This is a genomic window from Streptococcus oralis, assembly GCF_001579175.1.
GTDB lineage: Bacteria > Bacillota > Bacilli > Lactobacillales > Streptococcaceae > Streptococcus > Streptococcus oralis_O.
In genome coordinates, this window is sequence record NZ_KQ970759.1 from 170,230 (window position 1) to 211,529 (window position 41,300).

A 41,300-nucleotide genomic window follows, 5' to 3' on the forward strand; every position below is an offset into this window, starting at 1 on the left:
GGAGAAGCAAACGTAGAACTGACGCCAGAATTGGCCTTTAAACTGGGACGTTTTGGTGGGTATGTTCTTAGCCAACACGAAACAGAAGCCCCTAAAGTCTTTGTAGGACGTGATACACGTATCTCAGGAGAAATGTTAGAATCAGCCTTAGTGGCAGGTCTCCTCTCCGTAGGGATTCACGTCTACAAACTTGGTGTCCTTGCAACACCAGCAGTAGCTTACTTGGTCAAAACTGAGGGAGCCAGTGCAGGTGTCATGATTTCAGCGAGTCACAACCCAGCCCTTGATAATGGAATTAAGTTCTTTGGAGGGGATGGCTTCAAACTTGATGACGAAAAAGAAGCAGAAATTGAAGCCTTGCTAGATGCTACAGAAGACACCCTGCCTCGTCCAAGTGCTGAAGGCTTGGGAACCTTAGTGGACTATCCAGAAGGTTTACGTAAGTATGAAGGCTACCTTGTTTCAACTGGAACTCCTCTTGAAGGAATGAAAGTGGCCTTGGACACTGCAAACGGTGCAGCATCTACAAGTGCTCGTCAAATCTTTGCAGACCTTGGGGCTCAAATAACTGTTATCGGTGAGACACCAGATGGTCTTAACATCAACTTGAATGTGGGTTCTACACATCCAGAAGCTCTTCAAGAAGTGGTCAAAGAAAGCCAGTCAGCTATTGGTTTGGCCTTTGACGGAGACAGTGACCGTTTGATTGCTGTTGATGAAAATGGTGACATCGTCGATGGTGATAAGATCATGTATATCATCGGTAAATACCTTTCTGAAAAAGGCCAGTTGGCTCAAAACACCATTGTGACAACGGTTATGTCTAACCTCGGCTTCCATAAGGCCTTGGAGAGTGCTGGCATTAACAAGGCAGTGACTGCTGTTGGTGACCGCTATGTCGTTGAAGAAATGAGAAAATCAGGCTACAACCTTGGTGGTGAACAGTCTGGTCACGTTATCTTGATGGATTACAATACAACGGGTGATGGTCAATTATCAGCTGTCCAATTGACCAAAATCATGAAAGAAACAGGTAAGAGCTTGTCTCAACTGGCATCAGAAGTGACGATTTACCCACAAAAATTGGTCAATATCCGAGTGGAAAATGCCATGAAAGAAAAAGCCATGGAAGTACCAGCTATCAAAGCCATCATCGAAAAGATGGAAGAAGAGATGGCAGGCAACGGCCGTATCCTTGTCCGCCCAAGTGGAACAGAACCCCTCTTGCGTGTCATGGCAGAAGCGCCAACAACAGAAGAAGTCAACTACTATGTAGATACGATTGCTGCTGTGGTTAAAGATGAAATCGGAATTGACTAAAGCCTAGAAAAACTAGATGAAATGATAAAAATGTGGTACAATTGCATAGTAAATTGTAGCAATGGGAGAGAAAAATGAATCTTAAACGAGAACAAGAATTTGTTAGCCAGTATCACTTTGATGCTCGCAACTTTGAATGGGAAAATGAAAATGGAGCTCCTGAAACCAAGGTAGACGTTAACTTTCAGTTACTCCAACACGACCAAGAAAACCAAGTAACTTCGCTAGTTGTTATCTTGAGTTTCATGATTGTATTTGACAAATTTGTCATCAGCGGAACGATTTCCCAAGTGAACCATGTGGAAGGTCGTATTGTCAACGAACCAAGCGAATTTAACCAAGAAGAAGTCGAAACCTTGGCACGTCCATGTTTGAACATGCTCAATCGTTTGACGTATGAAGTAACAGAAATCGCCTTGGATCTTCCAGGGATCAATTTGGAGTTTTAGTCATGAAATTAGCTGTCATTACAGATTCTTCCGCCTATTTAGAGGAGAAGACGCTGCAAAGAGAGAATCTATTTATCTTGGATATTCCTGTCAATATTGATGGGGAAGAGTATGTCGAAGGTGTCAATCTGACTGCTGAGGAATTTTATCAAAAAATGCCTCAGTCTGCTGAATTGCCTAAGACCAGTCAACCAAGTATTGCTAAATTGGATGAGATTCTAAGTTCCTTGAAAGAAGATGGCTATACCCATGTCTTGGGACTCTTTCTTTCGTCAGGGATTTCAGGTTTTTATCAGAATATCCAATATATGTTAGACGAGTATGAAGGTTTGACCATTGCCTTTCCAGATACTCATATCACAAGTTCCCCTCTAGGATTTATGGTGGAGAGTGCCTTTGAATGGGCAGAACAAGGCGATGATTTTGCCCAGATTCAGGAGAAGTTGGGGATTCAAATTGCTGATAATTCAGCCTTTATCATAGTAGATGATCTCGACCACTTGGTTAAGGGAGGACGTTTGTCAAATGGGGCAGCCATCTTAGGAAATCTCCTCAGTATCAAGCCTATCCTTTACTTTAATGACCAAGGTGTGATTGAAGTTTACGAAAAAGTTCGTACAGAAAAGAAGGCAATCAAACGTTTGGTGGAAATCATCAAGGAGTTGACAAAAGACGGGGACTACCGTATAACAGTCATCCATGGCAATGCTCCTCAAAAGGCAGTGGATTTGCGCCAGCTTTTGATGGAGAGTGGTGTGACTTCTGAGATTCCAATTAATACCTTTGGGAGTGTCATTGGGACCCACCTTGGAGAAGGTAGTATCGCCTTGAGCTATACACCAATCGTCTAAATTGTTCTTACAGGCTTTGTATCTTAGACAGGAGTAGAGATGAGTATTCGAGTAATTATTGCCGGTTTTAAGGGAAAGATGGGCCAAGCTGCTTGTCAGATGGTTTTGGCTGATCCTGACTTGGACTTGGTGGCAGTTTTGGATCCTTTTGAGTCTGAGTCAGAATGGCAGGGAATTCCTGTCTTCAATGATAAGGCAGCCTTGGTTGGATTTGAGGCTGATGTCTGGGTGGATTTTACTACACCAGCCGTTGCCTACGAAAATACGCGCTTTGCCCTTGAAAATGGCTTTGCTCCTGTCGTAGGAACAACAGGCTTCACTAGTGAAGAAATTGTAGAATTAAAAGAATTCTCTCGTGCCCAAAATTTGGGTGGCTTGATAGCCCCTAACTTTGCCTTGGGTGCTGTCTTGCTCATGCAATTTGCGTTCCAGGCTGCCAAATATTTTCCAAATGTGGAGATTATCGAACTTCATCATGACAAGAAAAAAGATGCTCCGAGTGGAACAGCCATTAAAACAGCTGAGTTGATGGCTGAAGTTCGGGAGTCTATTCAGCAAGGTGCGCCTGATGAGGAAGAATTGATTGCAGGTGCCCGTGGTGCTAATTTTGATGGCATGCGAATCCACTCAGTCCGTCTACCAGGCTTGGTAGCCCATCAGGAAGTCATCTTCGGCAATCAGGGAGAGGGATTGACACTCCGTCATGACTCCTATGATCGCAGCTCCTTCATGACAGGGGTCAATTTGGGAATCAAAGAAGTTGTCAAGCGTCATGAGCTTGTCTATGGATTAGAACACTTATTATGAGATTAACACAAATGCCTTCTGAATTTCAGAAGGCTTTACCAGTATTAGAAAAAATTAAAGAAGCAGGTTTTGAAGCCTATTTTGTTGGAGGCTCTGTTCGAGATGCCCTTCTTAATCGCCCCATCCACGATGTGGATATCGCGACTTCTTCCTATCCAGAGGAGACCAAGCAGATTTTTCCGCGAACAGCTGATATCGGAATCGAGCATGGGACCGTCTTGGTTTTAGATGGTAACGAGGAGTATGAAGTAACCACCTTTCGGACCGAAGATGTCTATGTAGACTATCGCAGACCCAGTGCGGTTTCCTTTGTCCGTTCTCTTGAGGAAGATCTCAAACGTCGTGATTTCACAGTTAATGCCTTTGCCTTGGATGAGACGGGAGAAATCATCGATTTGTTCGATGGTCTCAAAGATCTGGAAAACCAAGTCTTGCGAGCAGTAGGAGTAGCTAGTGAACGTTTTAACGAGGATGCTTTGCGTATTATGCGTGGTTTTCGTTTTCAGGCCAGTCTTGGTTTTGAACTTGAGCAAGAAACATTTAAAGCTATGAAGACTTTGACGCCGCTTTTGGAGAAAATTTCTGTAGAGCGTACCTTCGTTGAGTTTGATAAACTCTTACTGGCTCCATTTTGGAGAAGGGGTTTGGCTTCCATGATTGAGAGTCAAGCTTATGACTATCTCCCTGATATGGTAGCTAGTCAGGACAAGCTCAATAGACTGTTTGATTTGGAGACTGATTTTACTTTTGAATCTTCTGAACAAGCCTGGGCGGCTCTACTGTGGGCTTTAGAGATTGAAAATGCGCAGCCATTTTTGAAGGCATGGAAGACCTCACGCCAGTTTGCCAAGCAGGTACAAGATTTGCTGACTATTTTGGCCTTGCGTGAAAAGGGAGAATTGAGTAAGCGCGATTGTTATCGCTTTGACTTGGATTTACTTTTACAGGCTGAAAATCTTCGTCAGGCCCAAGGAAAAGAAGTCAACCCACAAGCCATCACAGAAACCTATCAGAGTTTGACCATTCATGACAAGAAAGAAATCCAAATCAACGGTGGTATTTTGATCAAGGAATATGGCTATCAGCCGGGTCCAGATTTGGGAGAGATTTTAACAGAGATTGAGTTTACCATTGTCGATGGTGACTTGGAGAATGACCGTCAAGCCATCCATGCTTATCTGAGGGAGAAAAAATGAGTGATTTTATCGTTGAAAAACTAAGTAAATCCGTCGGTGACAAGACCGTTTTTAAGGATATTTCCTTTATTATCCATGACCTAGACAGAATTGGTCTGATTGGTGTCAATGGAACAGGGAAGACCACCCTTTTAGATGTTCTTTCTGGTGTTTCTGGCTTTGATGGGGATGTCAGTCCCTTTTCAGCTAAGAATGATTACCAGATTGGCTACTTGACCCAAGATCCTGATTTTGATGATAGCAAGACGGTCTTGGATACGGTCCTATCCAGCGACCTCAAAGAGATTCAGCTGATTCGTGAGTATGAATTGATCATGCTCAACTATAGTGAGGATAAGCAGGCGCGTTTGGAACGAGTCATGGCAGAAATGGACTCTCTTCAAGCTTGGGAAATTGAGAGTCAGGTCAAGACGGTTCTTAGCAAGCTGGGTATTCAGGACTTATCGACTCCTGTTGGGGAATTGTCAGGTGGTCTAAGAAGACGGGTCCAGTTGGCGCAAGTCTTACTTGGTAACCACGACCTTTTGCTTTTGGATGAGCCGACCAACCATCTGGACATTGCGACTATTGAGTGGCTGACCCTCTTTTTGAAAAATTCTAAGAAGACCGTCCTTTTTATCACCCACGACCGTTATTTCTTGGATGCTTTGTCAACACGGATTTTTGAGTTGGACCGAGCAGGATTGACCGAATATCAGGGCAATTATCAGGACTATGTTCGCCTTAAGGCGGAACAGGACGAGCGTGACGCGGCTCTTCTTCACAAAAAAGAACAACTCTACAAGCAAGAATTGGCCTGGATGCGCAGACAACCGCAGGCGCGGGCAACCAAGCAGCAGGCTCGTATCAATCGTTTCCACGACTTGAAGAAAGAAGTCTCAGGTGGCGTTGCTGAGACAGACTTGACCATGAACTTTGAAACCAGTCGTATTGGGAAGAAAGTCATCGAGTTTCAAGATGTTTCTTTTGTCTATGAGAATAAGCCCATTTTGAAAGATTTTAATCTCTTGGTGCAGGCTAAAGATCGTATTGGAATTGTTGGGGACAACGGTGTTGGGAAATCAACTCTCCTTAACTTGATTGCAGGAAGTCTTGAGCCGACAGCAGGACAAGTTGTGATTGGGGAAACTGTTCGCATTGCCTATTTCTCTCAGCAAATTGAGGGCTTGGATGAAAGCAAGCGAGTGATCAATTACTTGCAGGAAGTGGCAGAAGAGGCCAAGACCAGCGGTGGTTCTACGACTTCGATTGCAGAGTTGCTGGAGCAGTTCCTTTTCCCACGTTCGACGCATGGGACCTTGATTGAGAAATTGTCTGGGGGAGAGAAAAAACGTCTTTATCTCCTCAAACTGCTCTTGGAAAAACCAAATGTTCTTCTCTTGGACGAACCGACAAATGACCTAGATATTGCGACCTTGACAGTTTTGGAGAATTTCTTGCAAGGCTTTGCTGGTCCAGTTTTGACTGTTAGCCACGACCGCTATTTCTTGGATAAGGTAGCGACTAAGATTCTGGCTTTTGAGGATGGCAAGATTCGTCCTTTCTTTGGCCATTACACCGACTATCTTGATGAAAAAGCCTTTGAAACAGAGATGGCCAATCAAGTACAAAAGGCCGAAAAGGAGAAAGTGGTCAAGGTCCGTGAAGACAAGAAACGCATGACCTACCAAGAAAAGCAGGAGTGGGCAAGTATTGAAAGCGATATTGAAGCCTTGGAAGATTGTATCGCTGCTATTGAAGAGGAAATGCAGGCCAATGGTTCTGACTTTGGTAAGCTGGCTACTCTCCAAAAAGAATTGGATGAGAAAAACGAAGCACTTCTTGAAAAATACGAACGCTATGAGTATCTCAGTGACTTTGATAGCTAGAAGAATAGAAAAATCCCGTCTCATGACAGGATTTCTCTATTCTTTTTTGGTTTCTTGATGAAAGATATTTTGCCAGGTTTCGTGGCGACGCCAGATACTGGTGTGGATGATACCATCTAACTCATAGCAAATGAGTTTGGTCTTTTGACTGATGGAAGTGATTTGAATATTCTTGATAGCTACATTCAACTCTTTTTCGGCTTTATAGGCCTCTTTATTCATCTGTTCTCCATCTTGACGAATATAGACAAAATCATCAGCCAAGAGTTCTTCTAGTTGATTTCCTTGGTCAATCAATTGTTCACGCATAAGCAATTTTTTATAGACATTGTCTAAAATTTCATCCTCAGGGATAGGTGCTGGCTCAATATGAACATCGGTATCAAAGACGCCAAAACGTTCCTCCAGCATAGATTCGACTTGATCCGCAATCTCGTGACTCTCAAAAACAGACAGGTCAGGATTCATCTCCAGCGTGATATCCAGGTAAATATTGCTACCGTAAGTGCGACCTCTTTGCGACTTGACCTTGCTGATTTTGGGAATTTCCATAATGGCCTTTTGATAGTCCTCAAGCAGACGGTCGTCAAAGCCATCTGAAAGACTAAAGGAAGACTCGATAAAGATATCATAGGCAGTCTTCAAGATAAAGAAAGTGATGATAATGGCAACCAGTTTATCCACAATGGGATAATTGAAACTGCTAGCTAGAATGGCAATGGTGGTACCAAGTGAGGTGACAGCATCAGAAAGATTGTCTTTGGCGGCAGCCTTTAGTGCCTTGGAGTTGGATTTCTTACTGAGGCGAGTGTTGTAGAGATAAACCACAAACATAATCGCTGCAGAAATGATTCCTAGAGTTGCACCAAGAGGATCAATGACCGTTTCTTCATGACTGAGAATTTTTTGAATGGTATCCCGAAGTACATCGAAACCAACATAGAACATGATGATGGAAGTGATTAAGCTAGCCAAATCCTCAATCTTCCAGTGACCAAAACGGTGGTCACGGTCTGCAGGCTGGCGCGCCATACGAATCCCAATCAAGAGGGCAACATTTCCAATGATATCCGACACGTTGTTGAAACCATCCGCTACCAAACTGGATGAATGCAGAAGATGACCAGTAGCCAATTTGGCTGCAGACAAGAGCAAGTAGGTCGAAATACTGATAATGGCCCCACGCTCAGCTAACTTGAGATTTGAGATAGATTGCTTCATTCAACTTCCTTTCTAGTCATATAGCATTCTACCATTATACTGGTTTTCAAGGGAAAATTCAAATAGGATGGATAAAAGTAAGAAAATACACAACAGAAAATACTTTTTTTTTTAGGAAACATGATAGAATGATATCTGGAAGTTTATGCTTTTTTATACAAAAATATTAGCAGATACCAAAGGAGATTATATGAAAACATTGATTGTTATTCCTGCTCTAAATCCTCCACTTGATTTAATTAAATACATAGAAAAATTAAGACTATCTGGGTTAGAAAATATTTTAATTGTAGACGATGGAAGTAGGCCTGAATTTAAAAATATTTTTGAAAACCTAAGAGATGAACAGGGATGTCAAATATTAACTCATGCAAAAAATTTAGGAAAAGGACGTGCCTTAAAAAATGCCTTTAACTATTTTCTGACAATGCCAAATGTAGAAGAATATAACGGGATTGTCACTGCTGATTCGGATGGACAACATAGGGTTGAAGATGTCTTATCTATGGTAGAGATAATTTCTAATTATCCTGATTCGCTAATTTTAGGTTGTCGTGATTTTGATTCTGAAAATGTACCGCCAAAAAGTAAATTTGGGAATAAGCTTACAAAATTAGTATTTAAATTGCTTTATGGTCGAAAAATTACAGATACTCAGACTGGACTTCGAGGCTTTCCAAAGGCAATTCTGTATGATATGTTAGAAATTCCAGGTGAACGATTTGAGTATGAAACTAAAATGTTAATACATACATTTGATAAATCGATTCCAATAAAAGAAATAACTATCGAAACCATTTACTTTGATGGTAATGCTGAAACTCATTTCAATCCTATTAAAGATTCATTGAGAATTTATAAAGTAATCTTTACATCATTCTTTAAATATTTGTTATCTTCTCTTTCTTCTTTTTTAGTTGATATTGGATTGTTTCAGTTGTTCCTGTGGATTTCTTTATCCGCAGGAATTCATAGGGGTGCACTGTTGATTCTATTATCGACTATTTTGGCAAGAATAATCTCATCTTATTTTAATTTTACAATGAATAAGAATTTTGTCTTTGATGGTGAAAAAAGAATTCATAAAACGATTGTTAAATACTATAGCTTGGCGGTTTTCCAAATGTTATTATCTGCAGCAATGGTGACAGTCATTTGGAATATGTTTTCTGGTTCTGAAACAGCCATTAAAATAGTAGTAGATACAATTTTATTTCTTGCTAGTTATCAAGTTCAAAGAAGGTGGGTGTTTAGATAGTGATAAATAGGTTAAATGTTATAGTTTTAAAAAATATTCTCCTTTCTTATTGTGTAGCTCTTTTACTAATGTTAGATAAAAAAATTATAGTAAGCAATTATGTTTCGTTTTTAAGTGTTTTTAAAACTGAAACTATACCAACGGCTACAATATTTTTTACTGTTTTATATTTTGTTAGCAAAAATAAGTTGTCTTATATAGATAAGAGAGATTCTACAATTATAAAAATATTCGTATCATTTTTGTCATTTGTTTTTGTTGTAGGAGGGGATATTACCTATACGCAATCAACATTTAGAGGTGACATTAATCGGTATTCTCTTTTGTTATCTATTTTTCTTTTCATTTCTTATTACTTAGTATTTGACTATTTTTTAAAGTTACTTTGGATTAGATATAATAATTATATAATAAAATTAGGAAGTGAGCTAAAGACATTTAAAAAGATAGATAAACGAAAATATTTCATTTTGTTTGTTCCTTTTATTTTAGTGAGGTGTGTTGCATTTGTTCTACTGTATCCAGGAATTACAACTTTTGACAGTATGACAATAATAGGTGAGGGATTAGGGATTTATCCTTTAAGTAACTCGCATCCATATTTATTTACATACATTGTAAGTCTATTTACAAAATTCGGTATGAATTTTGTAGGAGGAGCTGGTGTTGGAGTAGCAATTTTTAATTTTCTTACTTTGTCTCTAACCTCTTTTATTTTTGTGTATGTATTGTATAGAATTTTTGAATTGAGTGAAAATAAATACTTAAATATAACTTTATACTTATTTTACCTACTGTTTCCTAATTTTATTATTGTTAGTTTCACGATGTATAAAGATGTATATATGGTAAATTCATTAATATTATTTTTCTTAAGTATTGTATATATCATTTATCAACCAACTAACTATTTTGAAAATAAAAAGTTTTTCTTTATGTTCATTATTTCATTTTTTGGAATATATATGATGCATAGGAAGGCTGTTATTTATATAATTGTAGGGATTCTTGTACTACTTATTTTTAATAAACGATACTACAAGAAGATTTTATTTTATTCTTTAACATCAATAAGCTTCACGTTGCTAATAAACTCTTTTGCTAGTTCATTAATTCAACCACAAGAATCTTCGAAACGATATGATTATTTAGCACCTAGGTTTCAACAGATTGCTGCTGCTGTACATTACCACCCAGAATCATTTTCTAGTGAAGAATTATCTCTCTATGATGATACATTAGGTTTAGAAAATAATAAGAAATTTGTTTATTTTAAAGCTGATCCAATTAAAGATAGTATGAAAAATGAACAATTTGAGGGGAGAGAAAAAGAATTTTTTAATTTATGGTTGAAAGGCTATATTAGTCATCCAAAGACTTATATAGATGCTCTACTTAATTTATCAGTTTCTTATTGGTATCCGTATGATTATTCTGATTTAACGTATATGGGTAATTATTATCGTGTTATGTATGAAGATAGTAGCAATGTTTATGGAGATACAACTTCACTTGATGATGGATGGAAGAATCAAACAAAGTTTAAGAAGCTACAAGAATTCTATTGGAATATACATAAGACGATTTCTTATTTACCGATTTTTTCTATATTTTATAGTGCAGGGTTATATACAATTTTATTGTTAATTATTTTGATGATTTCATTATTGAGGAGAGATTATAAGATTTTAGGTTTAATAATTATATGTGTTTCAATAATACTAACGTGCATTTATTCTCCAATTGTAAATTATTTTAGATATTCGTATGTATTTATGGCCATAATCCCTTTGTTACTTCCCTTCCTTTTTTTGAAAAGACGATAGAGAGCTTCAAATATGTTGAGTAGTTAAATATTCTTGAATTTTCTTCAAAATTTGATATAATAGTACTACTCAAGGGAGTAGCTGGCAGAAACCTGTGATAGTGTCGTCATTCCGAATTTTATACTGAAAAGTATGCTTTCCGGCACTATCTTAAACAGCGAGACTTGTTATGATTAACAGGTCTCTTTTTGTTTGTCGTGAAAAGATGCGATGAGGGAAAAGAGAGTCTGTTTTGCACACAATGTCAAGGAGGAGACACATGTCAAAAGAACAAAAACGCCAAGCGTTTTACACTCAGAGTCCTGAAGAGGTCTTGCAGGCTGTGGATGCGACCGAGCAAGGTTTGTCATCAAGTGAGGCGGAAAAGCGCCTTGCAGAATTTGGCCACAATGAACTGGAAGAGGGTGAGAAAAAATCTCTCTTGGTTAAATTCATCGAACAGTTTAAGGATTTGATGATTATTATTTTGATTGCTGCAGCCATCTTGTCCGTCATAACTTCTGGTGGGGAAGATATTGCAGATGCCATTATCATCCTAGCCGTGGTTATCATCAACGCTGCCTTTGGTGTTTACCAAGAAGGAAAAGCAGAAGAAGCCATCGAAGCCCTCAAATCTATGTCAAGTCCAGCTGCCCGCGTTCTTCGTGATGGGCATATGGCAGAGATTGATTCAAAAGAATTGGTACCAGGTGATATTGTTGCCCTTGAAGCAGGTGATGTAGTACCAGCGGACCTACGTTTGCTAGAAGCCAACTCTCTTAAAATCGAAGAAGCAGCTCTTACAGGGGAGTCTGTGCCAGTCGAAAAAGACTTGACAGTCGAGCTTGCTGTAGATGCTGGTATTGGTGACCGTGTCAACATGGCCTTTCAAAACTCAAACGTGACCTATGGTCGTGGTCTTGGTGTTGTTGTCAATACAGGTATGTACACGGAAGTTGGTCATATTGCTGGCATGCTCCAAGATGCGGATGAGACGGATACACCACTCAAACAAAACTTGAACAACCTTTCTAAGGTCTTGACCTATGCAATTTTGGTTATTGCCTTGGTTACTTTTGTAGTCGGAGTCTTCATTCAAGGAAAAGATCCACTTGGTGAGTTGATGACCTCTGTTGCGCTTGCTGTTGCAGCCATTCCCGAAGGGCTTCCTGCTATCGTAACCATCGTTCTTGCCCTTGGTACTCAAGTTTTGGCAAAACGAAACTCTATCGTTCGTAAGTTGCCAGCAGTAGAAACGCTTGGTTCAACAGAAATCATCGCTTCTGATAAGACTGGTACACTTACTATGAACAAGATGACAGTCGAAAAAGTCTTCTATGACGCTGTCCTACATGATTCAGCTGATGACATTGAACTAGGTCTTGAAATGCCTCTTCTTCGTTCAGTTGTCTTGGCTAACGATACTAAGATTGATGCAGAAGGAAACCTGATCGGGGATCCAACGGAAACAGCCTTCATCCAGTATGCCTTGGATAAGGGCTATGATGTTAAAGGATTCTTAGAGAAATATCCTCGTGTGGCTGAAATGCCATTTGACTCAGATCGTAAGCTCATGTCAACAGTTCACCCATTGCCAGATGGGAAATTCCTAGTGGCAGTCAAGGGAGCTCCAGACCAACTTTTGAAACGTTGTGTTGCTCGTGATAAGGCTGGAGATGTCGCTCCGATTGATAATCAAGTCAATGACTTAATTCACACAAACAACTCTGAAATGGCTCACCAAGCCTTGCGTGTCCTTGCAGGTGCTTATAAGATTATTGATAGCATTCCAGAGAACTTGACTTCTGAAGATCTTGAAAACAACTTGATCTTTACTGGATTGATTGGGATGATTGACCCTGAGCGTGCCGAAGCAGCTGAAGCAGTTCGTGTCGCTAAGGAAGCGGGAATTCGTCCAATCATGATCACGGGTGATCACCAAGACACAGCGGAAGCCATTGCCAAACGTTTGGGAATCATCGATGAAAATGACTCAGAAGACCATGTCTTGACTGGTGCTGAGCTCAACGAACTTTCAGATGAAGAATTTGAAAAAGTCGTTGGTCAATACTCTGTCTACGCGCGTGTATCTCCAGAACACAAGGTTCGTATCGTGAAAGCGTGGCAAAACCAAGGTAAGGTCGTTGCCATGACAGGTGACGGTGTGAATGACGCTCCAGCTCTGAAAACAGCTGATATCGGTATCGGTATGGGAATCACTGGTACAGAGGTTTCTAAGGGTGCATCTGACATGATTCTTGCGGATGATAACTTTGCGACCATCATCGTCGCAGTTGAAGAAGGACGTAAGGTCTTCTCAAACATTCAAAAGACCATTCAGTACTTGCTTTCTGCCAATACGGCTGAAGTTTTGACCATCTTCTTAGCGACCCTCTTTGGATGGGATGTTTTGCAACCAGTTCATCTTTTGTGGATCAACTTGGTAACCGATACCTTCCCAGCTATCGCTCTTGGTGTTGAGCCGGCTGAACCTGGTGTTATGACCCACAAACCACGTGGACGTAAGTCAAGCTTCTTCTCAGGTGGTGTCTTGAGTTCCATTATTTATCAAGGTGTACTCCAAGGGGCACTGGTCTTGACCGTTTATGGCCTTGCTCTTACCTATCCAGTCCATGTAGGAGACAACCAAGCCATTCACGCAGATGCCCTTACCATGGCCTTTGCAACACTCGGTTTGATTCAGCTCTTCCATGCCTACAACGTTAAGTCTGTTTACCAATCCATCTTGACAGTCGGACCATTCAAGTCTAAGACCTTCAACTGGTCAATCTTGGTATCCTTCATTCTTCTGATGGCAACCATCGTTATAGAACCGCTTGAAGGTATCTTCCACGTAACCAAACTAGACTTGTCACAATGGGCTATTGTTCTAGCTGGAAGCTTCTCAATGATACTTATCGTCGAAATCGTCAAGTTTGTTCAACGTAAACTTGGTCTTGATAAGAACGCGATTTAAAAAGAAAGTCATCTTCGGATGGCTTTTTTTGCATTTGAGGGAAAGGACTAGAAGTTGCCCTCTTTTGTGCTATAATAAAGTAAAGTTGTAAGGAGCGTAAGAGAATGGAAAAGAAAATTGTCCGAGATGTCTTATTCTTGTCGCAGGTCTCGAAACCTGCAAGTCAAGAAGACCTTTATCTGGCTAAGGATTTGCAGGATACCCTGCTGGCTAATCGCGAGACCTGTGTCGGTCTGGCAGCAAATATGATTGGCGTGCAGAAGCGTGTGATTATCTTTAATCTTGGCTTGGTTCCCATGGTCATGTTTAACCCCATTCTCCTTTCCTCTGAAGATCCTTACGAGACAGAGGAAGGTTGTTTGTCCTTGACTGGGGTACGGCCAACGACTCGCTATGAAACGATCACGGTTTCCTATCGCGATAGCAAGTGGCAGGAACAGACCATTACACTGACAGGTTTTCCAGCTCAGATCTGCCAACATGAACTGGATCATTTGAAAGGACGAATTATTTAGGAGGAACTCAGATGAAACGCATACTATTTGAACTTGTTTTTATCGCAACGACTTGGTATATATTTTTACCACCCTTCAATCTGACTAGTTGGGAATTCATCTTCTTTCTCTGTGGGCATCTGGTGGTGATGGGGATTTTGTTTAGTTTCCGCAAGGATACCAATCTCCTCAAAACTGTTCATGTACGTCATGGCAAGGCTGCCAAAGATCTCAATCTAGAAGGACTTCATTTTACCAAACTTAGTAGAGGATTGTTTCTGACTGCAGGTATCATCTTTGCCCTTGCTGGTCTGGTAAGCCTAGTAACCTCTAGCTTTTTCCAAGCAAAAATTATGCTAATGTGGTGTCTATCACAGAAAAAGACTTTAAAGATTTTCCTAAGAGTGATACCAGTAAGGTTCCAATCCTAGATCGGAGCACTGCAGAGAAGATTGGAGACCGTTATCTAGGCTCTCTGACGGATAAGGTCTCCCAGTACGTAGCAGCAGATACTTATACCCAGCTGACGGTTGATGGCAAACCCTATCGGGTGACTCCTTTGGAGTATGCCGATCCCATCAAATGGTTCAACAATCAAGCCAAGGGAATTGGCGAGTATATCAAGGTTGATATGGTGACAGGGAATGCGGAATTGGTAGATTTAAAAACACCGATGAAGTATTCGGACTCCGAGTATTTTAACCGTGACGTCAAACGTCATCTTCGAATCAAGTATCCGACTAAGATTTTTAAAACCCCATCCTTTGAGGTGGATGATGAAGGCAATCCTTTCTATGTAGCAACCGTTTATCAAAAACAGTTTGGTCTAGGAGTACCTCGCCCTTCATCTGTTATTATCTTGGATGCTACCAATGGCGAAACCAAGGAATACAGCTTGGATGAGGTGCCAGAATGGGTGGACCGTGTCTATCCAGCCGAAGAAACCATCGAACAAATCAACTACAACGGCAAGTATAAAGACGGCTTCTGGAATGCCTTGATTTCTAAGAAAAATGTTACCCAAACGACTGAGGGTTATAACTATCTTTCTATCGGAAATGACATTTATCTCTACACGGGGGTGACTTCAGCAAATGCTGACGAAAGTAACCTGGGCTTTATTCTTGAAAATATGCGCACTGGTGAAATCACCAAGTACAATCTAGCTTCAGCAACCGAAGAATCAGCCCGTGCTTCCGCAGAAGGAGCAGTGCAAGAGAAGGCCTACAAGGCTACCTTCCCTATTCTTGTCAATCTCAATGACAAACCTCTCTATATCATGGGCTTGAAGGACAATGCAGGTTTGGTCAAGGAGTATGCTTTGGTTGATGCAGTAGAGTACCAAAACGTCATCGTAGCAGCTACAGTAGATGAACTCCTCAGCAAATATGCCAATAAAAATGACCTCGACCTGGATAATGAAACGGTAGAAAGTATCAAGGGAGTGGTTTCAGACCTTAAATCAGCTGTCATCAAAGGTGATACTGTCTATTTCTTTAAAGTTGATGGCAAGATTTATAAGGTCAAGGCTTCCGTATCAGACGACCTTCCTTACCTCGAAAATGGTCAATCCTTTGAAGGTCAAGTTGGAAAAGATAACTATCTCAAGACCTTTAAAGTGAAGTAAAAGAAACCTCGGTATGAACCGAGGTTTTTAAGATGAAATTCTTGGTCGTGATTGAAAAATATGCTACACTAACAATATGAAAATTTTAATCCCAACAGCAAAAGAAATGAACACAGACTTGCCGAGTATCGAAGCGCTCCCCTTGAGGAAAGAAAGTCAGGCAGTCCTTGACTCACTGGCACATTACTCAGCTAGTGAATTAGAGACCTTTTATAAAGTTTCTGCCGAGAAAGCAGAAGAAGAGTACGCTCATATTCAAGCTCTAAAAGATCGAAGGGCTAAAAACTATCCAGCTTTGAAACTCTTTGATGGTCTTATGTATCGCCACATCAAACGAGATGGGTTAACCGAGGCTGAACAAACCTATCTTGAAGATCATGTTTTAATTACATCAGCTTTGTATGGCGTAGTTCCAGCCCTATCTCCCGTGGCTCCTCACCGTTTGGACTTTTTGATGAAATTAAAAGTAGCTGGTAAAACCCTAAAGACTCATTGGAAGTCAGTTTACGATGAGGCGTTAGAGGATGAGGACTTGATATTTTCTCTCTTGTCATCAGAGTTTGAAACCGTATTTTCTAAGGAAATCAGAGAAAAGATGGTGACCTTCAAATTTATGGAGGACAAGGCAGGCCAGTTGAAAATCCACTCAACCATTTCCAAGAAAGCGCGTGGCGCCTTTCTGACAGCTCTAATAGAAGGCCAAGTCCAAATGGTTGACCAAGCTCGCAAGCTCCGCTTCGCCGGCTTTGAATACCGACCTGATTTATCAAGTGACTTAGAACTCGTCTTTGTGAAACAAGCATAAAACCAGCTCGAATGAGCTGGTTTTTACTAGATTAGTTGATGGCTGCAAGAAGGTCGTCAGCTTGTTTTTCAAGTGATGAAGCAGTTGTTTCTTCTAACACCAATTTTCCGTCTGCCCAAGCAGAGTCATTGACACGTGCAGCAGTGAAATCACCAACGACTTGTGTGCGGATAAATGGCAAGAGGTCTTTATAAATAGCAAAGAGTTGATCGTGACCGGCATTGGCTACAGATGAGACAGTAACAAACTTGTCTTGGAGGGCAGAAGCACCACGTGTATCAGACAAGTCAATGGCACGCGAGAGCCAGTCAAGCAAGTTTTTCACTGTTCCAGGGATAGAGAAGTTGTAGACTGGAGAGAAAATCCAGATGGCATCGGCAGCAAGAACAGCTTCTCGAGCGGCAGCTACAGCTGGATGAGTTGGAACTTCAAGATCTTGGCTGAAGAGGGGAACAGCTGAGTAATCAAGATAGCTAACTTCCACTTTACCAGCAAGTGCTTTTTCAGCTTCGAGGGCCATTTGGTGGTTGAAAGAACCTTGGCGAAGTGAACCGACGATAAATAATACTTTTTTAGACATGATATGTCTCCTTTAGTTTAAAATTCAAAGAGCGAACCCTTTTGTTACCATCTATGTTACAACAAATAATACTAATTAGCAATAATTTTGCTCACAAATTTTTAAATTTTTTTAAAATGCGGATTAAGTCTTCCTTTTCGCCATCTTCCAAGATGCTGAGTGCTTCTACGATAGAATCAATATGGTCAGGGAGAACCTCTTCGATTTTTCTGCGTCCTGCAGGTGTTAATTTCAGGAAAAAAGAGCGACGGTCTTTTGGGTCACAAGTTTTAGAAATCCACCTATCTCGAACCATGTTTCGAATAACAACAGTCATGTTTCCAGAAGTGGCCAACATTTTTTCAATCAAATCCTGAATACGCAGTTCTCCCTTGCTATAGAGGGTTTCCAGAACAGAAAATTGAGTAGGGGTTAGTCCGTGTTCTTTGGCAGCCTTGGTTTCATAAGGTTTAAAACTTCGCATCGCTTTATTGAGAACGATAGCCGTCTTCAGGTCTAATTGATTTTGGGAAATTTTTTCTTTCAAATATTGTTTCATAAGGGTATTCTATCAATAAATAAATAGAAATACAAGAGGCATGGATTTTATAGGGAAATTATCTCAGAAAGTTCCTATATTCACTTGTAATAAAGGAAGAGAGATGGTAAAATAGACGAGTGAAACTAAGACAGAAAAAAGCAAAAAACAAGCTACTTTTACAGTATGGAATCGGTATTTCTCTGGTACTGCTAGTCATGACGACTTCCTTCCTTTATCTGATATCACTCAGCATGAAACCTTATCAAGATGCTAGGGTTGAGGGAGAAAAGCTGGCCAAGCAGTATGCAGAATTGGAACAGGCAGATCAGGTTGATTTCTATAATGGACTAGAAGGTTATTACAGCGTTTTAGGACATAATAAAAAGCAAGAGGCCATTGCCGTACTGATTGAAAAGAATGACCATAAGATTTATGTTTATCAGCTTGATAAGGGGATTTCTCAAGACAAGGCAGCGACGATTTCGAGGGAAAAAGGAGCTAGCGATATTGACAAAGTCACCTTTGGTCGCTATCAGGACAAGCCGATTTGGGAAGTTAAGTCAGGAAACCACTACTATCTGGTGGACTTTGAAACAGGAGCAGTGATCCAATAAGGAGGGCATATGAAACTATCCAAGCGTGTACTAGAAATGGAAGAGAGTGTTACTCTAGCCAGTGATGCAAGAGCCAAGGCATTAAAAGCTCAAGGAAAGGATGTTCTTTTCTTAACCTTGGGACAGCCAGATTTTCATACTCCTGAAAATATTCAGGATGCGGCGGTGGAAGCGATTCGAGATGGACGAGCTTCCTTCTATACAGTTGCTTCAGGCCTACCAGAGTTAAAAGCGGCGGTTAATACCTATTTTGAACGCTACTATGGGTATTCCGTAGCAGCAAACGAGGTTACCTTTGCCACTGGTGCTAAGTTCTCTCTCTACACCTTCTTTATGGCTGTGGTCAATCCAGGTGATGAAGTCATCATCCCTACACCTTACTGGGTCAGCTATGGAGACCAAGTCAAAATGGCAGAAGGTGTGCCAGTCTTTGTCCAGGCCAAGGAAGACAATCACTTTAAAGTAACAGTAGAGCAGCTAGAAGCAGCCCGAACAGATAAGACCAAGGTCTTGGTTCTCAATTCGCCATCGAATCCGACCGGTATGATTTACTCTCGTGAGGAATTGCTAGCCATCGGAAATTGGGCTGTTGCGCATGATGTCCTTATCTTAGCAGATGATATTTATGGTCGTTTGGTTTATAACGGGAATGAATTTGTTCCAATCTCTAGTCTGTCAGAAGCCATTCGCAAGCAAACCATCGTGATTAACGGTGTATCTAAGGCCTATGCCATGACTGGTTGGCGGGTAGGTTATGCTGTGGGAAATCCTGAAATTATCGCTGCTATGAGCAAACTAACAGGACAAACAACCTCAAACCTGACTGCTGTATCACAATATGCTACCATTGAAGCCCTAACTGGACCACAAGACTCTGTCGAAACCATGCGCCAAGCATTTGAGGAACGCCTTAATACCATCTATCCTCTCTTGTGCCAAGTGCCAGGATTTGAAGTAGTCAAACCCCAAGGAGCTTTCTATCTTTTCCCAAATGTTAAAAAAGCGATGGAGATGAAGGGATATACCGATGTGACGGAGTTTGCAACGGCTATTCTCGAAGAAGTCGGTCTGGCCTTGATTACAGGAGCAGGGTTTGGTGCGCCTGAAAATGTTCGTCTCAGCTATGCCACAGACTTGGATACCTTGCAAGAAGCCATTCGTCGTTTGCATCAATTTATGGAAAAATAAAACTCAAAATCTTCGCCTTTTTGGCGAAGATTTTTTGTAACGAAAATCTCGCGAATTTTCTCTAGTCGAACCTAGCTATCATAGTCTATTTATGGTAAAATAGTGGGTAATGATGTCTTCGGACAAGTTAAACGAAAAAAGGAAGATAGATTATGACAAAACGTGTAACAATCATCGAAGTAAAAGACTACGTTGGTCAAGAAGTGACCATCGGAGCCTGGGTTGCCAATAAATCAGGAAAAGGGAAAATTGCCTTCTTGCAATTGCGTGACGGAACAGCCTTTTTCCAAGGAGTCGCCTTCAAACCAAACTTTATTGAAAAATTTGGTGAAGAGGTAGGTCTTGAAAAATTTGAAACGATCAAACACTTGAGCCAAGAAACGTCTGTTTATGTGACAGGAATTGTCAAAGAAGACGAACGTTCTAAGTTTGGCTATGAGTTGGATATTACAGACATCGAAGTGATCGGTGAATCTCAAGACTACCCAATCACACCAAAAGAACACGGAACAGACTTTTTGATGGACAACCGTCACTTGTGGCTCCGCTCTCGTAAGCAAGTGGCTGTTATGCAAATCCGTAACGCTATCATTTATGCAACTTATGAGTTCTTTGACAAGAACGGTTTTATGAAGTTTGATAGCCCAATTCTTTCAGGAAACGCAGCAGAAGATTCAACTGAACTCTTTGAAACAGATTACTTCGGAACGCCAGCCTACTTGAGCCAATCAGGTCAGCTTTATCTTGAAGCAGGTGCGATGGCTCTTGGCCGTGTCTTTGACTTTGGTCCAGTATTCCGTGCGGAGAAATCTAAGACTCGCCGTCACTTGACTGAGTTCTGGATGATGGATGCGGAGTACTCTTACTTGACACATGATGAGTCACTTGACTTGCAAGAAGCTTATGTAAAAGCTTTGCTCCAAGGTGTATTGGACCGTGCTCCCCAAGCCTTGGAAACATTGGAGCGTGATACAGAACTTTTGAAACGCTACATTGCTGAGCCATTTAAACGTATCACTTACGATCAAGCCATTGATCTCTTGCAAGAGCATGAAAACGATGAAGATGCAGACTACGAGCATTTGGAACATGGAGATGACTTTGGTTCACCACATGAAACTTGGATTTCAAACCACTTTGGTGTGCCAACATTTGTCATGAACTACCCAGCAGCTATCAAGGCCTTCTACATGAAACCAGTTCCTGGAAATCCAGAGCGCGTGCTTTGTGCAGACTTGCTTGCACCGGAAGGCTATGGAGAAATCATCGGTGGTTCTATGCGTGAGGAAGACTACGACGCCCTTGTCGCTAAGATGGAAGAACTTGGTATGGATCTTACAGAGTACGAATTCTACCTTGACCTTCGTAAATACGGTACAGTTCCACACGGTGGATTTGGTATCGGTATCGAACGTATGGTAACCTTCGCAGCAGGTACAAAACACATCCGTGAAGCCATTCCATTCCCACGTATGTTGCACCGTATCAAACCATAAAATAAATCAAAACGCCCCAGGGGCGTTTTTTCAAAGTAGAAGAAAGAAGAGGTGGAGAACATGTAAAGCACAGTTTAACAAGTGACAAACACAAAGATACAAATACACTTGTTAAAGGAGAAACTATGTTTAAACGAAATTACCGGAAGAATATCGGTCTCATGGCTGGTGTGGAATTTTTTGCCTTTCTGGGCATTACCAGCTTTTGGATTCTATTTCTCAGTCAAAACGGGATGTCACTTTGGCAGATCGGCTTATTGGAAAGCATTTTTCATGCTACCAGTGTCATTTGTGAAATTCCCTCTGGCATGTTAGCTGACCGCTATTCCTATAAAACCAATCTTTATCTCAGTCGGATTGCTGGGATTGCGTCGTCTATTCTCATGTTGGTAGGACAAGGTAATTTTTGGATTTATGCCCTCGCTATGGTGGTGAGTGCCTTGTCTTATAATTTTGATTCGGGGACGAGTGCAGCCATGGTTTATGATTCGGCCGTGGAGGCTGGATTAAAAGATCGATACTTGTCTATCTCAAGTTTTATGTCAGGAGTAGCAGAAGGAACTCGGTCTTTGGGGACCGTTTTAGCGGGTTTTTTTGTCCATGGTCAATTGCACTTGACCTACTATATCATGATTGCCACTTCTATAATCGTTCTTTTCCTAACTTGGATGCTAAAAGAGCCTCGTGTTAAAGCGCAAAAATCTGAGCGCCTGACCATGAAAAGGATTATGTTGACTGTCAAAGAGGAGTTGCAGAGAAATCCCAGTCTTTTTGGTTGGATGATTCTGTCCCAAATCATCGGGACACTGATGTGCATGTTTTATTTTTACTATCAAAATCAACTGCCGGACTTAGAAGGATGGCAGATTTCGATGGTCATGCTAATCGGCAGTGTTTTGAATATCTGGGCAGTTTATCTAGCGAGTAAGATTGGAAAGAAGTATGCAGCCTTAAATCTCTTTCCAATTCTTGTACTCTTAACGGGAGTGACCTACTTACTTTCTTACTTTGGTACGCCACTGATTTATATTTTGATTTATTTGATTAGTAACGCCTTATATGCTCTCTTTCAACCGATTTTTGACAACGATTTACAAAAGCGACTCCCAAGTGAGGTACGTGCAACCATGCTAAGTGTCTACTCCATGATGTTCAGCCTGAGTATGATTGTTATTTTTCCTCTAACGGGTTGGCTGATTGATGCTCTAGGTTTTGTAGAATCCTTCCTTTACTTAGGATTCTTTTTAGTAATCGTCGGCTTTTCACTATTTTTCATTTTGAAAGAGATGGCCAGAGCTGTAGAACTGAAAGAGAATGTTATTTCTAAGCAATAGAGTTATTTTTCATTTTTATCTTTTTTCTCTTGCTATCTACTAGCTTTTCTAGTATAATAGTTTATTGTGAGCAAACCTCACTTACCCCTTGCAAAGTCTTGGGGTCATTAGACCAAAAGGAGGAACATATCAATGGCTAAATACGAAATTCTTTATATCATTCGTCCAAACATTGAAGAAGAAGCGAAAAACGCTTTGGTAGCACGTTTTGACTCTATCTTGACTGACAACGGTGCAACTGTTGTTGAATCAAAATCATGGGAAAAACGTCGTCTTGCATACGAAATCCAAGATTTCCGTGAAGGACTTTACCACATCGTTAACGTTGAAGCAAACGACGACGCAGCTCTTAAAGAGTTTGACCGTCTTTCAAAAATCAACGCTGACATTCTTCGTCACATGATCGTCAAACTTGACGCGTAAGAAGGTAAATTATGATTAACAATGTTGTACTTGTAGGGCGTATGACACGTGACGCTGAGTTGCGTTATACCCCATCAAATGTAGCAGTTGCGACTTTTACTCTTGCAGTAAACCGTACATTCAAGAGTCAAAATGGCGAACGTGAGGCTGATTTTATCAATGTCGTTATGTGGCGCCAACAGGCTGAAAATCTTGCTAACTGGGCTAAAAAAGGCTCTCTTATCGGGATCACAGGTCGTATCCAGACTCGTAGTTACGATAACCAGCAAGGACAACGTGTCTACGTAACAGAAGTCGTGGCTGAGAATTTCCAAATGTTGGAAAGCCGCGGAGTGCGTGAAGGACATACAGGTGGGGCTTATTCTGCACCAACTGCAGGTCAATCAGCACCTGCAAACCCAGTACCAGACTTTTCACGTTCTGAAAATCCATTTGGAGCAACAAATCCATTGGACATTTCAGATGATGATTTACCATTCTAATGGACAATTAATACTATAAAGGAGAAAAAACATGGCTCAACAACGTCGTGGCGGATTCAAACGCCGTAAAAAAGTTGATTACATCGCAGCAAACAAAATTGAATATGTTGATTACAAAGATACTGAGCTTCTTAGCCGTTTCGTTTCAGAACGTGGGAAAATCCTTCCTCGTCGTGTAACAGGAACTTCAGCTAAAAACCAACGTAAAGTAACAACAGCTATCAAACGCGCTCGCGTAATGGCTTTGATGCCTTTCGTAAACGAAGATTAAAGAAAAGACCCTTACGGGTCTTTTTTTCACGAGCCTTGAAATGAGAGAGCGAGTTGGGTCCAGTGGACCTCTTTTTCATGAGCTCGGAAATAAGAAAGCGAATTAGGACCCCAACGGGTCTTTTTTTCACGAGCTTTGAAATGAGAGAGCAAGTTGAGGTCCGGGTGGACCTCTTTTTCATGAGCTTGAAAACAAGAAAGCGAATTAAGTCCCCAACGGGTCATTTTTCACGAGCTTTGAAACGAGAAGGCGACTTCGGTCCAGTGGTCTTTTTTTCAGACTTTTCCAGGACTCTGTTAGAATGGAGTCCCTTTTGACCTAGTAAGATTCTTTTGTCTTACTAGGTTTTTTCTTTTAATCTTTATTATCGTGCTATAATGGTAGGAGAAAGCTTTAAAGGAGCAACTTATGAAGACGACATGTTCAATTAGAAAAATGCAAGAATCTGACATAAAAGAACTATCTCGAGGATTTATCAGCCAAGGTTGGCCAAGTAGAGAGGAGATTTTAACTCGATACTTTAAGGAGCAAGAAAGTGGGGAGAGAGAAGTCTTAGTTGCAGAGGTTGGGGGTGCTGTAGCAGGTTATATTACGATTTTACCCGATGCTAAGCAGGGCCCCTTTGCTGGAATAGCTCCAGAACTTTCAGATTTCAATGTCTTTGAGCCCTTTCAAAATCAAGGTATTGGAAACCTCTTGATGGAAGAGGCAGAAAATCGAGTTAAGCTTTTTTCAGACAAAGTGACGTTGGGTGTAGGTTTGCACTCAGGCTATGGACCTGCCCAGAGATTGTACATCAAACGAGACTATATTCCAGATGGTTCAGGCGTTTGGTATCGAAATCAGCCCTTGGAAATGAATGCGGTTTGTGAAGATATCGGAGAATTGGTCTTGTATCTGTCGAAAAATTTGTTTTAAGACAGATTTTATAAGGTTTAACTTTAAAATAGCAAGAAGTCGTAACTCCCTTTTTCATTAGAGAGGGATTTTTCGTATTAGAAAAAGAGATACATTCTATGAAACGCTAAAATATAATTATCTGAATTATTAAGAAAAAATAAATATTCAAAAGATGGTAAGGTTTAGAATTTTAAAAAATATTTAATAAAAGTTTAATACGGAAGGTTTACACAGTGTAAATTATATCATTACAAAAATATTACGATTATTTAAAATTAAATTAAATGCAATAATATACTTAGAAAGGTTTGACATATAAATTAATTGACGGTAAAATAATTATGAAAGTTAAATTAATTGATATTGGAACTATCAAATGTACTAATTAATCTGATGTGTCAAATTTTATTATAGTAGAAGGATAGCATAATGAAGAAACTGAAAGTGATGGTTGTTTTTGGAACACGACCAGAAGCTATTAAAATGGCCCCTTTAGTGTTAGAATTGCAAAAACATAGTGACAGCATTGAGACGATCACAGTTGTGACAGCTCAGCACCGTCAAATGCTAGATCAAGTTCTTGAAACTTTTAGCATCGAGCCACATTATGACTTGGATATTATGGGGAAAAATCAATCCCTTTTAGATATTACTGGAAAAATTTTAGAAAAGTTTGATCCAGTTGTTAAGCAAGAACTTCCAGATATAATTCTTGTTCATGGTGATACTACAACGACCTTTGTAGCAAGTTTAGTAGGTTTTTACAATCAGGTTCGAATCGGGCATGTTGAAGCTGGATTGAGAACATTTGATAAGTATTCTCCTTTCCCAGAAGAAATGAATCGCCAGATGACTGACAATCTTGCTGATCTTTATTTTGCTCCAACTAGTGAGAGTAGAGATAATCTCCTCAAGGAAAATCATCCTGAGTCTGCGATTGTTATTACGGGAAATACGGCTATCGACGCATTGAAACTCACTGTTCAATCAGACTACCATCATGAAGTTCTAGATCAATTGGATTCTTCCAAAAAGCTTGTTTTAGTAACTATGCACCGTCGTGAAAATCAAGGGCAACCGATGCGTAATGTCTTTACAGCTTTACGCCAAATGGTCGATATCCATTCTGAATTAGAGGTGGTCTACCCAGTTCATCTCAGTCCTGCTGTGCAAGAAGCAGCAAAGGATATTCTAGCTGGTCATGACCGCATTCACTTGATTGAACCTTTAGATGTACTCGATTTCCATAATTTAGCGTCTAAAAGTTATTTTATTATGACCGACTCAGGTGGTGTTCAAGAAGAGGCTCCTTCCCTCGGAAAACCTGTTCTTGTCCTTCGCGATACGACGGAACGTCCAGAAGGGGTTCGTGCAGGAACCTTGAAACTAGTTGGAACTGATCCAGTATGTGTGAAAGAGGCTATGGCAGCTCTCTTGACAGATGAAACTCTTTATAGAAAAATGTCTCAGGCACCAAATCCATATGGTGATGGAAGAGCATCTGAACGAATCGTTCAGGCTATACTACATTATTTTGGAATGGCTGAATCTGTATCCGAATTTAAAGAAGGAGATGAGGCATAATGAAAAACTGGAATAAATTTAGAAATTGGTTAGTCGCCTTTCTGGGTTGTGAGTTGATTCTTTTAGGTCTTTCTTTTCTCCTTGCTCGAGATATTATTTTAGAGCAGATTATATTTCTAACCCTAGCCTTATTTGCTGTCTTAGTTTTATCTGACTTGTTGCTTACTTGGTTGCTTTTATTGGCGCTTGGTATTGGACTTATCTTTTTGTCATCAGGTATTGTCTATATACCAATCGTTCAACTGTTGTTCTTGCTAGTGAGTTTCCCTCTGTTAATTGGGATTTTAATCAAAGTACGTAATTATTATTTTAAGGCAAAATCAATGGTTCAGGATCAAGTAGAAATCGCTAGAGAAGATTACAAATCAATGTATCAGAGTGTGGAAGAAGGGGAGATTCAATCCCTATTGGTTCATTGGTCCCATGAAGATTTGTTTTTCCAGATTAAACCTAAAGAACATAATCTGATGCTCAGTCGCATTCAAGAGGTAATTTCTCAGGAATTGAGTTACAACGATAAACTCTATTACGTTTCAGATGGGAATTTTCTTGTTTTATCTAATAGTAGTCAAGATTCTTTGAAGCAACTTTATTTGAATGGTTTGCAGGAGAAACTAGGCAGTTTAGTTTTTCATGGAGAAGATGGAAACCAAGAAATTCAATTCCAAACAGGTTACCTGATGATTAACTCTGAGAATAGAAGTAAATATAAAGACTACTCAGATGTTGCTAGTCATTTAAAGCGTCAACTCGAGACGGATGTAATTGTAGAATATTAGGAGGAAAACATGACTTTGACCGAACTATTTTTTGGTATTGCTTTGGGACTCAGTCTCGCATTTGGCATTTGTTTTATCATACTATTTATTGCATACAATATTCTTTACCATCGAGTGAACAAAAATTTTAAGGCGGTGAATCATGATTAGTCAAATGTTAATGATTTTTACCTTGCTTACAATTTGGATTTCTCTAGCATGGGGCTTGGTAATTCTCTTTTCGGCAGTACACTTTTGGTTTAAACATAGCGATTTTCGTGTGGATACGACGCCATTACCTTATTATCCTAAGGTGACGATTGTCGTGCCAGCCCATAATGAGGATGTGGTTATCGCTCAAACAGCGAAGGCTATCCTCGATATGAATTACCCTCATGACCGTATGGAATTGCTCTTATTTGCTGATAATTGTTCTGATAATACCTATGCAGAGTGTTTGTCTGTACAAGCCCTGCCTGAATATGCAGGAAGAAATCTGACTATTATCGACCGTACTGGTACGGGAGGAAAAGCAGGTGTTCTAAACGATGCTTTGGAGATGGCAACAGGTGAATACATCTGTGTCTATGATGCGGATGCCATGCCTGAAAAAAATGCCCTCTATTTCCTTGTCAAAGAAGTGATGAAAGACCCTGAACGCCATGTGGCATCTTTCGGTCGAAACAAGACTCGAAATGCCAATCAAAATTTCTTGACACGTTGTATCAACCAAGAAATCGTTGTTACTCAGCGCGTGCACCATGTTGGGATGTGGCATCTCTTTAAAATTGGTCGTATCCCAGGAACCAACTTTATCATTCAAACCGACTTTGTAAAGAGTATCGGTGGTTGGAAAAATGGTGCCTTGACTGAGGATACCGATATTTCCTTCAAAATCATGCAGAGTGGTAAATTGATCGCCCTTGCTTATAACTCAGAGGCTTTCCAACAAGAACCTGAGACTTTAAAGAGTTACTATATGCAACGAAAACGTTGGGCAAAAGGAAATTATGAAGTTGTTCTCTCAAACTTTAAGCATTTATTTGGCAGAGCAAACTGGCGTGTTAAATTAGAAGTTTTTAACTATTCGTGTGTTTTCTTTTGGTTTAACTTTGCCATTGTTTTATCAGATTTGATTTTCCTAGCGAATGTGCTAGCAATCTGTCTTAACCTATTCTTCCCAGATATCAGGATTCCGTTCGCTTTTGATGCGGACAATATCTACATTGCCCAGCTCATGCTCTTCAACTGGATTCTCATGATTGGTCTCTATTTGATGCAAATTATGACGGCATTAGCAAGTCAGTTTGGACAAGCGACGACAAAGCAAATCTGGTTAGCTTTGGCTGCCTATTTCACTTATGCACAGATGTTTATCGTTGTTTCCATTGATTCCATTTCTTCAATCGTTCTGGACAAAGTACTCAAACGAAAAGAAACCAAGTGGGTTAAAACCAAGCGATTTGCAGGATAGGAGGATTTATGAAAACGAATAAATTAAAATATGTATGGTTTGTGCTCATCCTTTCTATCTTTTGTTTAACCTTGTTTTTGGCAAGAGGAAGGAGTAAAGTCGAGATGCGCAATCGTATTTACCGCCAATGGAGCCAACAGTTTCTTGTGACTAAGGGAAATCAGTCCTATGTCCGTACGACGAATGATTCGGAGGGAACAACAGTTCTATCTGAAGCCCAAAGTTATGGCATGCTCATAACGGTTTTAGCAGCCCAAAAAGAGCAAGCGACACAAGCAGATTTTGAGAATCTTTATCGCTATTACCAAAATCATCGTATCGAGGGGACGCAGTTGATGTCTTGGAAGCAAGTAATCAAAAATGATAGCGAAACGGTCGAGAAACAAAATGCAACTGATGGAGATCTCTATATCGCTTATTCTTTAATTGAAGCTGCCAAGCAGTGGCCAGATAAGGCTCAGGAATATGAAGGACAAGCCAAAAGTATCTTGATTGATATTCTTCGATTTAATTATAATGAGGAGACCGGTGTTCTAAAAGTAGGAAATTGGGCCCAAAAAAATTCAGATTTTTACTATCTGATGAGAACATCTGATACACTACCTCATTATTTCCAAGTATTTTATAATCTAACTGGTGATAAACAATGGCTAGATGTTAAGGATAAGATGCTTGGGCAACTGGAGCAAATTAGTTCTTATTCTGATACGGGTCTCTTGCCAGACTTTATCTGGGCTGAGAAGTCAGGCGCGCGTCTTGTTGATGCTAACACAATCGAATCTCAATACGATGGAGCTTATTCTTATAATGCTTGTCGTTTGCCTTATCACTTGTCTCAAAGTCAAGATGAAAGAAGTCAAAAAGTTGTTCAAAAGATGATGGATTTCTTTATGAAAGAACAACGTATCTATGCTGGTTATGACTTGAACGGAACGGCCCTCAATCAATACCAGGCAGGTAGTTTTTTGGCCCCGATTACCTATGCATCTGACAAGGGAGAAGGCTATCTGAAACTTCTTCAGCAAAATAAATACATTTTCACACAAGATTTACCTTTAGAGAGCTACTATGATGCGACGATGATTACTATGATTGCTCTAGAGATGTTCTAGGATGATAAGAGAGGGCTAGTTCAACTGGCTCTCTTTTTGATAGGTTTTCATCTTTTTTCAAAAAAGGAATTTCCTAAGGTTTATGGTATAATGGAAAGAGTGATGGAAAAGAGGTAGAGAGATGGATGCAAAATTAAAATACAAGGCAAAGAAGATTAAAATCGTCTTTTTTGATATTGATGATACCTTGCGTACTTCAAAGACGGGTTTTATTCCGGCGACAATTCCCACTGTTTTTAAGCAGTTGCGAGAGAAAGGGATTTTAACAGGTATTGCCTCTGGGCGAGGTATTTTCGGTGTTGTTCCAGAGATTCGAGACCTCAAGCCGGACTTTTTTGTAACCTTAAATGGTGCCTATATTGAAGATAAAAAAGGTCAAATCATTTATCAGCATCAGATTGCTAAAGAAGATGTGGAAGAATACATCGCTTGGACAAAACAAGAGGGGATTGAATATGGTTTAGTTGGCAGTCATGCTGCTAAACTCTCCACTCGAACAGAAATGATCAGTGAGGCGATTGATCCCATCTATCCGAACTTGGATGTGGATCCAGATTTTCATGAAAAAGTAGAGATTTATCAGATGTGGACCTTTGAGGATAAAGGAGATGACCTACACTTGCCAGATTCTTTGTCGGATAAACTTCGCATGGTGCGTTGGCATGTACATTCATCTGATATCGTGCCTATTTCAGGTTCAAAAGCCACAGGTGTAGCCAAGGTGGTGGAGCATTTAGGCTTGAAACCAGAGAATGTCATGGTCTTTGGAGACGGTCTCAATGACTTGGAACTCTTTGATTATGCAGGAATTAGCATTGCCATGGGAATTTCCCATGAAAAAATCAAAGAAAAAGCAGATTATATTACAAAAACAGTAGAAGATGATGGCATTTTTGATGCCTTAGAAGGATTTGGTATGGTAGAAAAAGAATTGCATTTCCCACAAGTAGACATTGAAACAGTAGAAGGTCCGTTGGCGACTATTAAGACAAATCACGGAGACTTGCGTATCAAGCTTTTCCCTGAGCAGGCTCCCAAAACAGTAGCAAACTTTGTTGCGCTTTCAAAAGACGGTTACTATGATGGTGTGATTTTCCACCGCATCATCAAGGACTTTATGATTCAAGGTGGAGACCCAACTGGTACTGGTATGGGCGGAGAGTCAATTTATGGTCAAGCGTTTGAAGATGAATTTTCAGAAGAACTCTATAATGTTCGTGGCGCTCTTTCTATGGCCAATGCTGGTCCAAATACAAATGGGAGTCAGTTCTTTATCGTGCAAAACCAACACTTGCCATACTCTAAGAAAGAGATTGCGCGTGGTGGTTGGCCAGAACCAATCGCTGAGATTTATGCAGAGCAAGGTGGAACTCCTCACCTTGACCGCCGCCATACTGTTTTTGGGCAATTGGTAGATGCAGCATCTTTTGCTGTCTTAGATACCATTGCAGCTGTTGAGACTGGTGCAATGGACAAGCCAGTTGAAGATGTGGTAATTGAAACGATTGAAATTGAGGACTAGAATGAAAATTGGTGATAAGCTAACTGGGCGTATTACAGGAATTCAGCCCTATGGTGCCTTTGTCGAGTTAGAGACAGGGGTGACAGGGCTGATTCACATCTCGGAAATCCGAACGGGATTTATTGAGAATATCTATGACATTTTAAAAATTGGTGATGAGGTTCAAGTACAGGTGGTGGATTTTGACGAATACACTGGAAAAGCCAGTCTTTCTATCCGTACTTTGGAGGAAGAAAAACATCAATTGCCAAGACGGAGACGTTTTTCAAATGATCGAATCAAGCACGGTTTTGCGCCCCTTGCTCGAATGATGCCTGTTTGGACGCGCGAGGCATTAGAGCATTTAAAGAAGAAGCCATAATACGATTATCTAAAATATTTGTGCTATTAACATCGTTTGTTATAATAAAAGTATGAAAGAAGAACAATTATTAAAATCAGGAGAGCGAATCAACCAGCTCTTTTCGACAGATATCAAGATCATTCAAAATAGAGAAGTGTTTAGCTATTCGGTGGATAGTGTTCTCTTGTCACGCTTTCCTCGCTTTCCTAAAAATGGCTTAATTGTGGACTTTTGTGCTGGAAATGGTGCAGTTGGACTTTTTGCAAGTAGTCGTACCAAGGCAAAAATTCTCTCTGTGGAGATTCAGGAGCGCTTGGCGGATATGGCAGAGCGTTCGGTTCGGTTGAATGGCTTGGAAGAGCAGATGCAGGTTATTTGCGATGATTTGAAAAATATGCCTGCTCATATCCAAGGAAGTAAGGTGGACATGATTTTGTGCAATCCGCCTTATTTCAAGGTGGATCCGCATTCTAATCTGAACGAGAGTGAACACTATCTCCTAGCAAGACACGAAATTGCGACTAATCTTAAGGAAATCTGTCGAAGTGCTCAGAGTATTCTCAAGTCTAATGGCCGTTTTGTCATGGTTCATCGTCCAGATCGACTTTTGGATATTCTAGAAATGCTTCAACGCCACAATTTAGCACCCAAGCGCCTGCAATTTGTCTATCCTAAACGAGAGAAGGAAGCCAATATGCTTTTAATCGAAGCAATCAAAGATGGATCTATTAGTGGCTTCAAGGTCTTGCCACCGCTCATTGTTCACAATGACGATGGTTCCTATACGCCAGAAATTCGAGAGATTTACTATGGATCATAAGGCCTATATGTATGTGGTGGAGTGCCGTGACGGTTCTTACTATACTGGTTATACGACAGACGTTAAGAGGCGCCTTGCCGTTCATAATAGTGGTAAGGGAGCCAAGTATACCCGAGCTCGCTTGCCAGTCAAACTCATCTATGTAGAGGGTTTTACCAGCAAGGAAGAAGCCATGTCTGCCGAAGCTTTCCTCAAACGAAAGAAACGTCCACAGAAAGAACGATTTTTATCCGAAAATCAAGAGAAAAATCTAGTCAACCATATTGATGTCTAATGAGGAGTCCTTTGACTCCTCTTACTTTTGTCAAAAGAGGAAAAAAGTGCTAAAATAAGATGAATAAATTTAAAGAGGTATTATCATGTCTAAGATTCTAGTATTTGGTCACCAAAATCCAGACTCAGATGCCATCGGGTCATCTGTAGCCTTTGCTTATCTTGCAAAAGAGGCGTATGGATTGGACACAGAAGCAGTAGCACTTGGAACTCCTAATGAAGAAACAGCCTTTGTTTTGAACTATTTTGGTGTAGAAGCACCACGCGTCATCACATCTGCTAAAGCAGAAGGTGCAGAGCAAGTCATCTTGACTGACCACAATGAATTCCAACAGTCTGTTTCAGATATCGCTGAAGTAGAAGTTTACGGTGTTGTAGACCACCACCGTGTGGCTAACTTTGAAACTGCAAGCCCACTTTACATGCGCTTGGAACCAGTTGGATCAGCTTCATCTATCGTTTACCGTATGTTCAAAGAACATGGTGTGGCAGTTCCTAAAGAAATTGCAGGTTTGATGCTTTCAGGTTTGATTTCAGATACCCTTCTTTTGAAATCACCAACAACTCACCCATCTGATAAAGTCATTGCACCAGAATTGGCAGAATTAGCAGGCGTGAACTTGGAAGAGTACGGTCTTGCCATGCTCAAGGCTGGTACGAACTTGGCAAGCAAATCTGCTGAAGAATTGATTGATATCGATGCTAAGACCTTTGAACTCAACGGAAATAAGGTTCGTGTTGCTCAAGTAAACACAGTTGATATTGCTGAAGTCTTGGAACGCCAAGCAGAAATCGAAGCTGCTATTCAAGCTGCCAATACTGCAAACGGCTACTCTGACTTTGTTTTGATGATTACAGACATTGTCAACTCAAACTCTGAAATTCTAGCTCTTGGATCAAACATGGACAAGGTCGAAGCAGCCTTTAACTTCAAACTTGAAAACAACCATGCTTTCCTTCCAGGTGCCGTTTCACGTAAGAAACAAGTGGTCCCTCAGTTGACAGAAAGCTTTAATGGCTAATAGTCTGAGTGATAGTTGAAATGAGGAAACGTTAGTTTCCTTATAGCTAAAGGGGTTTCGACTCCTTTTTTTCTAGGAGAGAAAGATGTTAGAAAATGGTGACTTGATTTTTGTGAAGGATCTTTCAGATATGGGGCAGGCCATCCAAGCTTCGACTGGAAACTATAGTCATGTAGCTATCTTTTTAGACGGTTTGATCTATCATGCTAGTGGGCAAGCAGGTGTTATTTGTCAAGAACCAGTAGAATTTTTTGAACCGACTCATCTCTATGATCTTTATGCCTACCCAGAGCTGGAAGTTGACTTGGTAAAGAAGAAGGCTTGCCAGCATCTAGGTGCTCCTTATAATAGCTCATTTTATCCAGATGGGTCTGGCTTTTACTGCTCTCAGTACATCGCTGAAATCCTACCGATTTTTGAAACTATTCCCATGAAATTTGGGGACGGGAAGCAGGAGATTAGTGATTTTTGGTGGGAATATTACAGGAAACTCGAACTTCCTGTGCCTCTGAACCAGCCGGGGACCAATCCCAGTCAGTTGGCAGAATCTCCTCTTTTAGAATGTAAAGAAAGGAATCTTCATGATTCAGATTTTTAATCCCTCTCGTTTGACTCGACAGCCATTTTTTATAGATTTGGTGGACTATCTGGACCAGCATGATGATGTAATCCTCCGGGAAATCAAGGCTCAGTTTCCAGATGTGGCAGTTGATAAACTCATGGAAGAGTATATTAAGGTAGGCTTGATCCGAAGGGAAAACAAACGCTATTTTCTCAATCTCCCTTTTTTAGAATCTACGGATGATTTAGCCCTTGACCAAGAAATTTTTATCAGAGAGGACAGTCCAGTCTATCAAGCCTTGCTAGAGAAGACTTTTGAGACAGAATTGCGCAATCAAACCAATGCAGCTATTTTAGTCGAATCTACGGATTTTGCTAGAGAAAAGATGACCCTGTCTAATTATTTCTATAAGGTCAAGAATCAATATCCTTTAACAGAAAAACAGCAGGAACTCTATGCCATTTTGGGAGATGTCAATCCTGAGTATGCTCTCAAATATATGACGACTTTTTTACTGAAATTTCTCAAAAAAGATCAATTAATTCAGAAACGGCGTGATATCTTCGTTGAGAGTTTAGTCGTCTTGGGTTATATTGTTCAAAACGAAGAAGGAAAGTATGAGTTGGCTGTTGATTTTGACAAGGAACGGTTGACTTTCTATTTGACTTAATTATTTGCTTTTGAGCAGATTGTTTGACTTTACTAAAGAATAAGCATAAACTTAATGTAAGCGATAACCATTATCGTATTAAAACAAAAGGAGACAGAGCTATGTCACTTGAAAATAAATTGGAACAAGCAACTGGTGCTATCAAAGAAGGATTTGGTAAAGTTACTGCCGATAGCAAAACAGAAGCAGAAGGTGCTGTAGAAAAAACAGTTGCCAAAGCAAAAGAAGTTGTTGAAGATGCTAAAGGTGCTGTAGAAGGTGCCGTTGAAGGTCTTAAAAACTCATTTAAGAAAGAAGACTAAAAAAATCAAGGGAAAACTTCCCTTGATTTTTTGATTTTATAGGTAACGTTCTGCGACAGCTGCGTCACCAGGGTAGGATTCTTTCACTCCATTGACGATTTGGTAGCGATCAGCACCCTTACCCGCAATAATCACGGCATCGAGTTCTTGGTCAGTGATGGCCATTGCCGCTTGGATGGCTTGTTCGCGATCGGCAATCTTTTCAACAGGATGGCTGATATAGCTACTGATTTCCTCTGCAATCGCCATAGGATCTTCATAGTTGGGGTCATCAGCTGTGAGAAAGACTTGAATCTCAGGATGTTGATTGAGGAGGAGACCAAAGTCTTTGCGACGACTCTCCCCCTTGTTTCCAGTCGAACCGAGAACCAGAGCGATTTTTCCAGTCTGATGAGTTTCAACTACATTGATGAGTTTTTTCAGACTGTCCCCGTTGTGGGCATAGTCGATGAAGACTTTAGCACCATTTTTCTGTGTGAGGACTTCCATACGTCCAGGAACTCGGGTTGTAGCGATTCCTTTTTGGATGTCCTCTAGACTAGCACCTAGACGAAGGCAGGCAAGTCCAGCAGCGACTGCATTTTCTTGATTAAAGTGACCGATGAGTTGGATATCATAATCGCCAGCGAGTTTTCCTGTAGCTGAGAAGCCAAAGGCTTTGGAGTTCTCGATTTGGTTACTCGACTTACTACCATAGAAGTCATGGTCTTGATGTTCAACTTGCTCTTTCAAGACAGAAAAGTGGTCCATGTCGCTGTTAATGACAACTGCTCGGCTATTTTCCATCAAGAGACGCTTGTGGTAGAAGTAGTCTTCAAAACTAGGATGCTCAATCGGACCGATATGGTCAGGACTGATATTGAGAAACACTCCTACATCGAAAGTGAGGCCGTAGACTCGCTTAACCAGATAGGCTTGGCTGGAGACTTCCATGATGAGATGGGTTCTTCCGTTATGAACAGCTTGAGCCATCATATCAAAGAGATCGATACTTTCAGGAGTTGTGAGAGCAGACTTAAAGAAGGTCTTACCATCTAAGGTTGTATTCATAGTAGACAACATAGCTGGGCGATGATGTTGAGCCAAGATGTTATAGGCAAAATAGGCTGCAGTTGTCTTCCCCTTGGTTCCTGTGAAGGCGAGAATTTTGAGTTTCTCTTGTGGATTACCATAAAATTCCATGGCAATCAAACTCATGGCTTTCTTAATGTCGTTCACGATAATAGCAGGAATACCGACCTCGTAGTCTTGCTCAGCTATATACCAATCCAGCCCTTGTGAGATAGCGGAGAGGAGGAATTCTTTTTTGAAAGAAGCTCCCTTAACAAAAAATAGGCTTCGCTCTTTAACTTTACGGCTGTCGTAACTGATACTATCAAAATCGACATCACTGTAATTGTAGTAGTAGCTTCCCTGATTGATAATCTCACGGAAGAGACCATTTTTCTTTAAAATATTTAATACGGTTTCAATCTTTATCATACTTTCTATTGTAAACCGAAAGTCTGAATTTTACAAGTAACAAGGAAAAGTTTATAATGGAAGATAAGGAACTTTTCTTAGTTATCAAAATTGAATGAGGAAGCTATGTCTAACGAAAACAATCACCAGCAAGCCCAGATGTTGCGAGGGACTGCTTGGCTAACAGCTAGTAACTTTATTAGTCGCCTCCTTGGTGCTATCTATATTATTCCCTGGTATATCTGGATGGGGACTTATGCCGCTAAGGCAAATGGACTCTTTACTATGGGCTATAATATTTATGCTTGGTTCTTGCTGATTTCAACAGCGGGTATCCCAGTTGCGGTCGCTAAACAAGTAGCTAAATACAATACCATGCGAGAAGAAGAACACAGCTTTGCCTTGATTCGGAGTTTCCTAGGCTTTATGACGGGCTTGGGACTGGTCTTTGCCTTGGTCTTGTATCTCTTTTCTCCTTGGTTAGCAGATTTATCAGGTGTGGGGAAAGACTTGATACCTATCATGCAGAGTTTGGCATGGGCGGTCTTGATTTTCCCTTCCATGAGCGTCATCCGAGGCTTCTTCCAAGGGATGAACAACCTCAAACCCTATGCTATGAGCCAAATCGCTGAGCAGGTGATTCGTGTCATCTGGATGTTGATGGCGACCTTCTTCATTATGAAGATGGGTTCTGGTGACTACCTAGCAGCAGTTACCCAATCGACCTTTGCGGCTTTTGTGGGGATGGTGGCTAGTTTTGCAGTCCTGATCTACTTCCTAGTCCAAGAAGGTTTGCTCAAAAGAGTATTTGAAACACGGGATAAAATCAATAGTAAGCGACTCTTAGTCGATACTATCAAGGAAGCCATTCCCTTTATTCTGACAGGATCAGCCATCCAGCTTTTCCAAATCTTGGACCAGATGACTTTTATCAGAAGTATGACTTGGTTTACCAACTACAGCAATGAAGACTTGGTTGTTATGTTTTCTTATTTCTCTGCCAATCCGAATAAAATTACCATGATTTTAATCTCTGTAGGAGTTTCCATTGGTAGTGTTGGCTTGCCACTTTTGACGGAGAACTATGTAAAAGGTGACTTGCAGGCAGCAGCTCGCCTAGTGCAAGATAGTATGACCATGCTCCTCTTATTCTTGCTACCAGCAACGGTTGGAGTTGTCATGGTAGGAGAACCGCTCTACACAGTCTTTTATGGTAAGCCAGATAGTCTGGCTATGGGATTATTTATCTTTGCGGTTTTGCAGTCTACTATCCTAGGCTTATATATGGTCTTGTCTCCTATGCTTCAGGCTATGTTCCGCAACCGCAAGGCAGTTCTTTATTTTATCTATGGTTCCCTTGCCAAGCTCGTCTTGCAACTTCCAAGTATAGCTATTTTCCACAGCTACGGTCCTTTGATTTCAACAACTATCGGGCTAATCATTCCAAATGTCTTGATGTACCGAGATATCTGCCAAGTAACGGGTGCTCGTCGAAAGATTATCTTGAAGCGAACTATCTTGATTACTATTTTGACCCTTGTCATGTTTATCTTAGTTGGTTTCATACAGTGGCTAATCGGTTTTATCTTCCAACCAAGTGGACGCTTCTGGAGTTTCCTTTATGTGGCTCTCATCGGAGGGTTTGGAGGAGGTCTGTATGGTTTGATGAGCCTACGGACACGACTCTTGGACAAGATAATTGGCAAAGCTCAAGCAGACCGACTACGGACACGATTGAAAATATCGTAAATGATTTATAAATAAAAGTTATAATTACAACCTTTCTATTAAAGAAAGGTTGTTTTATTGTTCAAAATATTAAAAAAGTAGAACTTTTTCTAAAATTAGTAGCAAAAAAATATGTTTTTTGACTTTTTCTTCAAAAAAAGCTTGACTAAATAAAACCAAAACTGTATAATAAGACAAATATTTAAAACAGGAGGTTCTGGAAATGAAAAAGTCTAAGGCCAAGTATCTGACACTGGCAGGTGTCGTGTTAAGCGCAGGTATCCTACTAAGCGCATGTGGGAACTCAGCAAGTTCATCTAAAACATACAACTATGTTTACTCTAGTGATCCATCTAGTTTGAACTATCTGGCTGAAAACCGTGCAACAACCAATGATATTGTTACCAATTTGGTTGATGGTTTGATGGAAAATGACCAATATGGAAACTATGTTCCATCTTTAGCAGAGGACTGGACCGTTTCTCAGGATGGTTTGACCTATACCTATAAACTTCGTAAGGACGCTAAGTGGTATACGTACGAGGGTGAAGAATATGCCCCAGTTACTGCTCAAGACTTTGTGACTGGTTTGAAATACGCAGCTGATAAAAAATCGGAGGCCTTGTATCTAGTCCAAGCATCAGTTGCAGGATTGGATGACTACATTAATGGGAAAACAACTGACTTTTCAACTGTTGGTGTTAAGGCGATTGACGATCAGACGGTACAATATACTTTGAATCAACCAGAACCTTACTGGAACTCTAAGACAACCTCGACTATTCTCTTCCCAGTCAATGCTGATTTCTTGAAATCAAAAGGGGATGACTTTGGTAAGGTAGATCCTTCTAGCATTTTGTACAATGGACCTTTCTTAATGAAATCTTTTGTTTCAAAATCTGTGATCGAATTCAAGAAAAATCCAAATTACTGGGATGAAAAAAATGTCTTTGTGGATGATGTGAAATTGTCCTATTATGATGGTAGTGACCAAGATGCCCTAGCACGTAACTTTGTAGAAGGAGTCTACAGCTACGCGCGTCTCTATCCAAATAGCTCAAGCTTTGAAGGAATTAAAGAGAAGAACAAGGATAACATCATCTATAGTATGCAAAATGCAACTTCTTATTACATAAACTTCAACTTGGACAGAAAATCTTATAACTTCACATCTAAATCCTCAGATATCGAAAAGAAATCAACTCAAGAAGCAGTTCTGAATAAAAACTTCCGTCAAGCCTTCAACTATGCTTATAACCGTACAGCCTATGGAGCTCAATCTCAAGGGGAAGAAGGAGCAACGAAGATTATTCGTAACCTAGTGGTACCTCCTACATTTGTAAGCATTAACGGAAAAGACTTTGGCGATGTTGTTTCAGAAAAGATGGTCAACTATGGCCAAGAATGGCAAGGAATCAACTTTGCAGATGCGCAAGACCCATACTACAATCCTGACAAAGCTAAGGCTAAATTTGCAGAAGCTAAGAAAGAATTGGAAGCCAAGGGTGTGCAATTCCCAATCCACTTGGATGTAACAGTTGACCAATCAGCTAAAAAAGGTGTACTTGAAGCAAGTTCTTTGAAACAATCCATCGAATCTGTTCTAGGAGCTGAGAATGTGGTTATCGATATCCAACAGCTATCAACAGATGACTTTGACAACTCTACTTACCTAGCTCAAACTGCAGCTCAAAAAGACTTTGATATCTATAATGGGGGTTGGAGTGCGGACTACTTGGATCCATCAAGCTATCTTGATATCTTGAATGTCAATAACGGTGGTATGTTGCAAAACATTGGTCTAGAACCAGGTGAGGTCAATGACAAGGCTAAGGCAGTTGGTCTGGATACTTACACTCAAATGCTAGAAGAAGCGAACAAGGAGCAAGAACCAGCAAAACGTTATGAAAAATATGCTGAAATTCAAGCTTGGCTCGTTGATAGCGCTCTTGCTATTCCAAACGTTTCCCAAGGTGGAACACCTGGCTTGAGAAAGACAGTTCCATTCTCAGCGCCATTCTCACAAGCTGGAAATAAGGGTGTCGAATCATACAAGTACCTCAAGTTACAAGATAAGACTGTAACGGCTGATGAGTATGAAAAAGCTAAAGAAAAATGGCTGAAAGAAAAAGAAGAATCAAATAAGAAAGCCCAAGAAGAACTGGCAAAACACGTTAAATAACCAGTCTATTCAACAGGAAAAACGATAGTTTCTCAAGGAACTATCGTTTTTATATAGTTTGAAACTATAACTAGCTCTTGAAAAGAAGAAAATGAGTTGGTGAAAATAAATGATACAATAGTTACTATAGATTTGGAGGTATTGTATGAGCAAAGAACGACACATTGACACAATTTTGGCCCAGGCCGGAATCAAGTCAGATAAGGCAACAGGTGCCTTGGTGACGCCACTACATTTTTCAACCACTTATCAGCATCCAGAGTTTGGCCAGTCTACTGGATTTGACTATACTCGTACTAAAAACCCAACTCGTAGTAAGGCGGAGGAAGTCTTGGCAGCGATTGAAGCAGCAGACTATGCACTAGCGACGAGTTCAGGTATGGCTGCGATTGTATTGGCCTTTAGCGTCTTTCCAGTAGGAAGTAAAGTCTTGGCTGTGCGAGATCTTTATGGTGGTTCTTTCCGTTGGTTCAACCAAGTGGAGCAAGAAGGCCGTTTCCATTTTACCTATGCCAATACAGAAGAAGAATTGATTGCTGAGTTAGAAAAGGATGTGGATGTTCTCTATATCGAAACGCCAACCAATCCCTTGATGTTGGAATTTGATATTGCAAAACTTGCAAAACTAGCTCATGACAAGGGTGCCAAGGTAGTGGTGGACAATACCTTCTACAGCCCAATTTACCAACGTCCGATTGAAGATGGAGCAGATATCGTCCTTCATTCAGCTACCAAGTATTTAGCAGGGCACAATGATGTCTTGGCTGGGGTAGTTGTGACTAATAGTTTAGAACTATATGAACAACTTTTCTATAATCTCAATACGACAGGTGCTGTTTTGTCGCCGTTTGATAGTTATCAGTTGATTCGTGGTCTTAAGACCTTGTCTCTGCGCATGGAGCGTTCGACAGCTAATGCGCGAGAAATTGTGGCCTATCTGAAAGGTTCACCTGCAGTCAAGGAAGTTCTCTATACTGGTCGTGGGGGAATGATTTCCTTTA

At 40.5% G+C, this 41,300-nt stretch carries 38 protein-coding genes and 1 pseudogene; 35 read left to right on the forward strand and 4 right to left on the reverse strand.

Going from position 1 to position 41,300, the window contains the following annotated elements; translation table 11 throughout:
• The 6 genes from glmM to SORDD24_RS00910 form a co-directional block, all read left to right on the forward strand.
• Window positions 1-1,320: phosphoglucosamine mutase (gene glmM / locus SORDD24_RS00885; protein WP_155720114.1), on the forward strand; the 1,320-nt coding region annotated here is incomplete at its 5' end.
• A gap of 74 nt (window positions 1,321-1,394) precedes the next feature.
• The gene (locus SORDD24_RS00890) at window positions 1,395-1,769 is read left to right on the forward strand and encodes a DUF1149 family protein (protein ID WP_001050092.1); all 375 of its coding nucleotides are present in this window, start codon (window positions 1,395-1,397) and stop codon (window positions 1,767-1,769) included.
• Window positions 1,770-1,771: 2 nt separating this feature from the next.
• Window positions 1,772-2,620: a DegV family protein gene (locus SORDD24_RS00895; RefSeq protein WP_061406681.1), complete on the forward strand. Its 849-nt coding sequence runs from the start codon at window positions 1,772-1,774 to the stop codon at window positions 2,618-2,620.
• 39 nt (window positions 2,621-2,659) lie between these two features.
• On the forward strand, window positions 2,660-3,427 hold the full coding sequence (gene dapB / locus SORDD24_RS00900; protein WP_061406683.1) for a 4-hydroxy-tetrahydrodipicolinate reductase: 768 nt from the start codon (window positions 2,660-2,662) through the stop codon (window positions 3,425-3,427).
• Window positions 3,424-4,623, forward strand: coding sequence for a CCA tRNA nucleotidyltransferase (locus SORDD24_RS00905; protein WP_081103476.1), 1,200 nt, complete (start codon window positions 3,424-3,426; stop codon window positions 4,621-4,623). The genes dapB and SORDD24_RS00905 overlap by 4 nt, the downstream gene beginning before the upstream one ends.
• Window positions 4,620-6,491: an ABC-F family ATP-binding cassette domain-containing protein gene (locus tag SORDD24_RS00910; protein ID WP_061406687.1), complete on the forward strand. Its 1,872-nt coding sequence runs from the start codon at window positions 4,620-4,622 to the stop codon at window positions 6,489-6,491. The genes SORDD24_RS00905 and SORDD24_RS00910 overlap by 4 nt, the downstream gene beginning before the upstream one ends.
• A gap of 36 nt (window positions 6,492-6,527) precedes the next feature.
• Here the strand turns inward: SORDD24_RS00910 and mntE are convergent, their stop codons facing one another.
• Window positions 6,528-7,712, reverse strand: a complete 1,185-nt coding sequence (mntE, locus tag SORDD24_RS00915) for a CDF family manganese efflux transporter MntE (protein WP_061406689.1) — start codon at window positions 7,710-7,712, stop codon at window positions 6,528-6,530.
• Window positions 7,713-7,902: 190 nt separating this feature from the next.
• Here mntE and SORDD24_RS00920 point away from each other — a divergent pair, with 190 nt between their 5' ends.
• From SORDD24_RS00920 to yaaA, 6 genes and pseudogenes are all read left to right on the forward strand, one after another.
• Window positions 7,903-8,970, forward strand: coding sequence for a glycosyltransferase (locus tag SORDD24_RS00920; RefSeq protein WP_061406691.1), 1,068 nt, complete (start codon window positions 7,903-7,905; stop codon window positions 8,968-8,970).
• Window positions 8,971-9,038: 68 nt separating this feature from the next.
• Window positions 9,039-10,796 carry a DUF6020 family protein gene (locus SORDD24_RS00925; protein WP_155720109.1) on the forward strand — a complete coding sequence of 586 codons (1,758 nt, stop codon included), beginning with the start codon at window positions 9,039-9,041 and terminating at the stop codon, window positions 10,794-10,796.
• A gap of 259 nt (window positions 10,797-11,055) precedes the next feature.
• Window positions 11,056-13,752 carry a cation-translocating P-type ATPase gene (locus SORDD24_RS00930; protein WP_061406695.1) on the forward strand — a complete coding sequence of 899 codons (2,697 nt, stop codon included), beginning with the start codon at window positions 11,056-11,058 and terminating at the stop codon, window positions 13,750-13,752.
• Between the two features lie 104 nt (window positions 13,753-13,856).
• Entirely contained in the window at window positions 13,857-14,267 is a 411-nt protein-coding gene (locus tag SORDD24_RS00935; protein ID WP_061406697.1) for a peptide deformylase, read from the forward strand.
• 11 nt (window positions 14,268-14,278) lie between these two features.
• Window positions 14,279-15,873 (forward strand): annotated as a pseudogene (locus SORDD24_RS00940) (hypothetical protein).
• A 76-nt stretch (window positions 15,874-15,949) separates the two neighbouring features.
• The gene (gene yaaA / locus SORDD24_RS00945; RefSeq protein WP_061406699.1) at window positions 15,950-16,678 is read left to right on the forward strand and encodes a peroxide stress protein YaaA; all 729 of its coding nucleotides are present in this window, start codon (window positions 15,950-15,952) and stop codon (window positions 16,676-16,678) included.
• A gap of 31 nt (window positions 16,679-16,709) precedes the next feature.
• On the opposite strand, the gene SORDD24_RS00950 is transcribed toward yaaA, so the two are convergent.
• Both SORDD24_RS00950 and SORDD24_RS00955 read right to left on the reverse strand, forming a co-directional pair.
• Complete coding sequence (locus SORDD24_RS00950) at window positions 16,710-17,258, reverse strand: NADPH-dependent FMN reductase (protein ID WP_061406701.1); 549 nt, start codon at window positions 17,256-17,258, stop codon at window positions 16,710-16,712.
• Window positions 17,259-17,349: 91 nt separating this feature from the next.
• Window positions 17,350-17,796 carry a MarR family winged helix-turn-helix transcriptional regulator gene (locus tag SORDD24_RS00955; RefSeq protein WP_081103477.1) on the reverse strand — a complete coding sequence of 149 codons (447 nt, stop codon included), beginning with the start codon at window positions 17,794-17,796 and terminating at the stop codon, window positions 17,350-17,352.
• 119 nt (window positions 17,797-17,915) lie between these two features.
• Between SORDD24_RS00955 and SORDD24_RS00960 the strand changes: the two genes are divergently transcribed.
• From SORDD24_RS00960 to SORDD24_RS01060, 20 genes are all read left to right on the forward strand, one after another.
• Window positions 17,916-18,392 (forward strand): cell wall elongation regulator TseB-like domain-containing protein, encoded by a 477-nt coding sequence (locus tag SORDD24_RS00960; RefSeq protein ID WP_061406703.1) that lies wholly within the window; start codon window positions 17,916-17,918, stop codon window positions 18,390-18,392.
• A gap of 9 nt (window positions 18,393-18,401) precedes the next feature.
• On the forward strand, window positions 18,402-19,580 hold the full coding sequence (locus SORDD24_RS00965; protein ID WP_061406705.1) for a pyridoxal phosphate-dependent aminotransferase: 1,179 nt from the start codon (window positions 18,402-18,404) through the stop codon (window positions 19,578-19,580).
• A gap of 152 nt (window positions 19,581-19,732) precedes the next feature.
• Entirely contained in the window at window positions 19,733-21,076 is a 1,344-nt protein-coding gene (asnS, locus tag SORDD24_RS00970) for an asparagine--tRNA ligase (protein ID WP_061406707.1), read from the forward strand.
• A 125-nt stretch (window positions 21,077-21,201) separates the two neighbouring features.
• A complete protein-coding gene (locus tag SORDD24_RS00975; protein ID WP_061406709.1) occupies window positions 21,202-22,410 on the forward strand; it encodes an MFS transporter in 1,209 nt (402 codons plus the stop codon).
• Window positions 22,411-22,542: 132 nt separating this feature from the next.
• Window positions 22,543-22,833 (forward strand): 30S ribosomal protein S6, encoded by a 291-nt coding sequence (gene rpsF / locus SORDD24_RS00980; protein ID WP_001151782.1) that lies wholly within the window; start codon window positions 22,543-22,545, stop codon window positions 22,831-22,833.
• Window positions 22,834-22,844: 11 nt separating this feature from the next.
• Window positions 22,845-23,315 carry a single-stranded DNA-binding protein SsbA gene (ssbA, locus tag SORDD24_RS00985; protein ID WP_000609596.1) on the forward strand — a complete coding sequence of 157 codons (471 nt, stop codon included), beginning with the start codon at window positions 22,845-22,847 and terminating at the stop codon, window positions 23,313-23,315.
• Between the two features lie 31 nt (window positions 23,316-23,346).
• Entirely contained in the window at window positions 23,347-23,586 is a 240-nt protein-coding gene (gene rpsR, locus SORDD24_RS00990; RefSeq protein WP_000068664.1) for a 30S ribosomal protein S18, read from the forward strand.
• A gap of 408 nt (window positions 23,587-23,994) precedes the next feature.
• Window positions 23,995-24,504, forward strand: coding sequence for a GNAT family N-acetyltransferase (locus SORDD24_RS01000; RefSeq protein WP_061406713.1), 510 nt, complete (start codon window positions 23,995-23,997; stop codon window positions 24,502-24,504).
• A 411-nt stretch (window positions 24,505-24,915) separates the two neighbouring features.
• The gene (wecB, locus tag SORDD24_RS01005; protein WP_061406715.1) at window positions 24,916-26,070 is read left to right on the forward strand and encodes a non-hydrolyzing UDP-N-acetylglucosamine 2-epimerase; all 1,155 of its coding nucleotides are present in this window, start codon (window positions 24,916-24,918) and stop codon (window positions 26,068-26,070) included.
• Entirely contained in the window at window positions 26,070-26,849 is a 780-nt protein-coding gene (locus SORDD24_RS01010) for a hypothetical protein (RefSeq protein WP_061406717.1), read from the forward strand. The genes wecB and SORDD24_RS01010 overlap by 1 nt, the downstream gene beginning before the upstream one ends.
• Before the next feature lie 142 nt (window positions 26,850-26,991).
• A complete protein-coding gene (locus SORDD24_RS01015; RefSeq protein WP_061406719.1) occupies window positions 26,992-28,302 on the forward strand; it encodes a glycosyltransferase family 2 protein in 1,311 nt (436 codons plus the stop codon).
• A gap of 8 nt (window positions 28,303-28,310) precedes the next feature.
• A complete protein-coding gene (locus SORDD24_RS01020; RefSeq protein WP_061406721.1) occupies window positions 28,311-29,414 on the forward strand; it encodes a glycosyl hydrolase family 8 in 1,104 nt (367 codons plus the stop codon).
• 121 nt (window positions 29,415-29,535) lie between these two features.
• Window positions 29,536-30,936, forward strand: coding sequence for a bifunctional Cof-type HAD-IIB family hydrolase/peptidylprolyl isomerase (locus tag SORDD24_RS01025; RefSeq protein ID WP_061406723.1), 1,401 nt, complete (start codon window positions 29,536-29,538; stop codon window positions 30,934-30,936).
• Window position 30,937: 1 nt separating this feature from the next.
• Window positions 30,938-31,297: a S1 RNA-binding domain-containing protein gene (locus SORDD24_RS01030; protein WP_000689618.1), complete on the forward strand. Its 360-nt coding sequence runs from the start codon at window positions 30,938-30,940 to the stop codon at window positions 31,295-31,297.
• 52 nt (window positions 31,298-31,349) lie between these two features.
• On the forward strand, window positions 31,350-32,099 hold the full coding sequence (locus tag SORDD24_RS01035) for a tRNA1(Val) (adenine(37)-N6)-methyltransferase (protein WP_061406725.1): 750 nt from the start codon (window positions 31,350-31,352) through the stop codon (window positions 32,097-32,099).
• Window positions 32,089-32,373 (forward strand): GIY-YIG nuclease family protein, encoded by a 285-nt coding sequence (locus SORDD24_RS01040; protein WP_061406727.1) that lies wholly within the window; start codon window positions 32,089-32,091, stop codon window positions 32,371-32,373. The genes SORDD24_RS01035 and SORDD24_RS01040 overlap by 11 nt, the downstream gene beginning before the upstream one ends.
• A gap of 85 nt (window positions 32,374-32,458) precedes the next feature.
• Window positions 32,459-33,394, forward strand: coding sequence for a manganese-dependent inorganic pyrophosphatase (locus tag SORDD24_RS01045; protein ID WP_061406730.1), 936 nt, complete (start codon window positions 32,459-32,461; stop codon window positions 33,392-33,394).
• Window positions 33,395-33,479: 85 nt separating this feature from the next.
• Window positions 33,480-33,992, forward strand: coding sequence for a YiiX/YebB-like N1pC/P60 family cysteine hydrolase (locus tag SORDD24_RS01050; protein ID WP_061406732.1), 513 nt, complete (start codon window positions 33,480-33,482; stop codon window positions 33,990-33,992).
• Window positions 33,976-34,626, forward strand: coding sequence for a DUF1803 domain-containing protein (locus SORDD24_RS01055; RefSeq protein WP_061406734.1), 651 nt, complete (start codon window positions 33,976-33,978; stop codon window positions 34,624-34,626). Before SORDD24_RS01050 ends, SORDD24_RS01055 begins: the two co-directional genes overlap by 17 nt.
• A gap of 101 nt (window positions 34,627-34,727) precedes the next feature.
• The gene (locus SORDD24_RS01060) at window positions 34,728-34,928 is read left to right on the forward strand and encodes a CsbD family protein (RefSeq protein WP_000051181.1); all 201 of its coding nucleotides are present in this window, start codon (window positions 34,728-34,730) and stop codon (window positions 34,926-34,928) included.
• Window positions 34,929-34,964: 36 nt separating this feature from the next.
• Here the strand turns inward: SORDD24_RS01060 and SORDD24_RS01065 are convergent, their stop codons facing one another.
• On the reverse strand, window positions 34,965-36,410 hold the full coding sequence (locus SORDD24_RS01065) for a UDP-N-acetylmuramoyl-L-alanyl-D-glutamate--L-lysine ligase (protein WP_061406736.1): 1,446 nt from the start codon (window positions 36,408-36,410) through the stop codon (window positions 34,965-34,967).
• A gap of 105 nt (window positions 36,411-36,515) precedes the next feature.
• Between SORDD24_RS01065 and SORDD24_RS01070 the strand changes: the two genes are divergently transcribed.
• The 3 genes from SORDD24_RS01070 to SORDD24_RS01080 form a co-directional block, all read left to right on the forward strand.
• Window positions 36,516-38,138 (forward strand): putative polysaccharide biosynthesis protein, encoded by a 1,623-nt coding sequence (locus SORDD24_RS01070; RefSeq protein WP_061406738.1) that lies wholly within the window; start codon window positions 36,516-36,518, stop codon window positions 38,136-38,138.
• Between the two features lie 202 nt (window positions 38,139-38,340).
• Window positions 38,341-40,299: a peptide ABC transporter substrate-binding protein gene (locus tag SORDD24_RS01075; RefSeq protein WP_061406739.1), complete on the forward strand. Its 1,959-nt coding sequence runs from the start codon at window positions 38,341-38,343 to the stop codon at window positions 40,297-40,299.
• A gap of 145 nt (window positions 40,300-40,444) precedes the next feature.
• On the forward strand, window positions 40,445-41,300 hold an 856-nt coding region (locus SORDD24_RS01080), incomplete at its 3' end, for a PLP-dependent transferase (RefSeq protein WP_231082636.1).

Excerpts from the sequence above, each read along its gene's own strand:
- SORDD24_RS01020 (WP_061406721.1), top strand. The coding sequence starts at position 28,311 with ATGAAAACGAATAAATTAAAATATGTATGGTTTGTGCTCATCCTTTCT.
- wecB (WP_061406715.1), top strand. The coding sequence starts at position 24,916 with ATGAAGAAACTGAAAGTGATGGTTGTTTTTGGAACACGACCAGAAGCT.
- yaaA (WP_061406699.1), top strand. The coding sequence starts at position 15,950 with ATGAAAATTTTAATCCCAACAGCAAAAGAAATGAACACAGACTTGCCG.
- SORDD24_RS00935 (WP_061406697.1), top strand. The coding sequence starts at position 13,857 with ATGGAAAAGAAAATTGTCCGAGATGTCTTATTCTTGTCGCAGGTCTCG.
- SORDD24_RS00975 (WP_061406709.1), top strand. The coding sequence starts at position 21,202 with ATGTTTAAACGAAATTACCGGAAGAATATCGGTCTCATGGCTGGTGTG.
- mntE (WP_061406689.1), bottom strand. The coding sequence starts at position 7,712 with ATGAAGCAATCTATCTCAAATCTCAAGTTAGCTGAGCGTGGGGCCATT.
- SORDD24_RS00950 (WP_061406701.1), bottom strand. The coding sequence starts at position 17,258 with ATGTCTAAAAAAGTATTATTTATCGTCGGTTCACTTCGCCAAGGTTCT.
- rpsR (WP_000068664.1), top strand. The coding sequence starts at position 23,347 with ATGGCTCAACAACGTCGTGGCGGATTCAAACGCCGTAAAAAAGTTGAT.
- SORDD24_RS01030 (WP_000689618.1), top strand. The coding sequence starts at position 30,938 with ATGAAAATTGGTGATAAGCTAACTGGGCGTATTACAGGAATTCAGCCC.
- SORDD24_RS01050 (WP_061406732.1), top strand. The coding sequence starts at position 33,480 with ATGTTAGAAAATGGTGACTTGATTTTTGTGAAGGATCTTTCAGATATG.
- asnS (WP_061406707.1), top strand. The coding sequence starts at position 19,733 with ATGACAAAACGTGTAACAATCATCGAAGTAAAAGACTACGTTGGTCAA.
- SORDD24_RS01070 (WP_061406738.1), top strand. The coding sequence starts at position 36,516 with ATGTCTAACGAAAACAATCACCAGCAAGCCCAGATGTTGCGAGGGACT.
- SORDD24_RS01015 (WP_061406719.1), top strand. The coding sequence starts at position 26,992 with ATGATTAGTCAAATGTTAATGATTTTTACCTTGCTTACAATTTGGATT.
- SORDD24_RS01010 (WP_061406717.1), top strand. The coding sequence starts at position 26,070 with ATGAAAAACTGGAATAAATTTAGAAATTGGTTAGTCGCCTTTCTGGGT.
- SORDD24_RS01060 (WP_000051181.1), top strand. The coding sequence starts at position 34,728 with ATGTCACTTGAAAATAAATTGGAACAAGCAACTGGTGCTATCAAAGAA.
- SORDD24_RS01040 (WP_061406727.1), top strand. The coding sequence starts at position 32,089 with ATGGATCATAAGGCCTATATGTATGTGGTGGAGTGCCGTGACGGTTCT.
- SORDD24_RS01035 (WP_061406725.1), top strand. The coding sequence starts at position 31,350 with ATGAAAGAAGAACAATTATTAAAATCAGGAGAGCGAATCAACCAGCTC.
- SORDD24_RS01025 (WP_061406723.1), top strand. The coding sequence starts at position 29,536 with ATGGATGCAAAATTAAAATACAAGGCAAAGAAGATTAAAATCGTCTTT.
- ssbA (WP_000609596.1), top strand. The coding sequence starts at position 22,845 with ATGATTAACAATGTTGTACTTGTAGGGCGTATGACACGTGACGCTGAG.
- SORDD24_RS00965 (WP_061406705.1), top strand. The coding sequence starts at position 18,402 with ATGAAACTATCCAAGCGTGTACTAGAAATGGAAGAGAGTGTTACTCTA.
- SORDD24_RS00930 (WP_061406695.1), top strand. The coding sequence starts at position 11,056 with ATGTCAAAAGAACAAAAACGCCAAGCGTTTTACACTCAGAGTCCTGAA.
- SORDD24_RS01075 (WP_061406739.1), top strand. The coding sequence starts at position 38,341 with ATGAAAAAGTCTAAGGCCAAGTATCTGACACTGGCAGGTGTCGTGTTA.
- SORDD24_RS00890 (WP_001050092.1), top strand. The coding sequence starts at position 1,395 with ATGAATCTTAAACGAGAACAAGAATTTGTTAGCCAGTATCACTTTGAT.
- SORDD24_RS01065 (WP_061406736.1), bottom strand. The coding sequence starts at position 36,410 with ATGATAAAGATTGAAACCGTATTAAATATTTTAAAGAAAAATGGTCTC.
- SORDD24_RS01045 (WP_061406730.1), top strand. The coding sequence starts at position 32,459 with ATGTCTAAGATTCTAGTATTTGGTCACCAAAATCCAGACTCAGATGCC.
- SORDD24_RS00920 (WP_061406691.1), top strand. The coding sequence starts at position 7,903 with ATGAAAACATTGATTGTTATTCCTGCTCTAAATCCTCCACTTGATTTA.
- dapB (WP_061406683.1), top strand. The coding sequence starts at position 2,660 with ATGAGTATTCGAGTAATTATTGCCGGTTTTAAGGGAAAGATGGGCCAA.
- SORDD24_RS01000 (WP_061406713.1), top strand. The coding sequence starts at position 23,995 with ATGAAGACGACATGTTCAATTAGAAAAATGCAAGAATCTGACATAAAA.
- SORDD24_RS01055 (WP_061406734.1), top strand. The coding sequence starts at position 33,976 with ATGATTCAGATTTTTAATCCCTCTCGTTTGACTCGACAGCCATTTTTT.
- rpsF (WP_001151782.1), top strand. The coding sequence starts at position 22,543 with ATGGCTAAATACGAAATTCTTTATATCATTCGTCCAAACATTGAAGAA.
- SORDD24_RS00910 (WP_061406687.1), top strand. The coding sequence starts at position 4,620 with ATGAGTGATTTTATCGTTGAAAAACTAAGTAAATCCGTCGGTGACAAG.
- SORDD24_RS00955 (WP_081103477.1), bottom strand. The coding sequence starts at position 17,796 with ATGAAACAATATTTGAAAGAAAAAATTTCCCAAAATCAATTAGACCTG.
- SORDD24_RS00925 (WP_155720109.1), top strand. The coding sequence starts at position 9,039 with ATGTTAGATAAAAAAATTATAGTAAGCAATTATGTTTCGTTTTTAAGT.
- SORDD24_RS00895 (WP_061406681.1), top strand. The coding sequence starts at position 1,772 with ATGAAATTAGCTGTCATTACAGATTCTTCCGCCTATTTAGAGGAGAAG.
- SORDD24_RS00905 (WP_081103476.1), top strand. The coding sequence starts at position 3,424 with ATGAGATTAACACAAATGCCTTCTGAATTTCAGAAGGCTTTACCAGTA.